Genomic DNA, 55746 nt, shown 5'->3' with positions numbered 1-55746 from the left:
ATCAAGTGGAATAAAACAATTTATGAAAAAATCACTGTCTTGTTATTGTAGACAATGGTTTTTCGGGCTACATGCAGATGGACCGCCCTGGACAATACAATTTTTTCAAGATCTCGGCCTTTGGCAATGAAATCCTTTATGGAATGGGAATGTGATACCGTGGTAACGTCCTGCTCAATAATAGGGCCCGCATCCAACTCTTCCGTTACATAGTGGCTGGTAGCACCAATAATCTTTACCCCTCTTTCAAATGCGGCATGGTAGGGTTTGGCCCCTGCAAAAGCAGGTAAAAATGAATGGTGGATGTTTATAATTTTATGGGGAAAAACGTCAATTACTTTCGGAGACACAATCTGCATGTAACGGGCAAGCACGATAAAATCAACCTTATGCTGCTTTAAAAGTTGCAGTTGCTCTTCTTCCGCACTTTCCCTAATGTCTTTGTTGAAGGGTACATGAAAGTAGGGGATATCAAACTGATCCGCTATGTAAGCCAAATCTGGATGGTTACTTAAAATAAATGGGATTTCCACTTGGAGCTCACCAGAATTATAACGGCTTAATAGATCATATAAACAGTGGTTGTATTTGGAAACAAAAATGGCCATTTTGGGTTTTATCCCATCTTCATAAATACCCCATTGCATTTGATAGCTTTGGGCCAATTCCCCATCAAAGTTGCTTTTAAACTTGGGTACATCAATACCCTGTTCAAATTCACTCTCCAAACGCATAAAGAACACCCCTGCTTCTTTGTCCACATGTTGGTCCAAATAAATAATGTTGCCCTTTTTCTTGTGGATGAATCGGGTTACGGAACTTATAATGCCTGGTTGGTCGGCGCAGTGAATAAGTATGGTAAGCTTCATGCTCTTGTATTAACCCGATAAAATTATGATATTCAGAAAAAGCAAGCCTTATGTCCTTGAATTTTTATAAAATTCGAAACAAAATCGATTTTAGCCTGCATTTTCTGTAAATTGCAGGGCAAATAATGAGCCTTTATTGCTAATGAAACAATTGAAGCCATACAGACCTAAAAATAAAGTGAGAATTGTGACCGCAGCTTCGCTGTTCGATGGACATGATGCCGCAATTAACATTATGCGGAGGATTATACAGTCCACTGGGGTTGAAGTCATCCATTTGGGCCACGACAGGAGTGTGGCCGAAGTAGTGGATTGCGCTATTCAGGAAGATGCAAATGCCATTGCAATGACTTCCTACCAGGGAGGTCACAATGAATATTTTAGGTATATGTATGATTTGCTCAATGAACGCGGAGCAGGGCACATCAAGATTTTTGGCGGTGGCGGCGGGGTAATCCTTCCCTCGGAAATTGAAGCCCTTATGGCCTATGGTATAGAGCGGATTTACTCCCCTGATGATGGCAGGGAAATGGGGCTGCAAGGAATGATCAATGATTTGGTGGAACGATGTGATTCGCCTGTACCGGATTTGCAGATTCCCAAGGGGGAAAAGCTGGAAAAGTTGCTGGTTGACAAACAGGTAAACTCTCTGGCACGATTAATCTCACTGGCTGAAAACAGACACGACGAATTCGAAAAATACCAGCAAAAATTCACGAAATCCATCACTGAGGTTCCGGTGCTGGGAATAACAGGGACGGGCGGAGCTGGAAAATCCAGCTTGGTGGATGAACTGGTAAGGCGATTTCTAAATGATTTTGAGGACAAGCACATCGGAATCATTTCTGTAGATCCGTCCAAACGAAAAACTGGAGGTGCATTGCTCGGTGACCGAATACGAATGAATGCCATTAGCAACGAGCGGGTATATATGCGATCCCTGGCCACCAGACAATCCAATCTTGCCTTGTCCAAGCATGTGGCAGAGGCCGTACAAGTACTAATGGCCGCCCAGTTTGATTTGATTATTTTGGAAACTTCGGGAATTGGACAATCCGATACCGAAATCTTGGAACATAGTGATGTTTCCCTTTATGTGATGACCCCAGAATTTGGGGCGGCTACCCAATTGGAAAAAATTGACATGCTCGATTTTGCTGACGTTGTTGCCATCAACAAGTTTGACAAAAGAGGGGCCTTGGATGCCCTAAGGGATGTTAAAAAACAATACATGCGCAACCATGGGTTATGGGACACCAAAGACGATGACCTTCCTATTTATGGAACAATAGCTTCCCAATTTAATGACCCTGGGATGAATCAGTTGTACAAGGTGGTAATGGATACTTTGGTTACCAAAACAAATGCCACACTAAAATCCAACTGGACTGTTTCGGATGAAATGTCCGAGAAGATTTTTGTAATACCTCCTGCGCGAACCCGATATCTGTCAGAAATTGCTGAGAATAACCGCTCTTATGATCGTCGAGTTGCGTCCCAAACCAAAATAGCCCAAAAGCTATATGGCATTTTCCTCACCTTGACTTCAATTCTTGAGTTGGATGAAAATGAGGCTTATGCCAGTCTACTTTCTAAAACCGGCATGGATGAAGCTAGGGTTCATTCATATCTAAAAAATGAAAAGGACAAAGATTTTGTTGCCCTTCTGATCAAGGAATTTGATAAGGTAAAAATGAACTTGGATCCCCATAATTGGGAAATCCTTCTGCAATGGCAAAACAAAGTCAATCGATACAAATCTGATACCTATTCTTTTGATGTAAGAGGTAAGGAAGTAAAGATCAAGACCCATACCACTTCGTTGTCCGCCAGTCAGATTCCGAAGGTGGCATTGCCCAAATACAAGGCTTGGGGCGACATTTTAAACTGGAATCTGCAGGAGAATGTACCAGGAGAGTTTCCGTTTACCTCCGGCTTGTATCCGTTTAAGCGGGAGGGAGAGGATCCAACCCGAATGTTTGCTGGGGAAGGTGGCCCAGAGCGAACCAATCGCCGGTTCCACTACGTTAGTTTGGATATGCCTGCCAAACGACTTTCAACCGCTTTTGATTCTGTGACTTTGTACGGAAGTGATCCCGATTACAGGCCTGATATTTATGGGAAAATTGGGAATGCGGGGGTTTCCATTTGTTGTTTGGATGATGCCAAGAAATTGTACTCTGGATTCGATTTGAGTGACCCAATGACCTCGGTCAGTATGACCATCAATGGCCCAGCTCCCATGCTTTTGGCCTTTTTTATGAATGCTGCCATTGACCAAAATTGCGAGAAATACATCAAGCAAAATGGGTTGGAGAAAGAAGTGGAGCAAAAGCTTGGGAAGATCTTTACGGAAAAGAAAATGGTCAGACCCCAATATACAGGGGAACTTCCAGAGGGCAACAACGGGTTGGGATTAATGCTGCTGGGCGTCACAGGAGATGAAGTACTGCCCAAAGATGTTTATGATAAGATAAAATTGGAAACCCTGGGTCAGGTTAGAGGTACAGTGCAAGCTGATATCTTGAAGGAGGACCAAGCGCAAAATACCTGCATCTTTTCCACGGAATTTGCCTTGCGCCTTATGGGTGACGTCCAAGCGTATTTTATTGCCAACCAAGTGCGCAATTTTTATTCTGTATCCATTTCCGGTTACCATATCGCAGAAGCTGGGGCCAACCCAATCACCCAATTGGCATTTACATTGTCCAATGGTTTTACGTATGTGGAATATTACTTGAGCAGGGGAATGGACATTGACCAATTTGGCCCGAACCTGTCTTTTTTCTTTTCCAACGGAGTAGATCCTGAATATGCGGTAATTGGTAGAGTGGCTCGTAGAATCTGGGCCAAGGCCATGAAAGAAAAATACGGGGCCAATCCAAGGGCTCAGATGTTAAAATATCATATTCAAACTTCTGGAAGAAGCCTGCATGCCCAAGAAATCGATTTCAATGATATTAGGACTACCCTGCAAGCGCTTTATGCCATTTACGATAACTGCAATTCCTTGCATACCAACGCCTACGATGAGGCCATAACCACACCAACCGAGGAATCCGTTAGGCGGGCCATGGCCATACAGCTGATTATCAATAAGGAATTGGGCTTGGCCAAAAATGAAAACCCCATGCAAGGCTCGTTCATTATTGAGGAATTAACCGATTTGGTAGAAGAAGCCGTGCTATTGGAATTTGACCGAATCACAGAACGTGGCGGGGTATTGGGCGCCATGGAAACCATGTACCAACGTTCCAAGATTCAGGAAGAAAGTTTGCATTATGAAACTTTGAAGCATACAGGGGAGTATCCCATTATTGGGGTGAATACCTTCCTGAGCTCCAAGGGTTCGCCTACGGTGTTACCAGCTGAAGTCATCAGGGCGACCGAAGGGGAAAAGCAAAATCAAATCAAAACCCTTGAAAATCTACACAAAGGAAACAAGGAAAGAGCAAATCACTTATTGAAAGAGCTGCAGCAAACCGCAATCAGGAATGAGAACATTTTTGGGCAATTGATGGAAGTGGCCAAAGCATGTTCCTTGGGTCAGATAACCAATGCCCTGTTTCAAGTGGGAGGTCAATACCGACGGAATATGTAATGTTGGATTTTGTTAGTCGTTTCCGTTTTGGAAAGATTTTCGCCACTTTTTAAAGGAAACCCTAAAGATTTTGATTTCCCTTCGCAAAAGATTCAGATATTCTTTTTCCTTGACACCATCCCGCTCCAAGCCATTGCAATAGGCCAAGATGTTCTTGGTCATCACATTGATGAAACTAAGACTTCTCATTCGTGAGGCGTATGAGTTGCTGAGCGCAACATGTTCTACCTCCTTGGTGATTTGAACCGCATCGGTCATTAGGGATTGCATCACATCGTCACGGAAACTTCCAATTTTCCTAAATGATAGCAAATCCTTGTTGTACGAAAAATAATGGGCAACGGCCTCACTCAAGTCACGAAGGGCCAAAGATTTACGATATACTCCAAGAGAATTTAAAGAATTTTTCTCCATTTTTTCAAAAGCAATTTTCTCCTATAAAATTACATATCAAAAAGATAACTTAACTTTGGATTCAAAAGCTTGATGACCAATTCGCTTTGGTTTGTTAAATTTTTTCATTTTATGCTTTACATATGAAAATAGATGATTTAAACTGGCAAATTTTAGCATGTTTACAGGAAAATGCCAGGGAAACTTTTGCCAATATTGGTCGCAAAATTGGCCTCACGCCCCCAGCGGTGGCGGAGCGGGTCAAGAAGATGGAAGATGTTGGGGTAATCGAGGGATACGAAACCAAGGTATCCTATGCTTTGGCGGGACATCAGCTTAAGGCGATTATCATGCTCAGGGCCTTCGTTGGGAAATTGAAGCCCTTTTTAAACCAGGTGGATAACTTTCAGGAAGTGGTCAATTGTTACCGTATAACCGGAAACGAAAATATCATCATGGAAGTTGTGCTTAAGGATCAGGCCCATTTGGAAAAGTTCATAGACCAGCTCATTGTTTATGGGGAATGCCGTACACATATTGTATTGTCCGATGTAATTTCCAATGCCCCGATCAAAAACGGTAAGGTTTACTGATCATTTTCGATTATTTTTAAGTGACCAAAAAATATTCCCGTTTTGGCGGGGTTTTTGTTGTGAAAGGAATATGAAAAAAAATCTCGCTATACTTTTTCTTGCCACTTGTGTTGCGCAGGGTGTTTTTTCCCAACAAATGGTACTGAAAAAGGGAACCATTTTGGAAGCGCTCCCAGTAAACGATTCCATATCTGAAACCTTCTCCCTGTATTTGCCCACTTCATTTTCCACGGATAAAACATGGCCACTGTTAGTTGTGTTTGATTTAGACGGTAAAGAGATCCAAGCACTCTCCATGTTCGTGCATGCCGCTGAAGAAGAAGGCTATGTACTGGCTGCACCCCAAGTAAGGGATACGGCTTCCTTGGCCGATAACATGGTGAAAACTACCCAAACGGTGCAAAAGGTAATGGATTTGTTGCCCATTCAGAAATCGAGGATTTATACGGCGGGAGCGGGATCTGGTGGTAGGTATGCCAATTTGGTCCCCATTTTATCCAAAGATGTGAGCGGGGCAATTTCCATTGGGGCCAGCATTACCAATACAGAGTTGTTGAGCATCAGACGTCCATTTCATTTTATTGGGATAGTGAATAAAAAGGACTATAACTATCCAGGCTTGCTGTCTGTAAAAAAGATCTTGGATCGGTATAGATTTCCCAATCAAGTATTGATACATCCTGGGGATAAATTGTGGCCTGATCCATCTTATCTTAAAAGGTCCTTGAGATTGTTTACGCTGGCTGCTATGCGCAAACAGTTGGTGGCTAGGGACTCTTCATATATTGACGGATCTTATCAGAGCGATGTGACCCATGCGGGACGGTTAAAAAATTCCCTGAAGCTCTTATTGGCGGAACAGTATTTGGGAGAGATGATGGGCGTGTATGGAGCATACAAGAACTTGGACTCCTTGAGAATGGTGCAGCGGGACATTCGAAGGAATAAAATGTACCGAAGTATGAAGAGGTCCGAAAGTGCAGCCTTTTTAAAGGAATCCTTACTTAAAGAAGATTACCTGTATTATATGGAGGAAGACTTGTTGGCCTATAATTTCAACAATTTGGGATGGTGGAATTTTCAAAGAAGTGAAATCAACAAATTCATTGAAGGTTCCAATAAAGCTGAAAAGGATATGGGGCATCGGTTGTTGGGATACATCAATGCCTTGGCAGAAGATAATATTGATATTGTGCAATCCGAGGATTTGATTGATGAGGATGCTTTGGCCTTCCTTTTTATGCTGAAGACCATCTTGGAACCTGATAATTTCGACTTCTATATGAAGATTATTTCCTTGAGTTCCAAAAACGAGGATTTTGGCACTGCCTTATTCTACTTGGAGGAAGCATTTAAAAGGGGCTTTAGTGATAAGGAAACCTTATACGGCTTGGAACATACCGCCTTGCTTCGCATCAACCCAAAATTCAATAAGTTGGTATCTGAGTATTTAAAGGACGCCCGATACAACATCAAGGAGCAATAAATCTGGGAACATCTTCCAAGTTCCAATCAATTACCAATCCTCCGGCAATAGATTCCGCAATTTCTTTTCCGTACAAATATTCGCAGAGATAAAGGGCCGCTTCAAAACTTTTGGCTCCTCCGGCAGATGTGATGTATTTCCCGTCATGCACAAAAAGGACGCTGTCCTTAACATTTAAATGGGGAAACATGGTCTTGTATTTGCCAATATCGCTGGGAAAAGTAGTGGATGCAACTTTGTCCAGGATCCCTGCCTTTGCCAACACAAAGGCACCATCGCAGTGGGAAGTGACAAATTGGGCATTCTGGTTCGTTTTCTTTACAAAATCAAGCATGACGGTATCTTCCAGGTCGGTGTCCAAGTGGTGTTCGGCGCTAGGTACCACCAATATGTCGATGTTTGGAATGGAATCCCTGGTGTAATCAAAATCTGGGAGAATCCGAACCCCTTCAAAAGATGTAATTGGATCTAGGGTGTTGGCCACGGTAAAAGTATTCATGGCCTTGATGTTTTTGCGGTATTGAGTGTGCTGAAAAATATCATACGGAGCTGTAAACTCGGTATTGTAGACCCCGTCCATAATCAAGAATGCGACATTGTACCGATCAGCCTCAAGTTTTGGGAAAACCCGGTTTGCCGGTTCAGCAGTCAAATTGGATTCCTTTCTTTCCCCACAGGAAAAAAAGACAGCGGAGAGGCAAAGTACCACGAGGATTCTGGTCATATCTGAATACATTTTGAATTAGAAGGAATGCTAAGGTACTATTCAAATAGATTTCCGCTACTTTTACAGCAAAAAAAATAGGAGGATGAGATATTTGGTGCTTCTTGCGTGCTGTTTGGTGATGGCCTGCAAGTCGGATAAAAAATACCATGGGGAAGTCAAAGAAGTTACAACGGAATCCAACTTGGTTCAGGATATTCTTGATTTTCAGAAGGGGTTAAATGCCTCTTTTAGAAATCCTGAGAGCTCACCTTTACCCGATCGGTACCGAAAAGATTTTAATGGGTTGGATTTTTATGAACCGGACACCACCTATATCGTCCATGCCAAATTGGAGCGCACACCGGAAGCCATTCCTTTTTTGATGAAGACCACAACCAACGACCATAGAAATGAAGTGGTGTATGGTATCGCCCATTTTGAACTTCATGGTACGCCATACCAGTTGGAGATTTATCAAAGTATGGACGAACCTGATGAGGGATTGGAGGATTACCTGTTCCTGCCATTTTTGGATAATACCAACGGCAATGAAACCTACGGAGGTGGACGTTATATCGATTTAACGATTCCCAAGGGGGATACGATTGTTATTGACTTCAACAAGGCGTATAATCCCTATTGTGTATACAATAAAAAGTACTCCTGCCCTCTAGTGCCAAGGCAAAATTATTTGAGAACTAATGTGAGAGCAGGAGTGAAAGACTTTGTCAAGGAATGAAAAAGCCCAACTTCCTGAGGAAGAAGGGCTTTTAAATCAAAATAGTCAGAACTTATTGTTTTCTAGAAAGAGTAGATTGCGGCAAAAAGAACGGATGCCAAACTTCCAGTGGCTTCCATGTCATTGTCTATAAAAGCATCTTCTGAGGTGCTGTCCAATCGGATTTCAGGTTTCAAAATCAAATCACCAACTGTGGCACTTCCGGTCAAGGTAACGGCAAAAACACTTCCATCGTCCGTATCGCCAGCGGCGCCAATACCGGCAACGTTGTCAAATCCGTCACTTGTTGTAAAATATTCACCTCTTAAACCAATGGTGAAGTTGTCAGAAGTGGCCAATTGTGGATAAAGGGCAACGCCAGTAAAACTTCCGCCATTGTCTTCTTGGCTAAAGTGAGCTGCGTTTACGCCCAGGAAGAAATCTTCTGATACATCGAACCCACCGGTAAAGTCAACCTCAAACCCACCTTGGCTGTACAGGAAGTTCAGGAACTGACCAGAGTAACCCAACTGGGCACCCACAGCATAGTCTCCCGTTCCGTTAAGCTCCGTCAAATCTGTCGGATTCATTACCGCCAACATGGCGCTCCAATCATTCCCTAAATCAAAGTCGGCTTTTAAACCGGTATGGCTAAAAGGACCGTAAGAGAACAAATAAGATGTGCTGTAGTTAAAGTTGGCTGCAGGTGAGATTACTTCGTATCCCAAGAAGGTGTTGAAGTTACCAAAAGTAAGGGTTACGTCCTCACTTACATTCCAATATACGTACAACTGGTTAACAATATCGCCAGTAGCAGAGTACATGGGAGAGGCAAAGATAGCGTCCGTTCCCCTTGGGCCGAACACCAAGTCTGCCACAAAACCCACCTTATCTCCTTCGTAGGCTGCTATTATATTGGCCATACCTAGCGAAAAGCCATCCAAATTGGCAAATGAAGAGCCTGGGGCAATGGCATCTTCTCCGTTGGGTGCAGTCAAGTTGGTACGGTAATAGGCGTCAACCGTTCCGCTAAATTCAAATGTAGTTTTGGCTTCTTCTTCCTCTTGTGCGAAGGTCAAAACTGGGATGCTTGCTAAAGCAATAAAAGCTATTTTTTTTATGTATTTTGTGCTGATAATCGTTTTCATAATCTTAAATATTAAGGTGCCTCAATACAGAAGCATTTATTGGTATTTAATTGAGATTTGTACAGTGAAAAAGGTTATTTAACGGAGCGTTCTGCCAAACGCTCCGTTTCCTTTTATTTTAATGTTGGTTCATTCTAAAGTCGGCATAAGCGTCCATCCCATGCTCGTGAATATCCAATCCTTGTAGCTCTTCTTTTTCGTCCACTCGGATACCAGATACCTTTTTGATGGTAAATAGAATGATAAATGCGGTTAGGGAGCAGAATGTTGCTGCAGCTCCTACACCGGCCAATTGTACCAAGAACTGGTCAAATCCGGCAAGATCGCCAAAGATTCCAACGGCAAGCGTACCCCACATACCACAGATCAAGTGAACCGCAACGGCACCTACTGGGTCATCCAATTTAAGCTTGTCAATCAAAGCAACTCCTGCTACAATGACCACACCTGCTATAAGTCCGATGATTACCGCTTCGTTGGGGGACATTTGGTCCGCACCAGCTGTAATTCCAACCAATCCACCTAAGATTCCGTTCAAGAACATGGTAAGGTCGTAGTTTTTATAGGCGAACAAAGAGGTTAGGAAAGCGGATACCCCGCCTGCTGCTGCGGCCAATGATGTGGTAACAAGCACTAGGGATGTCAATTCTGGATCTGCAGATAGAACGGAACCACCGTTGAATCCGAACCAACCCAACCAAAGAATCAAAACACCTGCTGCCGCTAGCGGAAGGTTGTGTCCTGGAATGGCCTTTGGCTTTCCATCTTCTCCAAACTTTCCGATTCTCGCACCCAAAAGGTAAATGGCGATCAATGCACCCCACCCTCCTACAGAGTGTACCAAAGTGGAACCAGCAAAATCGTAGAAACCTTCAGCTTCACCAAAAGCAAGGGAAGAAAGGAAACCACCACCCCATTGCCAAGATCCAACGATTGGGTAAACCAATCCAACATAGATAATGGTGAAAAGCATAAAGCTCTTTAGCTTTATTCTTTCAGCAACGGCTCCAGAAACAATGGTTGCCGCTGTTGCTGCAAACATGCCTTGGAAGATAAAATCGGTCCACCATGTATAGCCACCATCGGCATATTCAGGGGTCATTCCGTTTTCTGGGGCTGCGATTCCGAAGCCGGCAAACTTAAGGAAGCCTGCGTCTCCATCCTCAAATCCTGGGTACATCAAGTTAAAACCACCTATATAATATAATAGGAGTCCAACACATATAATAAATACATTCTTAAATAGAATGTTCACGGTATTCTTCTGACGAGTAAGTCCAATCTCCAAGAAAGAGAATCCAAGGTGCATAAAGAACACCAAGGCGGTACAAATCATCATCCATACGTTATTCGCTGTAAATAATCCTGCGTCCATAATCTTTAAATATTGTAGTTAAGGTTTGTTGATTAGTTAATACCGGCACTGCCGCTTTCCTTTGTTCTGATTCTGTAAGCCTCAATCACATCGGATACGAAGATTTTACCATCTCCGACATTTCCTGTTGATGCTGATTCAAGAAGGGTGTTTACGGTACGCTCCAGAAAACTATCCGATACCACAATAACCAAGTACCTCCTCTGAATGTCCGAAGTACTGTAAGAGATACCACGATACACGTGGCCTTGTTTCTCATTTCCAACTCCTGTTACATCCCAGTAACTAAAGAAGTTGACCTCAATCCCATGAAGTGCTTTTTTCACCTCGTCGAATTTGGATTTTCTAATAATTGCCTCGACTTTTTTCATAATTAAGTAGTTAATTGATGAGCCAAATATATGTTAAAACATTACTAACCCCTCAAAATGATGGGGTATATCACCAATTTTTATAATTATTAAAAAAATACCCCTATAAAATTAGGGGTACTCAATTTTAAAGTAAGTTTTATTCAACTATTGATGACTTTTTCTTAATACAAAGCCCAAAAACTTTAATATTTTATACGGAATAGGGGTTTTTCCGATAGAATTGTTCGGAAACCAACAAAAGTGATTGAAATTTTAAAAGAATATAACTAATCCAAAAATTTGGATAGCCATAGGCCAAGTGCAATGGCCAATATCCCCACAATTATGCTACTGAGGGTGTACAGTGAAAAGTGAAAAAGCTCGCTGTTTTTTATTAGGGTGTGCTTTTCAAAGGCAAAAGCGGAGAATGTGGTGAATCCGCCACAAAATCCAGTGGCTAGAAATAAAGTGTTGTTGGAGGTGAGTAAATTGTTCTTTGCAGAAAACCCCAGGATAATACCAATAAGTAGACAGCCAACAATGTTGACCAAGAAAGTCCCTAAGAAAAAATTGTGAAATACAACATTAAGCGGCTTGGAAATCACATAGCGCAATGCACTACCTAAACCACCGCCCAAAAAAACAAGAAGAACCTGTTTCATACCTTAAAGGTACAAACTAAACAGCTTTCTTTAAATCGGTCTCGGACTGTTCGTGGGGGAGGATTTTTCTAATCGAAGTTTCCGAAATCTTCTGAATTGGTTTTCTAAACCTTTCGCTGGCCCCATTTACGCTAAAAATCAAAAGAATTGCGTTTACTGCTAGCAAAATGAATAGGAGGCTGAAAAATGTTACCATTTGTCTTTACTAATCAGGTACATTGCAAAAGTACGTCTTTTCCTATAGGAGCGATACTTTAGTCTGATTAAAGTTGTAAACAATGCCATTTTTGTTGTGAAATCAAAAAAGCTGTTAATTTTTAAGAAAGTACTTAATCAAAAACAGGATAATTATGAAGATTACAAAAGTGGCCAGCACCCATTGAACCCCTTTATAGTTTTTTCGATGCCATGACTTATCCTTTTTATATGTGAAGGCGATTACAAATACAAAAGCAATGAAAAAGAGTACGGCAAAAATTAATTGTCCGGTGCTTAACATATTGTTTATTTTTATGCAAAGCTAAATCAAAAGAAAGTAATGCAAAGCAAAATTAAAGCGGTGGAACTGTTCCATAATTCGTTCGGACTTGGAGTACAACAGCAACCACAGGCCAATCTTGGTGCAGAAAAAAACAAACTGCGCTTCAACCTAATGGATGAGGAAAACAAAGAATATTTGGAAGCAGCCAATGATGGGGATTTGGTGGAAGTGGCTGATGCCTTGGGAGATATGCTCTATATTTTATGCGGAACTATTTTGGAACATGGCATGCAGCACAAGATTGAGGAAGTCTTTAATGAAATCCAACGCAGCAATATGAGCAAATTGGGCGAGGATGGCAATCCTATTTACAGGGAAGATGGAAAAGTGCTGAAAGGGCCCAACTACTTTAAACCCGATATTGAAGGAATATTAAACAACTAAAAAAAGCGCCTTATGGCGCTTTTCTTTTTTAATCTACTGGATATCTCCAGTCAAATTTGTCCTCAATCCGATTGTATTGGATATCCGTGATATATTGTTTCAATTGGGAAGCATAACTCTGTTCCAAGTCCGGTAGTTCATAATCAGTTCCTTGATAACCAAAAGCGGCAATGGGAGATACAACCGCAGCCGTCCCCGCACCGAACATTTCCTTAAGGCTTCCATTTTTGGCAGCTTCCACTACTTCAGAAACCGTAATTTTTCGAACCTCTGTTGCTATACCTTGGTCCTCTGCAATTTGCAAGATGCTTTTACGGGTAATTCCATCCAAGATGCGATCGCTGGTAGGGCCGGTGATCAAGGTGTCGTTAATACGGACAAAAATGTTCATGGCGCCGGCTTCCTCAATATACTCGTGAGTATTATCATCTGTCCAGATAACTTGCTGGTACCCTTTTTCAACTGCCAGCTGGGTAGGATAGAACTGTCCTGCATAATTACCCCCTGCCTTGGCATACCCAACACCACCATTGGCTGCACGGGAGTATTTCTCTTCTATCAAGACTTTTACCTTTCCAGAAAAATAGGCCCCGGATGGCGCGCAGGCTATGATAAATTTATATTCATCAGCTGGAGAGGCATGGAACCCGTTGCCAGAAGCTAGGATAAAAGGTCTTATATATAGAGAGCTTCCGGGATTTTGCGGAATCCAATCTTTTTCAACTTGTAAAAGGGTGGTCAGGCCATCCATAAAATGGGATTCTGGCAATTCAGGAATAGCCAATCTTTTGGCCGACTTGTTGAACCGCTTAAAGTTCTCCAGGGGTCTGAACAACCAAGCTTTGCCATTTTCATCCTTATAGGCTTTCATGCCCTCAAAAATGGACTGACCGTAATGGAAAATCTTGGCAGAGGGATCCAGGCTAATGGGCTGGTAAGGAATTACCTTGGGCGTTTGCCATGCACCATCCACGTAATCGCAGACTAGCATATGGTCCGTATAGACGCTTCCGAAGGAAAGGTTATCAAAATCAACATCATGGATTTTGGAAGTGTTGGCCTTTTTTACTGGGATTTTGTTTACCGTTGCCTGCATAGTTCGGGATTTAAGCCATAAAATTAGCCATTTATTGTTAGTTTTGGGTAATACCAAATTCTAATTATTGTCCTTTGTCAAGCATAACATAAAAGTTGTTGATTATGAAGTTTTTTAACATTTTAACTGTTACTTTTTCAATGATTTTCGCACTGTTCGTAAATGCTCAGGAAAATCAAGCTGGGAACTTTTATGGTGAAGAATTTCAAGTTTTGCCAAAAGTTGATACTGTTGATTTCGAAAAAACATTGGATGAAACAGGTTCCGTGCAAACCCAGTTGGTTGGAAAGATCAAAGAGGTGTGCCAAGTTAAAGGATGTTGGATGAAGGTGGCTCTGGACAACAAAAAGGAAGTTTTTGTGCGTTTTAAGGACTATGGATTTTTTGTTCCTACTGATTCAACTGATAAAGAGGTAGTTATCAATGGTGCTGCATTTGTTGCCAACACCTCTGTGGAAGATCAAAAACACTACGCGAAGGATAGTGGTGCTTCGGCAAACGAAATTGCCAAAATAACCGAGCCAAAACAAGAACTTCGTTTTGAGGCCGAAGGTGTTTTTATCCGTGGTATAAATTGAAACGTCGAATAATTGAAACTGCTGATGGTTCCAAAACCATCCATCTTGAGGATTGGAACGAGCAATATCACTCCAAGCATGGTGCCATCCAAGAAGCCTACCATGTTTTTATAGAACATGGTTTAAGGCATGTAGGCTTGCAGGATATAAGTATCTTGGAGATTGGGTTTGGTACGGGATTGAATGCTTTGATAACACTCTTGGAAGCGGAACAAAATGGAATTCAAATCAATTATGTAGGAGTGGAGGCCTATCCTGTTTCTATGGAGGAAGTTGGCGCCTTGGACTATTGTTCCCAATTGCAGGTTGATGGGCATCATGGTGTTTTTGAAAAGATGCATCTTTCCCCCTGGGAAGAGGAGGTTGCTATTGCAAAGAATTTTTGTTTACTAAAACAGCAAAAGGATTTTATGCAAATTGAAAACAGCAATTTGTTTAACCTTATCTATTTTGACGCTTTTGGAGCTAGGGTGCAACCGGAGTTATGGACGGAGGCCATTTTTTCCAAAATGTTTACCGCTCTCAAGGTTGGGGGAGTATTAGTAACATATGCAGCCAAGGGTAGTGTGCGAAGGGCAATGCAGGCTGTAGGTTTTACGGTGGAACGACTTCCAGGCCCCCCTGGAAAACGGGAAATGCTCAGGGCCACCAAAATGCTGTGAATCTTTATAGTGGCCGTAGCGGTGAAATTCATTCAACAATTCTGTTAAAGCTAAACTAATGCCTGAATATTCTGGAAGTGAAACGACTAATTTTGCATTAAAATGAACGTATGAAGGTGCTGATAACAGGTGCAACCGGTTTAGTTGGAAAGGAGATTGTTAAAGTTCTACACGAAAAAAACATCACCGTCCATTACCTGACCCGTAGTAAAAGAAAAATTCATTCAGATTCCAATTATAAAGGGTTTTACTGGGACCCCTCAACTAGGGAGCTGGATCCCAAAAGTTTGGAGGGAGTCCACACCATAATCAACCTTGCCGGAGCTACCATAGCCAACAGATGGACCAAATCCTACAAAAGAAAAATTGTGGAGAGTAGGGTGGAGAGCTTAAGAACCCTAAAAAAAGCTTTGGATAGCAGCGACATTTCGGGTATACAATCGATTATTTCCGCTTCCGCGATAGGGATTTATCCCAATTCCCTTTCCAAATTTTATGATGAAAGTGAAAAAGAAGTGGATGACAGTTTCTTGGGAACTGTTGTGGAACAATGGGAAGATGCGGCAAATGAGTTTAAGGATTTAGGTTTGAAGGTGGCCAAGATTAGAATAGGAGTGGTGCTTTCCACAAAGGGAGGAGCTTTACCCAAGATGGCTCGCCCTGTACAGATGTATTTAGGTGCGGCCTTTGGCTCTGGCGAGCAGTGGCAATCTTGGATACATATTGAGGATTTGGCGGAGATGTTTGTCTACATTATGGAAAATGGATTAAAGGGAACATTCAACGGGGTGGCCCCCAATCCCGTTACCCAGTCCAAAATGACTAAAATCCTGGGTATGGTACTTAACAAGCCCATTTGGTTGCCCAATATTCCAAAGTTTGCCATGCAGGGGCTTCTGGGGGAAATGTCTTATCTGTTGTTCGCCAGTCAGCGGGTAAGCAGCAAAAGAATAGAGAAAAAAGGCTTTGTTTTCCAATATCCCAATCTGGAACCAGCTCTAATGAACCTTTATGATAAGGAGCAAAAAGAGTCTTACCTGGTTCAGTAGAATGGGCATTGAAATTGGCTTTCCCATTGCTGCTGAATAAATTGATATCCGCCTTTGGCGGATTTTTTGGTGTTTTCTTGTGACATTTTGACATTTTTGGACAAATGGCAGTACTTTTGCCACTTCAAAAAAGAAAAAAACAAACCATATATGAGCAAGAAAAGTAAGGTTGAGGAAATGGAAGGGGAATTGAACGACTCCCAAATTGCGGAAAATCCTGAACTGAACGATGAAACCAATGAGACAACTCTTCAAGAGGAACTTTCCTTAGAGGATCAATTGCGTGAGGAATTGGCCAAGGAAAAGGATAAGTTTTTAAGGTTGTTTGCGGAGTTTGAAAACTTCAAGAAGCGTACCTCCAAGGAGCGTATGGATCTGTTTAAGACCGCTGGCCAGGAAGTCATAGTCTCCTTGTTGCCCATTTTGGATGATTTTGACCGAGCCTTGAAAGAACTTTCCAAATCTGAGGATAAGGAGATGTTCAAAGGCGTGGAGCTCATCAACAATAAATTTAGGGAAACCCTAAAAGCTAAAGGGTTGGAACAAATTGAGGTAGGTGAAGGAGATGTGTTTGATGCCGAAGTTCATGATGCCATCACCCAGATTCCTGCACCAAATAAAAAATTGAAAGGAAAAATAATCGATGTGGTTGAAAAGGGTTTCAAACTTGGAGAGCGCATCATCAGACACCCCAAAGTGGTTGTAGGTAACTAATAAGGTATGAAGGAGGACTTTTACGACATATTAGGTGTTTCCAAGGGGGCTTCTGCGGCGGAAATCAAGAAGGCGTATAGAAAAAAGGCCATTGAATTCCATCCAGATAAGAATCCAGGAGATACCAAGGCCGAGGAGATGTTCAAAAAAGCGGCCGAAGCCTATGAGGTACTGAGCGACCCTGATAAAAAAGCAAAGTACGACCAATTTGGACATGCCGCATTTGAAGGTGGTGCCGGATTTGGTGGTGGCGGAATGAACATGGACGATATCTTCAGTCAGTTTGGGGATATCTTTGGAAGTGCTTTCGGTGGCGGATTCAGCGGATTTGGCGGATTTGGTGGCGGACAACGCAGAACAAAAGGCAGCAATCTTCGTATTCGGGTAAAACTGACCTTGGAAGAGGTGGCCAATGGGGTGGAGAAAAAAGTCAAAGTGCGAAGAAAGGTCCAGGCTGAAGGGGTAACCTACAAAACCTGTACTACCTGTAATGGAACTGGACAGGTGACCAAAATCGCCAACACCATTTTGGGCCGAATGCAAACAGCTACCACCTGTACTACCTGTGGAGGTTCGGGACAAACTATTGATAACCGCCCAAGTGGAGCCGATGCACAAGGATTGGAGGTTGCCGAGGAAACTGTTTCCATCAAAATTCCACCGGGTGTTGAAGATGGCATGCAGCTAAAAGTCAGTGGTAAGGGGAATGAGGCTCCCGGCAATGGAATCCCAGGGGATTTATTGGTGGCTATTGAAACAGCGGAACATGATACTTTGAAAAGGGAAGGGGATAACCTTCATTACGATTTGTACATTAGTTTTTCGGAAGCGGTGTTGGGAAGTTCCAAAGAAATTGATGCGGTTGGAGGCAAGGTGCGCATTAAATTGGAGCCAGGAATCCAATCGGGAAAAATACTGAGATTGAGAGGAAAGGGAATCTCCAGTCTTAACGGTTATGGCAGTGGGGATTTGCTGGTTCACGTGAATGTTTGGACCCCTAAAGAGCTGAACAAAGAGCAAAAAGAGTTCTTTGAACGCATGCAAAGTGATGAAAATTTCACCCCTAAACCAGAGAAATCGGACAAGTCGTTCTTTGAAAAAGTTAAGGATATGTTCTCTTAAAGAACAGAATAAAAGTTTTCTGTTTAAATAAAAAACGTATATTTGGAACTGATGTTGGGAAACCGACATCTAATTTTCTTTTTCATAGCAATTTTTTTCCCATCCTTAGATTTTTTTAAGGGTGGGTTTTGTTTTTAGGGGTAATCCGGTCTTTTTGACCAATTATATATCTTTGAAAAAACCGTATAAATGAACCACATCCTTGTTGCCAAAGACGTCTCCAAGTCTTATGGGGACCACCAAGCGTTGCGCAACATTACACTGGAAATTCCGGAAAATTGTATATATGGTCTGTTGGGGCCAAACGGTGCCGGAAAGACCACTTTTATTCGCATTGTCAATCAGATTACCTATCAAGATACAGGTTCGGTTTTGTTTAAGGGAAAGCCCCTGGCGCCCGAACACATTGCCCAAATAGGTTATTTGCCCGAGGAAAGGGGATTATATAAAAGTATGAAAGTGGGAGACCAGGCCCTCTACTTGGCCCAACTAAAGGGATTGTCCCGTACCGAAGCCAAGAAAAGACTTAAATATTGGTTTGATCGTCTGGACATTGGCGATTGGTGGGGGAAGAAAATTCAGGAGCTTTCCAAGGGGATGGCCCAAAAAATTCAATTTATAGTTACCGTTCTGCATGAACCCAAACTTTTGATTTTTGATGAACCCTTCAGCGGTTTTGATCCCATAAACGCCAATATTATCAAAGACGAAATCCTTCAACTTAAGGAAAAAGGCACCTCCATCATCTTTTCAACCCACAGAATGGAATCTGTGGAAGAGCTTTGCGAGTATATCGCCTTGATTCATAAATCGGAAAAAATACTGGATGGAAAGTTATCGGATATCAAAAAATCATATAAGAACAACATTTTTAACATAGGCCTGGAGCTTGAGCGGAATGCCGCTGATTTCCTCAAAATGATAACAGATCAATTCCAAGTTTTGGATTCCCACTATGATCCAACGGAAAAACAGTTGGATTTCAGGGTGCAATTGCCATCCAGCAATACCGCGGGGATTTTGGCCCAATTGGCACAACAAGCCAAGGTAAACCGCTTTGAGGAAACCGTACCATCTGCCAATGATATATTTATTCAGACTGTAAACAAGAGGGATAATGGCAAGTAAACTACAGTTGATCATTAAGCGGGAGTACTTGGCAAAGGTGCGAAACAAGTCCTTTATAGTGATGACCATTTTAAGCCCAATTTTAATTGTGGGCATGATCGTCTTGATTGCTTATCTCACAGAAGTAAACGATAGTGAGAAGCGGGTGGTGGCCGTGTTGAATGAAAGTGACTTTCTTCACAGGGAATTTGCTACCACCGAAAACATGTCCTTTGTGCAATTCCATGATATATCCCTGGAAAAGGCCAAGGATTCTACCAACAACATGGGGCTATATGGACTGTTGCACCTTCCGAAAGGGGAAAATTTGGAACAAGCTTCCAAAGAGGCTCATCTATACACCAAGGATAATCCCAATACACACATAACACAGCAGTTGGAAGGAATTTTCCAGAAAAAACTACGTCAAAATCGTTTGGGGAACCTTGGGGTTTCTGCGGAACAATTTTCGACCATAGAAAAGCCATTTGAGTTAAATCTGGCCACTTTTGAAGGTGAGAAAAGTGTGAAGGGGATTACCGAGATCAAAGCGTTCATTGGCGGTGGTTTTGGATATGCCATCATGATGTTCATCATCATATATGGAACCTTTGTTATGCGAAGCGTGATTGAGGAAAAAACCAGCAGGATCATAGAGGTGATCATATCCTCTGTAAAACCGTTCCAATTGATGTTGGGTAAGATTATAGGTACTTCCTTGGCTGGAATCACCCAATTTGTTATCTGGCTGATTTCTGCGGGAATACTGCTTTTTATAGTAGTATTGATTTCGGGAATAGATATGACAGCCTTGATGGCCGAGGTACAAAATACGCCAGGGGCCATGGGCGGAATGTCCCAATTTTCCACTCCATTAAGTAATGACACCATATTATATGCCAGGGAAATTCTGAACATTCCATGGGTACTTTTGATCACTTCATTTCTGTTGTATTTTGTTTTGGGGTATCTCATTTACAGTTCCATTTATGCGGCCATAGGTGCCGCGGTTGACAATGAAACCGATACCCAGCAGTTTGTTTTTCCAGTGATTTTACCCCTTATGTTGGCCATTTATGTAGGTTTCTTTTCCGTGTTCAGCAACCCACATGGTCCCATAGCAGTTGGTTTTTCACTCTTCCCTTTGACCTCTCCCATTGTGATGTTGATGCGACTTCCAGCTGGTATTGGAGAAGGAGGTGTACCTTTGTGGCAACTTTTACTGTCCATAGCACTTTTGATAGGTACTTTTTTGGCCATTGTTTCCTTGGCGGCCAAAATTTATCGGGTAGGGATTTTGATGTACGGAAAAAGGCCCACCTATAAGGAATTGGTAAAATGGTTACGTTATTAAACTGAAATGCAGGAAGAGACCAACGAGATAAAAGAAATCATAAAGGAAGATATCTGGGGATCTATAAAGGAGTTCCTCAACATGGGGATTCATTTGGGAGAGGGGGATAAATCCATTCACCTGACCATTGGTCTTTTGTTGTTGTTGGGAGTGGCCTTTGTGGTTACAAAATTTCTTTTACGATGGATTAGGTACATATTGACCCGTAAAATGGAGACCGAGGACAAACAAAAGTTTACCAGTGTCTTCAAATTTACCAACTACTTTATCTATTTGGTGGTGGTATTGATTACCCTTAGCGCTGCGGGAATTGACATCACCTTGCTCATTACCGCTTCTGCTGCTCTATTTGTCGGCTTGGGGCTTGCACTCCAAGAACTGTTTCAAGACATTCTTGGTGGCATATTGATCATAGTGGACAAATCCCTTCAGGTAGGTGACATTGTTGAGGTGGACGGGAAGGTAGGTAAGGTCTTCGAAATAAAATTGAGAACCACAAGAGCCATTACAAGGGATGATAAAGTTGTGGTGATTCCCAACCACAAATTCATTAGCGATATTGTCTTTAACTACACCCAGAACCATAGAACCACCATGGAGAAAATAAGTGTTGGGGTGGCTTATGGTAGTAATGTGCAGTTGGTAACCCAAATCTTGGAGCAGGTGGCTGCGGAACAGAAAATGGTACTTAAGAATCCCAAACCCTTTGTGCTTTTTGATGACTTTGGGGACTCGGCACTGCAGTTCTCCCTAAACTTTTTCACCAATGATAGTTTTGCCGGCCCAAGGATAAAAAGTGCAATTCGGTATAACATCAATACCAAATTCAAGGAAAACAACGTTACTATTCCGTTCCCGCAACGAGATGTACATATTGTACCGCAGCAAAAACCTCAAGAATAACAAAAAGCACAACATATCGAAAGTACACCTGGACGCTGATTTTTGGTCTGGGATTGTTATTGCCCAACCTTGTTTTGGGCCAGAGTTCCGATGTCCTTCGGATAGAATACCTCAATATTCCTGAAAATGATACGGGAATCAAGACCCAGCGCTATAAATTCCTCTTCAATGTACCCATCAAGATCAACCCCAAAAAGGACTATTTGATCACAGGTTTGGAATACAACAAGCTGGATATTGGCTATTCCCAAGATTTTGGCTTTGATAAGAGCGACTTAAACCGATTCCATGTGATTGACCTTAATCTGGGTTACATTACCAAATGGAATGAGAACTGGAATTTGGTGACCATCCTTACCCCACGGATTGCTTCCAATTTAACGGATGGTACCTTGACGGATGACTTTTTTATGAATGCCACGGCCACCTTTTGGAAGGAAAATTCCAAGGCAGCCAAGCCTTATAGAATTGTGTTGGGACTTTCGTACAACAGCACAACAGGATTGCCCATACCTTTGCCCTTGGTCAGTTATTACCGAAAATTTCATCCAAAATGGTCTTTTACCCTGGGAATCCCCAAATCTGGGTTCAAACATTATTTGGGAAAAAAGCACACTTTGGAAACGGCATTGTTTTTGGATGGCTATTTTATAAATATCCAGGACAATATTGTTTTGCCTGATAATCAGATTGCATCAAAAATATCGCTTACCTCTTTAGTGTTTGCGTTGGGCTACGAATTTCGATTGACCAAACATATGCGATTTTACACCTTGGCAGGTCGCTCCATAGAACAGGAAGGCAAGCTAAGGAACGATGATAGGGGTGATGTTTTTTTGTTGAATGATGAAGCAAATTTTTATATTCGGACTGGTTTCAAGATTGGAATCTTTTAAATAGAAGTGTATGTCTAAAATATTGGTAATAGAAGATGAAGCTGCCATCCGAAGGGTGCTGGTAAAAATATTGAGTGAGGAAAGTGATTCCTATGTGGTTCACGAAGCCGAGGATGGACTCAAGGGCATGGAAGCCATCAAAAAAGAAGATTTTGACCTGGCCCTTTGCGATATCAAAATGCCAAAAATGGATGGTGTTGAAGTATTGGAGGCCGCACGAAAAATAAAACCGGAAATCCCGTTTATCATGATCTCCGGTCACGGCGATTTGGATACTGCGGTAAACACTATGCGCATGGGCGCGTTTGATTATATTTCCAAACCCCCGGATTTAAACCGCCTACTTACCACGGTTAGAAATGCACTAGATCGCAAGGAACTGGTGGTTGAAAACAAAATTTTAAAGAAAAAAGTCTCCAAGAATTATGAAATGATTGGGGAAAGCAAGGAAATAGGGGTTATCAAGGATATGATTGAAAAAGTGGCCCCTACGGATGCCCGGGTACTTATTACCGGACCCAATGGTACAGGGAAAGAACTGGTAGCCCATTGGTTGCACCAGAAAAGTCCAAGATCTTCATCGCCATTTATTGAGGTGAATTGTGCTGCGATTCCATCAGAATTGATAGAAAGCGAACTTTTTGGGCATGTTAAAGGTGCTTTTACCTCGGCTGTTAAGGATAGGGCTGGAAAATTTGAGGCAGCGAACAAAGGGACCATTTTTCTTGATGAGATTGGCGACATGAGCCTTTCGGCCCAGGCCAAAGTGCTTAGGGCACTTCAGGAAAACAAGATTTCCCGCGTGGGTACTGATAAGGATATCAAGGTAGATGTTCGCGTATTGGCTGCGACCAACAAAGACCTTAAAAAGGAAATTGCAGACGGGAAATTTCGTGAAGACTTGTACCATAGACTGGCTGTGATTCTGATCAAGGTACCCGCTTTGAACGATAGAAGGGATGACATCCCGATTTTGGTGGAACATTTTGCCGCAAAAATTGCCTCAGAACAAGGTACTGCAGCCAAGGACTTTTCAAAAAAGGCCATGGAGCTGTTAAAAAGTTATGACTGGACTGGAAATGTGAGGGAATTGCGCAATGTGGTGGAGCGCTTGATTATCCTTGGAGGCAAGGAAATCTCAGAGGAGGATGTAAAACTTTTTGCAAGCAAATAGCAACTATTGCTCCGAACATTCCCCTAAACGCTTAAGAGCGCCCATGGTAATGGTCTGTACCCGATGGTGGTATTGTTTTTTGTGTTCGGAAAGCTCTGTGTTAAGCAATGTTTCACCAGCTTCCTCATGAATTTTGGAAATAAACTGATACGCTTCATTGCATTCAACCCCGGTAACCACCTTATCCAGAGAGGATTCAAAACCCAATAAACAGTTGTGCACCTGTTTCTTTATAGGGTCTGCATCGCTCAAAACTACGCCACCTTGCTGTTTTAAGGCCTCGGTAGTGTTCAAAAACAAAACATCATTGCCGTAAGTACTAACAGATTCTTCCTCAAAAATCTTTAAGACCTTACTGCTAATCTCCATATTCTCCAGAGCTGTGTGCAGTAATTTTTTGGAGGCGGTAAAGGAAGAGGCTTTGGTAGCATCTTTTAGGTAAAAAAGCGCTGCTTCCAGGCTTTCAATGGCACCATCGCATCCACATTCAACAAAATTGGAGCGTGTTTTTTCAATACTGTTAAGCGCTTTGTAAGCCAAATACTTGGATTGCTCAAAATTGTCCGCAACAATGGCGGCCTGCGTTTTATCCTTAATGTAATCCAAATTTGAGTTGGCGTATTCGCATGCGTTGTGCGAGATAAAGGAAGACAATATCAAAAGGCTGACAACGCCTAAGATAAAGACTATAAGTAGGATAATCTTTCTTGTTTTCATAACGCTCGATTTGGGACGGTGCGTCTTATGTTTCCTACGAATTTAGATGAAGAATCCGCCATCGGTAAAAAAAATCGATAAAACACGAACTTCAACTATAAGATGTAGTTCGGATCGGTGAGTTGCGCATTTTAAGCGATGGTTGAAGGACTGACCAAAAAAAACTATATTCATTCCCATGGAAAACAAGGATTTAGACCAGTACAGGGTGCAAGGTCCCGTTAAACTGGCCCAAAAAGCTACGTTGGAGACCTTTGATAGCCCGGACAAGGCCCTCAAAAAGGAATTGGAGCAAATTCGGAAAGAACTTGGGAAATTTCAGGATAAACTGTATGCCCACGGAAAATATGGGGTTTTGGTCTGTTTACAGGGCATGGATACCGCTGGCAAGGATAGCTTGATCAGGGAAGTGTTCAAAGATTTCAATGTTCGGGGTGTTGAGGTGCATAGTTTTAAGGTTCCAACGGAATTGGAACTGAAACATGATTATCTATGGCGCCATTATATAGCACTTCCAGCACGGGGTAAATTCAGTGTTTTCAATCGTACCCACTATGAAAATGTACTGGTGACCAAGGTACATCCAGGATATATTTTAGGTGAAAATATCCCTGGAATTAACACCGTTGAGGATATCGATGACGCTTTTTGGGAGAATAGATACCGTCAAATCAACGATTTTGAGCGGCATATTTCCGAAAACGGCACTTTGATTTTTAAATTTTTCCTGCACCTTTCAAAAGAAGAACAAAGACAACGCTTATTGCGCAGGATCCGACTTCGGGAGAAAAATTGGAAGTTTTCTCCTGGCGACCTTAAGGAGCGCAGATTGTGGGACGCCTACCAGGAATGCTATGAAGAGGCTCTCAACAAAACCTCAAAGGAGCATGCTCCCTGGTATATCATTCCTGCAGATAATAAAAGAGCAGCTAGGGTTATAGTGGCTTCGATTTTATTGGAAGCGTTAAAAAAATATAAAGATATCCAGGAACCTGAGTTGGATGCCGAAATAAAAGCTAATTTAGAATCCTTCAAACAAGAATTGGAAAAAGAAAACGAATGAGAACAATCCTACTCCTGATTTTATTTTGTGCAAGCACCACTGTTTTTGCCCAATCCGAAGACGAGAAACAGCTCAAGGCCATTTATGATTTGGCCCTCACGGAGGGTCAGGGCTATGATTGGCTCAATCATTTGTCCAACCAAATTGGTGGGCGACTTTCGGGTTCTGTGCAAGCCCAACTAGCTGTAGATTACACCAAGGCCCAATTGGATTCCTTGGGATTGGATAGGGTATGGCTGCAACCAGTAATGGTACCCAAATGGGTAAGGGGAACCCCTGAATTTGCTTTTATAGAAACTAAACCCGGACTTACCACCAATGTACCTATCTGTGCCCTGGGAGGTTCTGTTGCTACCCCGGATGGTGGCATCAAGGCGAACATTGTGGAGGTTAAGGGCATTGAGGATTTGGAAAAACTGGGCCGTAAAAAAATAGAGGGGAAGATTGTTTTTTACAACAGACCCATGGAACCTACCCTTATCAGCACCTTTGAGTCGTACTCTGGATGTGTGGACCAACGCTATGCCGGGGCGGCGGAGGCTGGTAAATTTGGTGCTGCAGGCGTCATTGTACGCTCTATGACCCTTAGATTGGACGATTACCCCCATACGGGATCTATGAGCTATGGGGATGTTCCCGTGGCAAATCGTATTCCTGCCGCGGCTATAAGCACCAATGGTGCTGAGCTGCTCAGTGCCACTTTGAAATTGAATCCTGATATCAAGTTTTATTTCAAGCAGAATTGCAAACAGTTTGATGATGTACAATCATATAATGTCATTGGAGAGATTAAGGGAACCACCCACTCCAACGAGATCATGATTGTGGGCGGACATTTGGATTCCTGGGATTTGGGAGATGGTTCCCATGACGATGGAGCAGGATGCGTGCAGAGCATGGAGGTGCTTCGGTTGCTCAAACAAACAGGGTATAAGCCTAAACGGACACTTCGCGTGGTATTATTTATGAACGAGGAAAATGGACTAAGGGGCGGGAACAAATACGCTGAGGTGGCCCGAAATAAAAACGAAAAACATGTTTTTGCCTTGGAAAGTGATTCGGGAGGTTTTACGCCCAGGGGCTTTTCCTTTAATTGCTCCGATGAGAATTTAAAGCACATTCAACAGTGGAAGGGACTTTTTGAGCCCTATCTCATCCATATGTTTGTAAAAGGCTATAGTGGTGCCGATATTCGCCCGCTTATGGATCAAGATTTGGTCTTGGCTGGGCTAAGACCCGATTCCCAACGCTATTTTGACCACCACCACGCTGAAAACGACACCTTTGAGCACGTCAACAAACGGGAACTGCAGTTAGGGGCAGCCACTATGGCCAGTTTGGTGTATTTGATAGACAAATACGGTACAATTCCCAATACAAAGATTAAAGGGTAGGCAAAAGCATTTTGCCCTATTTAGAGGTGATCACACTATAACTTCTCAATAATCTGATTGATCAATTCCGTAGTGGCCACATGTTTAATATCATTGGCCTTGGCAATTTCTATAGCCTCTTTAGCGGCCTTTAAGGCTTTGGTGTACTCCCCTGTTTTAAACAGCAAACTGGCATAGGTGTCCGTATTGTAGTAGTTTTTGTCCAGTTCCATAGATCGGTTGACCCAACGAAGGGCTTTTTCCAGCTGACTTGGGTCTGTTTTGTCCTTGTAGTAGGTCCACGCCAGGGAATTGAGATCTGTATAGCTGTTCCAGATGAGGTTTACATTGTTGATTTTACCACTGCTGATCAATCTATAGGGATATTGGTAGTAACCCGTTAGAATTTCTTCAATGTTTCCATTTTTCACATAAATGACCAACGGGGCAAGGGAGACATTGAATACATTGCCGAAACCATTGTCATTCGGACCCAAATTCCCTCTTAAGTTGATAGCATTATTCCATTTTTGGTCGTAACCCTTTTCCAGTACCCCTGGTCGATTCTCATCAGTATCTACATTGATGGTAACCAGGTTGATCATGCTGGAATCACATTGGTTGTACAGGTCTATAAGTTGTACGCAGGGCATACACCATTTTCCACTCCAGGTAATGAAAACCGTCGGATTGTCTTGATTTAGATTATAGGTAGAGATGACTTGGTCAAAACTTACGGTTTTATCCTGTCTTAACTCTTTTAAGTTGGCAATAAGCTGACTTTTTGCAGGCAGGAACGAAAGTAAAAAGCCCAAAAGTAATACTGTTTTTTTCATGGGTATGGTTGGTATGAGGTGATATTGACCTAAATATAGGTTATTTTGGATAAGGGAGGCGGCGGCATTTGCCAAGGAACGACTTCCACTTTTTCCAACCGAATGGAATCAGATACTAACGATTTAAGCTTTCAAATTCGGGCGCATTCATCGATTAGAGATGAAATACAGTCCTGATTTCCGTAGTTTAAAACCCAGGCTTTCATATAATGCCATGGCTGGTAAACGATGATGTCCTGTAAACAAAAGTACTTCGGCAATTGCTCTGTCCTTGGAAATTTCCAAGAGCTTTTCCATCAGTTTTCGTCCAATACCCTTTCCCCTGGCATTTTCATCTACCACAACGTCCTCAATCCATCCTTTTTTTCCAGAAACGGCTTGGTATTCGCAAAGTGAGGCCATACCAAGGATTTGTTCATTTTCCTTACAAAGCATAATGGTAACCTGATTCTCATCCCGCAATACCTGCTTTAAGTTCAGTGGCCTTAGATGAGGAGCCAATTGTTTAAACAATTGATTCACCCGTGTTTGGATTTCTGGTGTGAGGTTTTCTTCTTTTAGGATATCGATTTGCATATGGCAAAGTAAATCAATCCTATTCCTAAAAGTGAAACAACCTTACTAAAATTTGAGAATTTAGTTTCCTGAGGTTCTTTCCAAGATGGATTCCTTGTCCGAAGCATTAAACAGGGTAATCACCCCAACGGCAGCTACGGCAATACCTCCAATAATGACCAAAGGCGATGTCTTTTGCTTTTTTACCTGGCCGATATCGGATTTAGGCAAGTTCATGAGGTTGCCATTGATTCGGAGTGCAATGGATTCATCTGCAACCCCCTGACATTTGGTTTCAAGCAGTTGTCCCTTGGTCAGTGTAATCTGGTACTTTCTACCTTTGGTAATTTCCGAAATACTTACGGCTTTGTAGGTTTGACAACTTTGTAGAATTAAGAATAGGGCTAGCACGAAAGGAATCTTTCTCATTAGGAGCTTTAAGGTTAAGTTTATCAATTTGGCTGCCAAAGCTAAGACATTATTGTAATTGCTTCCTTGTTAAATTTCACTTTTTTATGTGCAATCTTTGATGATGGTATTGCTTGAACTGTGGAATGTTAAAGCTTTAAATTTCCTGCAAGATTTGTTTAGTTCAGTAATTAGGTAGCACCCACCAAAAACCACTACCTTTGCAGCCTTAATTTCGACGAATAGAACAATCGAATAATCTAATATCCAAAGCAATGCAAGACGGAATCTACGCAAAATTCAATACCACCAAAGGAGAGATTTTGGTAAAACTAACCCATGATAAAACTCCCGGAACTGTAGGGAACTTTGTGGCCCTGGCCGAAGGAAATATGGAAAATAGCGCCAAACCACAAGGAAATCCTTACTATGATGGATTGAAGTTTCATAGGGTAATTGCCGACTTTATGATTCAAGGGGGATGTCCACAAGGAACGGGTGCAGGAGACCCAGGATACAAATTTGATGACGAGTTCCACCCAGAACTTACGCACGAAGGTCCTGGGGTACTTTCTATGGCCAATGCCGGCCCAGGTACCAATGGAAGTCAATTTTTTATAACCCATGTTGCTACACCATGGTTGGACAACAAGCACACGGTTTTTGGACATGTGGAACACGGACAGGAAGTAGTTGATGCGATAGCCCAAGGTGATTCCATAGACAGTTTGGAGATTGTACGGGTAGGAGCCGAAGCTGAATCCTGGAACGCTGTTGAAGCTTTCCGAACTTTTGAGGGAGCTCGTGAAAAGCGAATTGCAGAAGCCAAGGCAAGAGCGGAAGCTGAAATGGAAAAACTGGCCGCCGGATTTGATAAAACGGACAGTGGATTGCGTTTCAAGATGATTCAGGAAGGAAGTGGTTCCAAAGCTGAAAAGGGAAAAACGGTTTCCGTGCATTATGAAGGCAGTCTGACCAACGGACAGGTTTTTGACTCTTCCTACAGCAGAAATCAGCCCATAGATTTTACATTGGGCGTAGGACAGGTAATTCCCGGTTGGGACGAAGGTATTGGGTTGTTAAAAGTGGGAGATAAGGCACGTTTTGTGATCCCTTCCAACTTGGCCTATGGAAGCGCTGGCGCAGGAGGGGTAATTCCTCCGGATGCAACATTGATTTTTGATGTAGAATTGATGAATGTGAAGTAACCCAACTTCGATATAATAGATAAAAGAAAAGCTTCCAAGAGGAAGCTTTTTTTATTTTGATCGATTCACGCTCACCAGCAATAAGCAGAAGTTGAGCGCTAATAACAAAAGCAATACAGTAAAGAAAGTGCCCATAGTTAATGGATTTAGCTATTCAGTTCGTGTTTTGTTTCAGTTGAGTAACAATTGAACGAAGAAATACCCTACTATATTGTATTACTTTTTTGAACTATTTACGCTAACCAGTAATAAAAGCAAATTGATAGCCAATAAAATAGAGAGAATGGCAAAGAAGGTATTCATTGAGTTTTTTGTTTAATGGTTATGGGGAACAACGGGTGTTTAGTGTTTAGATAAAAAAAGTAGGAGAGGTTGCGTATTCGTAAAAGAAAATTGTAAACAAAAAAACCCGAGCTATTTTGCTCGGGTTTGTTTATAAAAAAGTGTGCTGTTACCTTAATCTATAACTTGTACATTTACGGCGTTCAATCCTTTTTTACCTTGTTGTAGTTCAAATTCTACAACGTCACCTTCTCTAATTTCATCGATTAAACCTGAAACGTGTACAAAGTGATCTGTGTTTGAACCATCTTCAGTGATAAAGCCATAGCCTTTAGAATCGTTGAAGAATTTTACTGTTCCTTTACTCATTACTAAATGTTAAAAAATTAAATGAGCGCCGAAGGTACGCTTAATTTCTTCAGATTTGGATCTTTTTTTGTTTTTTCTCTTAATTCCCGACTAAACCGTTGGGTCAGGCGTCAATCTTAAATAAGGTTTTACCTCTTCCACACCTTTGGTGAAAATTTCTCGAGCTTCACCCGTTGGAATAGCTGGACTTACTACCACCTTCTCCCCACTTTCCCAATTGGCAGGGGTGGCTACCTTGTGGTAGGCGGTTAACTGCAACGAATCAACCACACGAAGAAGTTCATAAAAATTACGTCCAGTGGAAGCGGGATACGTCAAGGTTAATTTTATCTTCTTGTCCGGGCCAATAATAAACACGGAACGTACCGTTAAGGTATCATCCGCATTGGGATGGATCATATCATACAAATCGGACACCTTTCGGTCCTCATCCGCCACAATGGGAAAGTTCACCACTGTGTTTTGGGTCTCATTGATGTCCTTGATCCATTCGGCATGGGATGCAGCCCCATCAACGCTCAATGCCATCATTTTTACATTGCGTTTTTCAAATTCCTGTTTGAATTTGGCTGCAGTACCTAATTCCGTGGTGCACACAGGTGTAAAATCTGCTGGGTGCGAAAATAGAATTCCCCAACCATCTCCTAGGTATTCGTAAAAGTTCAGCGTTCCCTGAGAAGTTTCAGCTGTAAAATCTGGGGCGGTATCGCCCAAACGTAAAGTTGCCATGTATTCTGTTTTTTATTGATTGAAAATTGGTGAACCATAAAGTTAAGGCATAGTTTTTCCCTAGCTTCTTATCCAAGTTAAAAGTGTATTAAAGTTTTGGGTTTCAACTCAATTTTGGTTCATTTTTTTTGATGGACTCCCTGTCAAAGTTGCTATTTTTAGGCTATGGAAAAAGAAACACTTGAACAACTGCGCTACCCCATCGGAACTTATCATATTCCGGAAACAATTACCCAAGAGCAAAGGGAGGAATGGATTTCCATTTTGGAACATTTACCCGCTAGGTTGGAGGCCATGGTGACTCCCCTTTCAGAAGAACAATTGGAAACACCGTATAGATCGGAAGGCTGGACGGTGAGACAACTCGTTCACCATATTTCTGACAGTCATCACCATAGCTATATCCGATTTAAATGGGCACTAACGGAGGATAACCCAGTAATTAAACCTTATTTTGAAAAGGAATGGTCCAAGCTTTTTGATGCCAATACAGCTCCGATTCAGATGTCCTTGGATCATTTAAAGGCAGTGCATGCCAAGTTGGTGTATTTGCTCAAGGGTCTTTCCGAGGAACAGTTACAGCGAAAATTTACTCATCCCGAAGGGAACGAAGAAACCACACTGGATGAGAATATTGGTCGTTATGCTTGGCATGGAAGCCATCATTTTGCCCATATTGAAAACCTGATCAAGAGGGAAGGTTGGTGATCAGAGCTGTTTGGTAAGTACCCACATGGGTTTTTCTGAAGGAATGGCCCCTGGAATCTTAAGCTCGCTCTCTTTTTTAATCTGGAATCCTTGCTTCAGGTAAAATTTGATGGGCCCGCCTTTTTGCATGGTGTCCAACCATAGGATTTTTTTGCCATGCTTTTTGGCATATTGTTCAATGAGCAGTAGCACTTTCTTGCCCAATCCTTGTCCTGCAAAAGCTTGCAGCAAATAGATTTTTTGGGCTAACAGGGATACAGCGGAAGCATGTTCATCCAATGGACTATCCACCACCAATTTTACAATCCCGGCAGTTTTATCTTCCGATTTGACCAAGAAGTGCTTTAGGTTGGGATTTTTGAAATCGGCCAGCACTACTTCCTCGGTGAAACTTCTACTGATATAAGGAGTGGGGTCTCTGTTTTCCCATAAGTGTAAATAGTGCTCGTGATACGACTGTTTGCCAATGCTGATATATTCAGCAAGTGTTTCTTGGGTGAGGGGTTCTAAATGGACTGTCATATTTGGTTTATGGTTGCTCACCACCTTCAGGGCCATAAAACAGCACCCAGGTTGAGAAATCGTCTGTAAAATTTTCAAATCTATGCACTACCCCAGCAGGAACAAAAAGAAAATCCCCTGGGCCAAAAGTTGTACATACTTCGCCATTCAGAAATTCCCCTGTCCCGGAAATCACTACGTATACTTCATCCCTTGCATGGGGTTGTTGCAGATCCACTTTTTCGGGCTTGTAGATTTCAACCTCCAAGGTTCCGTGATTAAAAAGTGTCTTGAAAGGCCCATCATGCTTGGCCAATTTTTGGAGTGCTTCTGTTGGATTGATTTTCATTATTGTCATTCCCACGAAGGTGGGAATCTTTTTGTTTTATTTCCATTTTATGTTACAACCAATACTGGGCTTTTGCTCGCTATCGATGGCTTTACCTGCCAGCAGGGCATCCATAGCATTACGCAAATCGGTCCCAGTAAGTGGAAGCCCGTTACCAGGTCTTGAATCATCCAATTGTCCTCGGTAAACAAGGTCTAAATTTCCATCAAAGAGATAAAAATCTGGGGTACAGGCCGCATCATAGGCTTTGGCCACTTCTTGGGTTTCATCATATAAATAGGGAAAGGTATAGCCTTCTTCAGCTGCTTTTTGTTTCATCAAGTGAGGTGCATCGTCGGGATAATTGATCACATCATTACTGGAAATAGCAACAAACCCAATTCCATTGGATTGGTATTCCTTGCCCAATTTGGAAATTTCAGGATTCACGTGCACCACAAAAGGGCAGTGGTTGCAGATGAACATGATTACCGTACCCTTTTCACCTTTTACTTCGTTCAAAGATTTTTGGGTATCTGTAACCGTATCCACCAAACTAAAATCGGGGGCCTTGGTTCCCAAGGCTAACATATTACTTGGAGTTCTTGCCATGGTTTGCTTCGTTTTAAACCATGAATTTAGTGGACTTTATCCACAATTGAAAGAATCCTGTATATTGTATGGCAAACACTAACGTTCTTGGAGCAACTTATAGATAGCGTTCACATCAACTTTGACGAAGAAGCCCTTTGGACACTTAATGTGGCCCTTGCCTTGGTCATGTTTGGTATAGCTCTGGAAATTTCCATAAATGACTTCAAGCGACTTCTAAGAACCCCAAAGTTGGTTTTGACAGGGGTGGCGAGCCAATTTGTATTGCTTCCGATTATAACCTTTGTTTTGGTTTGGATTACGGAGCCCTTGCCCAGCATCGCATTGGGGATGTTTATGGTGGCGGCTTGCCCTGGGGGAAATGTTTCCAATTTCTTTACCCATTTATCAAAAGGGAATGCGGCCTTATCCGTTACCTTAACGGCCATTGCAACCCTGCTGGCCATATTTATGACCCCATTTAATCTTAGTTTTTGGGGAGGACTGTATGATCCAACAGCATCCATACTACAGCAAGTTTCCATATCGCCTTTGGAAATGGTTAAACTGGTAGCTCTTTTGTTGGGTGTACCCCTGATTTTGGGAATGTTGTTACACTACTATCGACCGAAGATTGCCCAAAAATTGGCCAAAGGATTTAAGATTGGATCACTGCTCTTCTTTGTGTTTCTCGTCTTTGTGGCACTGTTCAAAAACAGGGATATTTTCGTGGAATACGTGTTCTACGTTTTTTGGCTTGTGGTCATCCATAATCTGGTGGCCTTGCTCACAGGATTTTCATTAGCCAAGCTGATGCGGTTCTCGCCAGAAAATGTCAGATGTCTCACCATTGAAACGGGCATCCAGAATTCGGGATTAGGATTATTGCTGATTTTCACCTTTTTTGATGGCTTGGGAGGAATGGCTTTGCTTACCGCTTTTTGGGGCATTTGGCATTTGGTTTCTGGTCTGGCCATGGGCCTAATATGGGGAGGAAGACCTGTGGAAAAAGAGGAGTTGGTTTGAAGCAACTGAGCTATTCTTTTTTAAAGCTTTGGGTTAAACTGGCATTGTTTTGCTACTACAAGAAGATCAGGGTGGAAGGTCTGGCAAATATTCCGAAGGATAAACCCGTTTTGTTTCTTTCCAACCATCAAAATGCCCTGATGGATGTGTTGTTGATTGCAACCAGCGTTAAAAAAAGTCCTTGGTTTATCACTCGTGCCGATGTCTTTCGGGGAAAGTTTATAAAATCCCTTTTTCAGTTTTTAAAGATGATTCCCATTTATCGGATTAGGGATGGAAAATCGAATCTGCATAAGAACATGGCAATTTTTGACCAATGCGGGGAATTGCTTCAGTCCAATGCATCAATGGTATTATTCCCCGAGGCCAATCACAGCCTTCAACGCAGGGTAAGGCCATTGAGCAAAGGTTTTACGCGAATCATTGAAAATGCATTGGAGAAAGACCCCAATTTGGAGTTACAATTGGTGCCCGTTGGTCAAAACTATGCATATCCCACCCAAGTTGGGGATTCGGCAACACTCTGCTTTGGGGAGCCTATTTCTGTACAGCAGTACAAGGATTCATTGGATTTAAAGCAAAAGGTTTTTGAAAACCTTACACGGTTGACCACCCATTTCCCAGAAGCAGAATATGATGAAATCATGCATAAGATGGGGGTTGAAGGTGAGCACTATCTCAATCCTCAGGAAACCAATGCAACAATAACCAAAGGGGTTTTTCCTCAGAGGATGCTTAAGAAAAGGAACTTGGCGCCCAAAATTTTGAGATTGCTATTTCTTTTGTGGAACCTGCCTTTGGTCTTTTTATGGCGGATCGGGTTGAAGCCCAAGGTACCGGAACCCGAATTTATGGCAACCTTTCGATTGGGGTTTGCGCTATTTACTTATCCCTTGTTTTATACTGGTGTATTAACAGTGTTTTGGAATATTTATAATGCCGATGTGGCATTTACGGCTGTTCTATCGCATACGGCAGTTAACCTTGTACTCGTTAAAATTGGAATTGTATCCTCTCGGTTAAAAACAGAGGTTTGATCTGATGGGAATCCCTGAAATCGTCTAATCGGTAATGTACAGTGCTCTGGCAACCATTCAATTTTTGTACTTGCCTTGGGCGTAAGATGCCACAATACTGCTGTTTGGGTTTTTGCAGTTTTGCGGAAAGTCAAAGAAATAGATGCACTTGGGCAATCCATTTTCAAAGCTTACCTGTACCCAACCTGCACTGCTTCCTGCAAATCCCTTATAACGATAGTTGGCCTTTAAGTTCTTTGGTCTTCCTTGGTTGTCTTTGGAATACACTTCCAAGCCTGAAATACTTCCCGGCACATACCTATTGAAAGCCCAAGTCTGCGAATGATTGGACACAAGATCATCTACCAGTCTAGATAAATTCTGTGGTCCTGTTGGGCCGCCTGAAACTTTCATGGTGGTGTACTTGCTAGTACCTTTCATTCTTTTGGGTTCTTGGCTCGAAGCAAACCTTTTTAGGTTTTCCTCAAATCGCCGTACCCCAGGGTTATTGCACTGGTTTAAACTGAATAGTTGCGCCATGTCGTTGCGCAAGCCGTTGGCCTTATGGATCATATCGACAGAATTGCCGATGGCGTTGGGGTCGGCTGCCATGGCAATTGCATTTCTAAACACATCTTTGCTCATCAGACTCTCCAAGTTTAGTTTGGCTTTGTAAAGATCTGGTCTGGCATATATTCCAGAGCCAACCGTGGTCCATTCAATACAAGTCCTATCCGTTTCAATCCCGTACCCGTTGGTGGTTACCTGTTCCGTAGCACAGACCCAATTCATGATTTCCACTTTATTGGATGGCAAGGAACTTGGGCATTGATTACCAAAAGTTCGGAGGTATTGCTCAAAAATCATTAAAAAATGGGTGTCCGTGCGGGTGATTTTCGCATTTTCAAACTCCCCTCTAAATATATAATCAAAGAGTTCTGCATTGAACAAACCATCTGTATGAAAAGAAAGGGATTCCTGAATTTGACCAGAGGTCAAGGAAGGGTCTTTCTGATTTGATACAAATGATGTTAGTCCGATGGTCAGCACCATTAGGACAAGAACCGATGTTGTTGTTTTGATCCGCATTTCACAAATTGCTAAGAGGTTTAAACGCTTAAAATAATGGGAGATAGGTTAAAGATAGTAAAACAACAACAGGGAATGTTGCCAAAATTACGGTGTTGGTCTAAACCTTGTACTTTGAACTACTTCCTCATTAAGTTGGATTTCAATCAATCCGTTTGCGCACATAATGGCGACTGGTCAATTGATTCAGATAAACTTTGGACTCCACTAGCTCAAATTCCAAGGTTTTGGGAAGTTCCGCAAACAGGGGATAACCTCCACCGAGTAAAATGGGGATTGTGGTTATGATCATCTCATCGACGAGGTCTTCCTTCAGGAAATTTTGGATGGTTGTCCCGCCATCAATATACAGACGATGATACCCTTTTTGATGAATGTGCTCCAGCACTTCGGTCAAAGGGCCCTTTACTAAAAATGCCTTCCCCTCGTGACTCTTCGGGATGTTATCCAAGGTATTGCTCAATACAAAAACAGGTTTGGTGTAGGGCCAATCCACATCAAATCCAAGAACCGTTTCAAAGGTGGTTCGCCCCATGACCAGGGCATCAATGTTTGCGGTGAATTCGAAATAGCCCAAACTTTCGCCATTGGGATTTGGAATCATATCCAACCATTCCAAGCCGCCATTTTTATCGGCAATATAGCCGTCCAGACTGGCACCAATAAATACGCTGTTTTTGTATTTCATTGAGTTTTTAAGTAAAGGGAGAAATTACAGTTGAAGGTAACTATTCTCGGTAATTTTTGAATGTTATTTGATGGATTTTATGTCTTGCCTGCCGATGATTGCGATAATTTCTACCACATCTGGCAAAACCCGAAAATAAATGGTGTCTGATTTATGGACACACCTGCGATAATCATTTTTAATATGGTCAGCCACTGGAAATTGATAAGGTTCGCACCCTATTACTTCAAATTGTTCAAAAAAGGAAAGGTAATATGCATTGGCCTGGGCTTCTCCAAATTGTATCAAACCATAGAGCCATATTCGGTAAAGATCCTCCTTGACTTGGGGAGATAATCTATAGTTTGCCATCCTTTTTAGCCCTTTCCTTAAACTCCTTTAACATTTGTTCTGGGGTTAAGGTTGAAGGGCCGTTTACGGCCATGTCTTGTTCTGCCCGTTCCAGCTTGGCACGGATATATGCTATCTCTTTTTGATTCTCCCGGGCCCGGCGAATAAGGTCATTCACCACCTCGCTCTTACTTGCATACTCCTCACTGTCCACCTGGGATTTTAGCCAGTCGTCATTGGGCCGGGTAAGCGAAATACTCTGTCTGGGCATGATTTCTTGTTTAAGATGGTGTAAATATACACCAAAAAGGCATCATTTCCGAACCCGTTGATATTTCCACTTAATCCATAAAGCGATAAAAAAGTTGATATAAATGTGAGCTACGGGCACAACAATAAGATAAGCCATTCTTTGAAGCCCATACTCGTCATGGCCAATAAAAGGAGGGTCACCATAAATCAGATAAAGGGTATAACCCACGGTTAGCAAGATGTTTAAAACTAAAAATCTTCTAAAATGCTTCCAGTCATACAGCCATAATAAACTGAAATACAATAAAGTTCCTGGTATTATGAAAAATAAAAAGATAATGGCTAAAGTGTCCATTTTAAAACCTTATCGATTCTTAATTTTAGGCAAGTTGGAAAGGATTCATCCCTCCCCAATCTCCCTGATTTTCTCCCCACAGATCTCTTTTGTCAACTGTAGCAGTTGCACTTTTTCCGCCAGATAATCCAGTTCGGATTCGATATTGGCATACCAGTCAATTTTTTGGCGGGCGTCTAGATAGGCTTTTTTTAAGGAGTTCAAAATAAGTACCTTTTCTCTGGCTCATTAATTAATGTTGATTGCTAAATTGGTGCAAACCCAACATTCAACATCTAAAATTCATATTTGAACTTACATCATTTGTCCAAAGAAAATGGCATTCATCAACAGCTTGTTGGTTCCGTACCAAAATGCCCTAAAATTGGTGTTGTCCGTAAACAAGATTACTCGACCCTTGCCCAACCTTTTTACCTTAAAGGGTACACTGTTCTTGATCAACTCGGCATTTTCTTCCGATATATAGCCGCTCAACAACGGATCATTGGTGTACTGAATGGGATTGTCGTAACTGTTTTTTTCTGGCTTTAGGTAGATATTGGTATTTCGGAACAGGGCCAAACGGTCGTTCTTATATCCATAATTGATGGGGTGGGAGCGGTCAATTTTAGCTTCAAAAATAGCTCCGCCAGTAACTTGGGCCCCGGTAAAGTCGTTCTTTTGATCAAAAGGGATGTTCTTGGCCACCAAAGTGTCCTTTTTTGCATCTACCTTGATAAACTCATTCTTTTTAAACCAGTCCACAGCCGTGCGGTATCCAATGACCGTACCTCCGTCTTTTACCCAAGCCTTGATTTTATCGGCTCCTTCCTTGTTAAGGAGATTACTGCTCCAACCACTGGGTAGGATAAGGTCTGTATATCGGTCCAAATCCACATCGTCAAAATCACGGGTGTCCAATTTGGTGATTTTCATGTCGTAGCGGGTATCAAATAGGTGCCAAACCTCTCCTGCATCATAGGAACGAACCCCGTCACCCACTAAGATGGCAACTTTCTGTTTTTTGATGGGGTCAAAATCATTGCTCCCCAAATCAATTCCACTGGTAAGCCCAGTAGAAACAGCAGTTAGCTGTATTTGACTTTCTTGGGCAACTTTGTTCAAGAAATTGTACAGCTGGTCCGCATCCAACTTCTGGTTTTGAACTGGAACCATGATGGTACCATAATCATAGGTTTTACCTTCCAAAGTAAATGGCGATTTGGCCACCTTGGCGCGCAATCCCTTGCTAGTTATCTGATTCAATGCCTTAGGTGTATAGTATTCATGCCATTCAAACAGGTAGGCGTAGTTGCTTTTCTGATTTACACCACCCTTTGGAGCCTGGAAATTGGTTACCTCAGGACCTGCATTGGTTAGGGAACTTAAATTGGCGTAATCCACGTTGAAAGCCAGAGGAAAGGTCCAAGCCGAAACATCATAGAACAAACTATCCTTAAAGGTGGTGCGCTTTTCAAACATGGCCTGAATCAATCTGGGGTTCTTTTGGTTCATCGGAACCACATAACTTGCCTCTTTTTTGTATTGTTTACCAGAGATGGTCACATCATTGGCCAGTTCGTGGAACTTGATTTGATGTCGATTCAGGATTTCCGCCAAATGATACGTTTTGGAGGCATCTTTACTATCCCCAAACACAATGGCCTTGGTTCTGTTTCGTCCTACCTCGGTTTTCATATCGGCATAAAACTTTTGCTGATAATCCAACAGTTGGGTACGCATGTTATGGGCTGCCTCAATCGTGGACATGGAAGTGGTAAACTGATTTCGTATGGTAAAGGGGAAGGTCAAAATCCCATTTTCACTTTCTTGGATGTGGCCGCGGGAACTTCCTTGTTCAAAAAGGATTCCTACGCCTCCGTTAACATCCGGGAAGGTAGAGCCTTTCCCGTAATAATAATCATCGAAATTCTCTTCGGAATAATACAGCGAACCAATTTTATCCAAAGCTTTGGCATGGTATGTTGCAATCTCCTTAGTAAGATCTTGATTCATTTTGGGCGTTAAGGGATTTACCCGTGAAGGTTCGCCCGGTTGGAAGAAATATGTTGAATTTGTCCCCATCTCATGATGATCCGTAAGAATGTTGGGCAACCATTTATGGAAGGTCACAATTCTTGCCCTACTTTCAGGTAGCTGCACAGGAAGCCAGTCACGGTTCATATCAAACCAATAGTGATTGGTCCGTCCACCTGGCCATACTTCATTGTATTCCCGATCGTTGCTGTCTGGGTTAAGGTTGATACTCTTATTGATATTGGCCCAATACGCAAAACGTTGCAACCCATCTGGGTTCATGCAGGGATCCAGTAGAATGACCATCTTGTCCAGCATATTTTCAATTTCCGGACCTTGGGCAGCGGCCAAATAGTAGGCGTAGGCCAATGCGGCATTGGTGCCACTTGGCTCATTGCCATGAATGGAATAGCCCTGGTAGACCACAACGGGCATGTCTGAAGTATTCATATTTCCGTTTCCATTGGACAACTCAAGGTGTTGCTCCCTTATGGATTCAATATTTTGATGGTTTTGGGGAGTAGTAATAGTCAACAAGATAAGGGGTCGTCCTTCAAAGGTTTTCCCGCGATTTTCCAAAGTAATTCTGTTGCTGGCTGCTGCCAGTTGCTTCATGTAGTACACCAATTTGTCATGGGTCACATGCCATTCGCCAACTTCGTGGCCAATAACATCGGCCGGTTTTGGGATGTTGGGGTCGTAGTTGAGGTTATCTGGTAAGTAGTAGTCCAGGGTTACATTTTGCGCGGTAAGGTTAAGGCCCAACAATACCAAAAGCAGGAAGTTGAATTGTTTCATAGGAACATATTTGAATTAGTCGATGCTAAAAATAAAAAACGGCCTGCATTGCGCAGACCGTTTTAAGCTTTTTTTAAAAGAAAAAGGTTAGATGTCATCAAAGTCGACATCTGTAAAATTTCCTGCTGCTCCATTTTCACTGACCCCGTTTTCCTCTTCCTTTTTAAAATCTTTCTGATGTCGTTCAGAAATGACTTCCAGTCCTTTTTCGTCAATGATGTAATCCATCATTTCTTCCATAATTTCCCTGAATGCGGTAAAATCTTCCTTATACAGATAAATTTTGTGCTTTTTGTAATGGAAAGAACCATCATCATGCGTAAACTTTTTGCTTTCTGTAATGGTTAGATAATAATCCCCGGCCTTGGTGCTTCGTACGTCAAAGAAATAAGTTCTTCTGCCGGCTCTTAGGACTTTGGAATATATCTCTTCCTGATCCATAATATCTTTATCCCTCATGTGGTCAAATGTGTTTAGTGCAATAGTGAATAATTCTACCAAAAATGTAAAAAAAAAGCTAATCCAGCAACTTTTTTCCTATTCTTTCTCAGAGAGTTGGTTCAGATATAGTTCTTTATAGTAACCCTCAATATTGTTCAATTCGGCATGAGTACCTTCTTGGATTATGGCGCCGTTTTCCAAAACTATGATCTTATCCGCATTCTTGGCAGAGGATACCCTGTGGCTCACAATTAAGGTGGTTTTATTTTGTGAGACCTGTTTCAAGTTATTCAATATTTCCTCTTCCGTTTCGGTGTCCACAGCGGATAAGCAATCATCAAAAAGATAGATTTGAGGGTTTTTCAACAGGGCCCTAGCTATGGAAACCCTTTGTTTTTGTCCCCCGCTCAAAGTGATCCCACGTTCGCCGAGAATGGTATCATATTTTTTGGCAAATCCTTCTATATTATCGTGCACCACAGCCTTTTTGGCAACGCTTACAATTTCGTCAAAGGAAGCGTTTTCGTCTCCAAAACGGATGTTGTTTTCTATGGTATCCGAGAAAAGGAAGGCGTCTTGCGGCACCGCCCCTATGCTACTTCGCAAACTATCCAGGTTGAACTCTTTCACTGGCTTTCCGTCCACCAAAATCTGCCCGGAAGTTGCATCATACAATCGAGCGACCAAATCCAAAATCGTGGATTTACCTGATCCTGTTTTTCCCAAAAATGCTACTGTCTCCCCAGGTTTAATGGAGAACGAAATGTTGTTGAGGGCGGTAATGTTGGTGTCCTCATAAGTAAAGGTCACGTTTTTAAATTCAATACCTCCGGTTACCGGGGTAGGTTCAGCAACTTCATTTTTGATGGAGGGTTCTTCCAGCAAAAATTCATTGATCCTCTTTTGCGAAGCCTCGGCCCTTTGAATGATGGAGGTGAGCCATCCTACAATGGCCACAGGCCAAGTAAGCATGTTCACATACAGAATGAACTCAGCTATAATACCTATGGAGGCAATTTCCCCATCAATGTATTGCTTTCCGCCAATGTAGATTACAAATACGTTGCTGATTCCAATGAGCAAGATCATTAATGGAAAGAACCATGCGTTGACCTTGGCAAGATCCATACTGGTATTTTTGCCCTCCAAAGCAAGTGCCTCCACTTCGGTGTTGATTTTGGGTTCCAAACCATACGCTTTGATCACGGCAACCCCTGAAAAAGATTCTTGGGTAAAAGTGGACAACGTGCTCAAAAATTCCTGCACCTTGGTGCTCCGTTTATGAATGATTTTGCTAATTTGATAGATCAATACGGACAAAATGGGCAGTGGAATCAAAGTGTAGGCCGCGAGGGTGGGCGCTTTGATAAACATGAGGGGAATAATACACACAAACATGGTAAGGGTGTTCATTCCGTACATAATGGCCGGCCCAACATACATACGCACCTGATTGATATCCTCGCTGATGCGGTTCATGAGGTCCCCAATCCTATTTTTTTTATAAAAACTTAAGCTAAGCAGTTGGTAATGGTCAAAAACTTCGTTTTTGAGATCGTATTCGATATACCGTGAGACATTGATGATGGTCTGCCGCATTAAGAACGTAAACAATCCCGATAGTAGGGCTGCTCCAATAATGATTAGGATGTACTCAAAAAGAATTCCCTTGGCCTCCCCATTGGAAAGGGTATTCCCAACAAATGCTTCAATGGCCTGTATGGACTTGTTCACATAAGACGGCATTATCAGTGAAAACACCCGGGCTATTATGGTGATGATAATCCCAATGAGTAGCTTAAACCAATATTTTTTAAAGTATTTATTAAGGTGCTTGAGTTCCTTCATAGGAGGGATTGCGGTGGTTTATTTAATGACAATTCAGCAAATATAGCCGATAAGCCACAAAGTAAATGTTATAAAACTGATAAGAAAACAACTTTGGTAGGCTGGATGAAAATATAAGATTACTTTTGCGCAGTGAATGCCAACAAAACACGATAAAGTTCTTAAAAATGCTGACCAGAAGGCACATCAGAGTTAAGGTAATGCAGTGCATATATGCACTGATCCAGTCCAAGGACGACTCCTTGGAGAAGCAGCAAAAATTTTTAAAAATAAGTATAGAGAACATGTATGTGCTCTATTTATTGGTATTGAGTCTGTTGGTAGAACTGCACCGCCTGGCAGAGAAACACGTGCAGCACGCATCCAAGAAATACTTGGCTTCCGAGGAAGACGGATATCCAGACCCAGAGAAGTTTATCAAAAATCGGTTGTTGGTCCAGATTGCTTCCAACAAACAACTTAAGCAAGCACTATCCGATAGAAAATTGAATAATTGGTACCTCAATGAGGAGTATGTAAAAATCATCCATAAGGAAATAATGGGCAGTGATATTTACAAAACCTATATGGGCGATACCGCTAACGGATATGAGCAGGATAAGGAAATCATCATTCAATTGTTCAAGGAAATCATCGCACCAAACGAGAAAATCTATGAATATTTTGAGGATGACAAGCTCACCTGGGTGGATGACATTCCCATAGTGAACACCTATATGGTGAAAAAATTGAAAAAGGCCTCTGCCGATTCCAATGAGAGCTTCTTTTTACCTGCTTTGCTCAAGGATCAACAGGATATGGTCTATGCCAATGATCTTTTGACCAAAACCTTGTTGAACGATGCCAAATGGGAAAAGGAGATTGAAGGGAAAACCCCAAATTGGGACAATGATAGAATTGCCGAAATAGATTCCATCATTCTGAAAATGGCCATTTGCGAACTGCTTAATTTTCCGTCGATACCTGAAAAAGTAACCTTAAATGAATATTTGGAGGTGGCCAAGGAATACTCCACCCCCAAGAGCAGCATCTTTATCAATGGGGTGCTGGACAAGTTGGCCAAGGAGTATAAGTCCACAGGACAATTGCAAAAAATGGGTCGTGGACTTCAGTAAACAATATTTGATTAATTTTGGACAAATAAATTTTTAACATGAAAAAAGTAACAACAATTTTAAGTTTGATTTTGGCTATTGGACTTGTAAGTGTTTCTTGCAAGGACAAGGCATCCAACAAAATAGTTGCTGATAATGTGGAGGACGCATCCAATAGGGATGAGGCACAGAAGCAACTTCCTGTGATGAGTTTTGATAAGCAAGAGCATGATTTTGGTACCATTACCCAAGGTACAGCACAACAAACAACCTTTACATTTACCAATACCGGGAACGCCCCATTGATTATCACCGATGCTAAGAGTAGCTGCGGATGTACCGTTCCTGAATACCCTAAAAATACACCTATTGGCCCAGGTGAAACTGGAGAACTTTTGGTGAAGTTCAACGGATCGGGTCAAAACCAAGTAACAAAGACCGTAACCGTAACAGCCAACACTGAAAAGGGTACAGAGTTGTTGCGAATCAAGGCCTTTGTAAATCCAAAGAGCGCCGCACAAGCTGGGCCTGTAAACTAGAACCAAAAACTAACAATGGAAAACCTCGGACAGTTTTTACCTTTGATGCTCATCTTTGTGGTGGCCTATTTCTTCATGATCAGGCCTCAAATGAAGCGTCAAAAGGATGAGAAGAAATTTGCATCGGAATTGAAAAAAGGAGACCGCATCATTACCAAAAGTGGACTTCATGGAAAAGTTGTGGAACTCAATGACAAGGATTATTCCTGTGTGATCGAAACCATGGCCGGAAGGCTTAAATTTGATCGTTCTGCCATCTCCATGGAAATGAGCAAAAAATTAGCTGCTCCTGCTAAAAAGTGATTCCAAACATAACAAAATAGAAAGCCCCTTGGATTTATTTTCAAGGGGCTTTTTGTATTTTAAGGGCAAAATCAACCATCATGGGCAATCGCAGACAATTTATCAAACAAGGATCCTTACTAACAGCAGGAATGGGGGCTTCATTATTATTTCCACCAGAACTTTTGGCCACCATTAGAAAAAAGACCAGTCCCAACGATAGAATTCAGGTAGGACTGATCGGTTGCAACGGGATGGGCTTTGCCAATTTGTTGTCCATTTTAAAAAATAGCGAAGTGGAGGTGGTTGCCCTCTGCGATGTGGATAAGAATGTTCTTGCCACCAAAACCGAAGCTCTGGAAAAAGCAGGGATCAAGAAACCCAAGTGGTATGGGGATTATCGAAAAATGTTGGAGGACAAGGATGTAGATATTGCGATCATAGGAACGCCAGACCATTGGCATTGTCTGCAACTGGTGGATGCTGTGGACGCTGGAAAGGATGTGTACTGCGAAAAACCCATTGCCAATTCCATAGCGGAATGTGATGCCATGCTCAAGAAGGTCAATGCCAGTGATCGGATGGTTCAAATCGGCCAGTGGCAACGAAGCCAACCCCATTTTGTGGATGCCATTAACTATGTGCATTCGGGAAAATTGGGCCAAATTCGATTGGCAAAGGCTTGGGCCTATCAAGGTTGGATGCAATCCATTCCAGTGGTACCGGATGCTCCTGTGCCAGATGGTGTGGACTACAAAATGTGGTTGGGACCTGCGCCTGATCGTCCCTTTAATAAAAATCGATTTCACTTCAATTTTAGATGGTTTTGGGACTATGCTGGGGGATTGATGACAGATTGGGGAGTACACCTGATTGACTATGCGCTCTACGGAATGAAGGCAGCCAATCCAAAATCGGTTATGGCCATTGGAGGGAAATTTGCCTATCCGGATGATGCCGAAGAGACACCAGACACGCTTCAAACGGTATACGAATTTGACGGGTTCTCCTTACTGTGGGAACATGCCACAGGAATTGATGGGGGCAACTACGGGCGCGATCATGGAATTGCCTTTATTGGAAACAACGGAACCTTGGTTTTAAACCGTGGAGGTTGGGAGGTTATTCCTGAAAAGGACAGACCCAATTGGAACCAAAACAATGGGCCTAAGATAGAAGCTGTTCCCCTTCAAAATGTGGAAGCCAACGGCTTGGATTTGCATACGGCCAATTTTTTGGAAGCGGTCAAAAGCAGAAATTCGGGCATATTGAATGCCCCAATCCAAGTTGGGTATGATACCGCAAGGGTATGCCACATGGGCAATATTGCCTTTAAAACAGGGAAGCGATTGTTCTGGAATACTGAAGAAGCCAAGTTTGGAAGCGATGAAGCCAATAGCCACTTAGCTCAAGCCTATCATAATGGGTGGAAATTACCAACCGGTTGATTCCTTTTATTTTACCGATAGGCATCATTTAATCCGGTGCCATTTTGGATCATAGGGAGGATTTTTTCCAGACGCCGCAATTTGGTCTTTTCCTGTTTGGCTTCGGAGATGTATTCACAGAACTCCCTTTGCTTATAGGCGGTAAAGGATTCGAATGCCTCTTTTAAGCTGGAACTACCAGCCAATTGGGATTGAAGCAATGCAGGGATTTCGGTGCCTCCACTTTTCTTTTCAGGGCTAATTTTCAAGCCCTTTTTTTCGTTGGCTATGGCCTCGTTCATATAGGTTACCACCGCACTTTGGTCCACTTCATCCAAAGCATCAAAATTCCAATGGCGCATGCCCTTTGTTTTTCCCTCTTGGGCATTTCGAAGCACTTTTTTAGGGTCGCTCAGAAAAGAACCGTTAAAGAACCAAACCCCAAAATGACTCTTGAACCTACAGATTCCAAACACATTTTTCCCATTTACCGTATAGACAGGAATGCTCCATTTAAAGGTTTCTTCGCTGTCCGTTTGAAGGGCTAGCGAACGAAGTAACATGATACCTTCCTTGAAGGGATGTTCTTTTGCGTAATAGGCTTCAAGACTTTTTTCTCTTTCCATTGGATTGAATTTGAATGGCGGTCAACTCACAGATTTTCACAATGACCTGGACGGCTTTTTGCATGCTTTCCAATGGAATATATTCATATTTTCCGTGAAAATTATGTCCTCCCGCAAAAATATTGGGACAAGGCAGGCCCATAAAACTGAGTTGGGAACCATCTGTTCCACCTCGAATAGGTTTTATAATAGGTTCTATGCCCAAGGAAAGCATAGCTTCCTCAGCAATTTCAACAATGTGGAACACAGGTTCCACCTTTTCTTTCATATTTTGGTACTGCTCCTCAATTTTTAAGTGAATGCAATCTCCGTGCTTTTTATTCAGTTTGTTCGAAATATCTTTCAAGAGCTCCTTCCTAGCCTCAAAGTGGCCACCGTCATGGTCCCGAATGATGAGTTCGATTTCGGCGAGTTCAATTTCTCCCTTTAGCTTGTGCACGTGAAAAAAACCTTCCCGTCCTGAAGTGTGTTCCGGAACTTCCTTAGAGGGCAACAACCCCAAAAACTCATTGGCAATGCCAATGGCACTCACCATCTTTCCCTTGGCATAGCCTGGATGCACACTTTTTCCCTCAATCTTGATTTTGGCACTGGCTGCATTGAAATTTTCGTATTCCAGTTCCCCAATTTGACTTCCGTCCATGGTATAGGCCCAATCTGCCCCAAATTTTTCCACATCAAATTTGTGTGCCCCCCTGCCTATTTCCTCATCTGGGGTAAAGGCAATGCGTATGGTTCCGTGCTTGATTTCTGGATGCTGTACCAAATATTCCATGGCGGTGATAATTTCTGCAACTCCCGCCTTATCATCGGCACCTAACAGGGTAGAGCCATCTGTAGTAATCAGGGTCTGACCTTTGTATTGCTCCAAGTCCTCAAAATAGCTGGGTGACAAAACAATGTTCTTTGCCTTGTTCAGGACAATATCTTCCCCATTATAATTTTCCACTACCTGGGGTTTAACCCTTGACCCACTAAAATCTGGTGAGGTGTCCATATGGGAAATAAAGCCAATAGTGGGCACTTCTTTCTCCATATTACTGGGAAGCGTGGCCATGATATAGGCGTTCTCGTCTATGGAGACTTCTTGCATCCCGATCTGATGCAGTTCCAAGACCAGCTTCTTGGCCAAATTCCATTGCTTTTCGGTACTAGGGGTGCTTTTTGAGTAAGGGTCGCTCTGGGTATCTATGGAAACATATTCCAGAAAACGGGCTAATAATTTGTCCATAAAGTGCGTTTCATCAAAAATAACGTTTATTCAATCGTGATTTTGGTAAAAAAAGTGCCTTAAAACTTATCTTTTCCCTTCGCTAAAATCCAACTATTGAGAACATCTTTACTTCTAATATCCCTGTGTTTCAGTTTCTTCGCTTATACCCAACAAGATTGTTCTTTGGGGATAGGGGGTGAGGATGATGAGGCCATCACCGAGGTTTTCCAATTGAATGAGGTCCAATTGGAGCAGTTTAAAAATTGGTCGGCCGAGCTTAGAGTGCGAAATGGGTACCTAAAGGACCAGGCCAAATACCTGCTGAAAAAACACGCGCAGAGTTCTCCTGAGGATCTAATGGCCGTATCTTACAAATACAGAGATCTTTTGGATAGTATGAAACAGAACGTTCGTATGTTGGACAAGCGTTTGTTGTCCATTTTCAACGATAGGCAATACAATCTCTATTTGGAACTTTGTAGCCAACTTACCTTGCGTCCTATCTATGTAGATAGGTCGGTCAACGAAAAATAATGGTTTTGTAAGATTCTGATTGCAGAGTTTATATTTTTGTCCAAAATTTTCTGAATGTACAAGTTCCTCGTTCGCCCCATTCTTTTTTTGCTTGATGCAGAAACTGCCCACCATTTTTCTTTTAAGGCGATACGGGTTCTTTCCAAATTGGGTTTTGGGCCACTTTTTAGAAAATTGTATCTCATCAATGACCCAAGACTGGAGCGGGAAGTTTTTGGACTAAAATTTAAGAACCCAGTAGGCCTTGCTGCGGGATTTGATAAGGACGCCATTCTCTACAATGAGCTTTCCAACTTTGGTTTTGGATTTGTGGAAATAGGAACCTTGACCCCTAAACCCCAGGAAGGAAATCCCAAAAAGCGATTGTTTCGGTTGTTGGAGGATGAGGCCATCATCAACCGCATGGGCTTTAATAACAAAGGTGTTTTTGAGGCAGCGGAGCAATTAAAAAAGAAGCATAAAGTCTTAATAGGTGGTAACATCGGCAAGAACAAGGTTACAGCCAACGAAGATGCCGTTAAGGACTATTTAATTTGTTTTGAAGCCCTCTTTGAGCACGTGGACTACTTTGTGGTAAACGTAAGTTCCCCAAACACGCCTGGACTTAGGGAGTTGCAGGACAAGGAACCCTTGACCAATTTGCTCAAGAAACTCCGAAAGCAAAACGCGAAGTTTGCGAAAAAAATGGGATCCAAAGAAAAGCCCATTCTACTTAAGATTGCGCCAGATCTTAGCAATGCGCAGTTACTGGATATAGTGGATATTGTAAAAGTGACGGACATCAGCGGTATCATTGCCACCAATACCACCATCTCCAGAAAAGGGCTTAAATCCCATTTGATTCAGTCTGAGGAAAAAGGCGGTCTTAGTGGGAAGCCTTTGACCAAGAGAAGTACGGAGGTCATCCGGTTTTTGGCAGAAAAAAGCGGAAAGGCCTTCCCAATTATTGGAGTTGGAGGTATACATTCCGCGGAAGATGCTTTGGAAAAATTGGAAGCTGGAGCGGATTTGGTCCAGCTCTACACTGGTTTTGTCTACGAAGGACCAACTTTGGTCAAAAAAATCAACAAAGCCATCCTAAACCAAAAATCCTAGTGGGTGCTGCCGTTCAAGGCAATCTAGGATAATGGGAAAAGTTGGTTTTTCACCACCCATGTTTTCATCTGGTATCGGATAATAAGTGGTAATTTTATACGCAGCCTATGTCCGATGTGAAACTCATAGAATGTCCTAGGGATGCCATGCAAGGCATCAAGACTTTCATTCCCACCCAAGAGAAGGTAAGATACATCCAGTCCCTATTGGGTTGTGGTTTTGATACCTTGGATTTTGGCAGCTTTGTCTCTCCCAAAGCCATTCCCCAAATGGTGGACACCGCAGAGGTATTGGCCCAATTGGATTTGACCAAGACCCAAAGCAAACTCTTGGCCATTGTTGCCAATACCAGAGGGGCCAATAATGCCTGTCAACACCAAGAGATACATTATTTAGGATATCCTTTTTCCATATCGGAAAACTTCCAAATGCGGAACACGCATAAGACCATTGCCCAATCTGTGGAGACGCTCAAGGAAATTTTGGATATTGCCCATGCCCACAACAAAGAGGTGGTTACCTACGTGTCCATGGGATTTGGAAATCCCTATGGTGATCCATGGAATGTGGAGATAGTGGGGGAGTGGACCGAAAAATTGGCAGCTATGGGGACCTCTATTTTGTCGTTGTCCGATACCATAGGAAGTTCGACCCCAGAGGTCATTGACTATCTATTTTCCAACTTGATCCCCAAATATCCTCACATTGAATTCGGAGCGCATTTGCATACCACACCTACCAAGTGGCATGAAAAAGTAGAGGCCGCCTATAAGGCTGGGTGTAGACGCTTTGATGGTGCTGTACAGGGTTTTGGGGGCTGCCCAATGGCCAAAGATGAGCTAACAGGAAATATGCCCACTGAGAAAATGCTGTCCTATTTCACAGAACAAAAGGCTGCGACAGGCGTGAATTGGATGGTATTTGAGGCAGCGTATAACAAGGCTACCGAGCTTTTCTCCGCCTATCATTAATGGCAGTTCAAACAGCACCTGTTTCTCATTCTGTTAAATCTTAAATTTTATTTAAAATAAGTCTAAATTAATTTGGCTGGTTAAAAAGCTGGAAATATATTTGCGCCTCAATTTATTTGAATTCAATCTAAATAAAAACAAACACCATTCAATGAGACATTTTTTTCTCTTATCAGCCTTATTATTTTCAACCTTATTTTTTGCACAGACCCGCATGGATTCGATTCAGTTTGATCCCCAAAAACAGTTAAATGCAGCCCAGCGTATCCTTTCTGGAAACTATGCTTCTGCAGTTACTTTGGGAGCCTATGGGGAGATGCTCTATAACCAACCGGAAGGGCAGAACGGGGAAATAGATGTGCAGCGTTTGGTAGTGCTATTGGGATATCGTTTTGACGATCGTACCCAGTTTGTTACGGAGATTGAGTTTGAACACGTAGAGGAAGTATTTGTGGAGCAGGCTTTTGTTAATTACAACGCAGCTCCAAATTTCAATATCCGAGGGGGATTAATGTTGGTACCTATGGGAATTGTGAACGAATTTCACGAACCAACTACCTTCAACGGAACAGAAAGGCCAGCCATTGATAATGTGATTGTCCCAACCACCTGGAGAGAACTGGGAGTGGGTGTGACAGGTCGTTTTAACTCCCTTTCCTTGGGATATCAAGCATATTTGTTCAACGGATTTAAATCCGCTGAATCTGATGGAGAAGGCGGGGTTACCGGTATCTTAAAAGGCTCCAACGGTTTAAGAAGTGGAAGACAAAAAGGAATTCAGTCAACCATAGATCAGCCTAACCTATCCACTAAATTGGACTACTATGGTATTCCTGGGCTTCGTTTGGGTTTCTCCACCTATTTTGGCCGTACGCAAGCAGAGGATGATGTGGAGACTTTTGATGGATCGGATATCGGGATTTCCATGTTGGGTCTGGATGCCAGATATGCCTTCAACCGCTTTACCGCAAGAGGCCAATTTATCTACGCTTCCCTATCTGATACCGAGGCTTACAATACTTTAACCGGAAGGGATTTGGGTAGTGCATTGCAAGGATGGTATGTAGAAGGTGCGTACAATTTATTGCCTACAGGTCAGAGACAAAAACTTTTTGCTTTTGCCCGCTATGAGGCGTTCAATACCCATGCCGATACGGATGGAAGTTTAACCGCCAATGAAGCCTATGATAGAACCGATATAACAACAGGTCTAACCTATCATATAGCACCTGGGGTAGTGGTCAAAGGAGACTATCAATTTAGAAGCAACGCTTTGGACGACGGTGATGTTACAGACCGTTTGAACTTTGGAATAGGGGTGTGGTTTTAACCACACCTTTTTTTATTCATTTTCTTAGGCCTCCATCTATTCATAATAAGTCTAAATTAATATATTTGCGATATGAAACTGATCAGTTCATGCGCGTTGATTTCCTTTGCCCTGATGCTCTGTGCCTTTGGAGTTTCCAAAGCTGTACACAAAAAAGTGGTCAAGGAAGTGGAAAAGACTTTTGACGTGGAGGGGGTTTCATTTAGTCCAATTTCGGTTTCCGAAGAAGTCAATCAAGAACTTCCCGCTAAGATCACTGGAGAGAATTTTTACGAAGTATCCGCTCAAAACACACTTTTAGGCTATGCATTTGTGGATCAAGCTCCCAGCAAAACGGCCAAATTTGATTATCTGGTTGTTTTTGATACTGAGCTCAAAGTGGTAAACTCCAAAGTATTGGTGTACCGTGAAGAGTATGGTGGTGAGATAGGCAGCAAAAGGTGGTTGAAGCAATTTCTGGGAAAAAGCGGAAACGATCGTGTGAGTAGTGAAACTAACATAGATGCAATTGCAGGAGCTACCATTTCGGTGCGATCGATGACCAAATCCATGGACAACCTACTGCAAACCATTGGGATTCTTCAGAAAAACGGGAATTTATAATGCGTTACAACGGCCTTCTGGGTACATTTCCAAGAGAAATACGACTTTTTATTGCCGCTTTTGTGGTAGTGCTTTCTATTGGGTTTTTTACAGGCATCTTATTTGTAAGGCAAACCGAGTCCACCACGCCTGCAGGGGTGGAGGAGAATTATCTGGGTAATGAAGCCGATGAAAGTGCCGAGATTATGAAATTCAAAAAAGGAGAGCGGGAAATGTTGACGATAGTGCACACCCATATCCTTTCCATGTCCTTTATCTTTTTGCTTTTGGGAGGATTGGTCTGGATAACCCGATTTCCAAAAGGTTGGAAGCTATTTTTGACCATCGAACCCTTTTTCTCGGCCCTGCTTACTTTTGGTGGCATTTACTTGATGTGGTTGGGCATCTCTTGGATGAAATATGTAGTCATATTTTCAGGGATTTTGATGACCCTGACCTTTAGCTTTTCTGCAGGTTTGGTATTGTTACAAGCCTTTAAGCCAATGAGAAACTAAAAAGGGGTTAAAGCGGAAAAAATGACCGCCTTCCAGATTAATTTTCAATAAACCTGTAGTTGATATCCTTGGCCGATAGGAACTTCACAGAATTAGAGGTGATTTTCAAGAGACGTTTTAATTCCAGAACCTCGTTTTTATCTACCAAAATCACAAAACACTTATTCCCAACCGAAATGGGAATTTTTCTCGATGTAGGTGCAAAGGGCATGGCTTTTTCCCAATAGTTTAGATCAAGAGACTTTAGGTGGTCACTAAATGCTTCCAGCTCCCATTCATAGAACTCAAAACACAAATTGTTGTATACCAGTTGAAAAAGTTTGCTTTGGTTGCAGAACGTAAGAATCCCGTTTTTGCTTTGGTTCAGTATCTTGATGGAGGGGCACATAATGACAGATTTACGATATCAAATATACACTTATTTAAAATGAATCTAAATAATAAAAACGCAAAATTGTTAACGATTTATAGTGGGGGAACAATTGAATTAAAATATGGTATATTTGCACGCAATTAATCCGTAATTGCAATGGAAGCCCACCTTAACAAAATTGTCGGCCAAGGATTGACTTATGATGACGTCCTTCTCGTACCTGGATATTCCGAAGTTCTCCCAAGAGAAGTCAATATCCAAACCAAATTCACGCGAAATATCACTATTAACGTTCCCATTGTTTCTGCAGCAATGGACACCGTGACCGAAAGCCAAATGGCCATTGCCATGGCCCAGGAAGGAGGTGTTGGGGTATTGCACAAGAACATGACTATTGAGCAGCAGGCCATCAAGGTTCGAAAGGTGAAAAGGGCCGAAAGTGGAATGATCATGGATCCAGTTACCCTTCCTCTAAATTCCACCGTAAGGGATGCCAAAGCCAATATGAAGGAACACAGCATTGGGGGTATTCCCATTGTTGGGGATGACAAAAAGTTGTTGGGCATCGTGACCAACAGGGATTTACGGTTTGAGAAAAACGATGATCGCTCCATTACCGAGGTCATGACTTCTGAGAATTTGGTAACCGTAGGCGAAGGAACTTCTTTAGCAGAGGCCGAAGTGATTCTTCAGGAAAACAAAATAGAGAAACTCCCTGTAGTGAATGGCAACAATGTATTGGTTGGCCTGATCACGTTTAGGGACATTACAAAATTGACCCAAAAGCCTATTGCCAACAAAGATGAGTATGGACGTTTGAGGGTTGCTGCGGCTATTGGGGTTACCCCGGATGCCGTGGATAGGGCAGGCGCCTTGGTCAACGCAGGAGTGGATGCCATAGTTATTGATACAGCCCATGGACACACCAAAGGTGTTGTTGGGGTGCTTAAAGCAGTAAAAAAGGCCTTTCCTAATCTAGATGTGATTGTTGGGAACATTGCCACTGCAGAAGCTGCCAAATATCTTGTAGAATCAGGTGCAGACGCTGTCAAAGTAGGTATCGGTCCTGGTTCTATTTGTACCACCAGAGTGGTTGCAGGGGTAGGTTTTCCACAATTTTCAGCAGTTCTTGAGGTTGCTTCTGCCATCAAAGGCAGTGGGGTTCCCGTAATTGCTGATGGAGGAATCAGATATACGGGCGATATTCCCAAAGCTATTGCTGCGGGAGCGGATACAGTAATGTTGGGATCTTTACTGGCAGGTACCAAAGAATCCCCAGGTGAAACCATCATTTACGAGGGCCGAAAGTTCAAATCCTACAGAGGAATGGGGTCCGTTGAAGCCATGAAAGAAGGGAGCAAGGACCGTTACTTCCAAGATGTGGAGGATGATATCAAAAAGTTGGTTCCCGAAGGTATTGTTGGTCGGGTACCTTATAAGGGCGATCTATATGAAAGCATGCACCAGTTCATTGGCGGACTCAGAGCCGGTATGGGCTATTGTGGTGCCAAGGATATAGAAACCTTAAAGGAGAGCGGACGTTTTGTGAAAATCACCTTCAGTGGTATCAACGAAAGTCATCCCCATGATGTCACCATCACCAAGGAAAGTCCAAATTATAGTAGATAAATAGTACGGCTTATTTACCAGCGTAGGCCTGCCAGTCCTTGTCTTTGTAAATATCATCTCCAAAGTAGCGGGCTATCTGTAGAAAAGGTTTTGCCTTTTGGTAGCCGGGCACAGGGGAGAGCATATTCAGGTTTTCATCCAAAAAGACTACCGTGGGATAGCTCATTTTGCCTTGCAGAAGTGCTGCTGCAAATTCATGGTATCCTCGCCTACCGGATGGAACAAACTTAAAAGTGTTTCCTTTGAACTCAATGGGGTCTTTACCTTCTGCGTCCAACTTCACCATATAAAAGTTATTGGCCATATAAGCTGCCACTTCAGGATTCTGAAATGTGTCCTTGTCCATTTTCTTGCACCATCCGCACCAATCCGTATAAACATCTATGAAAATCTTCTTGGGTTGGGCATCCGTTTGGGACAATTGAACTGCTTCCTCCCAACTTACCCAGTTCACATTTTGGGCATGGGATTGGAATCCAACTAAAAATAGTAGAAGTAAAGCTATTCGGGTCAAGTAGGTATAAA

61 protein-coding genes (1 of these 61 only partly in view) are annotated in these 55746 nt (G+C 42.3%); 32 read left to right on the top strand and 29 right to left on the bottom strand.

What is annotated here, in order from left to right; genetic code table 11:
• Window positions 1-20: 20 nt before the first annotated feature.
• Window positions 21-869: a formyltetrahydrofolate deformylase gene (purU, locus tag ACOOE0_RS18735; protein ID WP_420400431.1), complete on the bottom strand. Its 849-nt coding sequence runs from the start codon at window positions 867-869 to the stop codon at window positions 21-23.
• Window positions 870-1011: 142 nt separating this feature from the next.
• Between purU and ACOOE0_RS18730 the strand changes: the two genes are divergently transcribed.
• On the top strand, window positions 1012-4470 hold the full coding sequence (locus tag ACOOE0_RS18730; protein WP_420400430.1) for a methylmalonyl-CoA mutase family protein: 3459 nt from the start codon (window positions 1012-1014) through the stop codon (window positions 4468-4470).
• A gap of 12 nt (window positions 4471-4482) precedes the next feature.
• Here ACOOE0_RS18730 and ACOOE0_RS18725 read toward each other — a convergent pair whose 3' ends face one another.
• Window positions 4483-4884, bottom strand: coding sequence for a hypothetical protein (locus ACOOE0_RS18725; protein WP_420400429.1), 402 nt, complete (start codon window positions 4882-4884; stop codon window positions 4483-4485).
• Window positions 4885-5006: 122 nt separating this feature from the next.
• Between ACOOE0_RS18725 and ACOOE0_RS18720 the strand changes: the two genes are divergently transcribed.
• Both ACOOE0_RS18720 and ACOOE0_RS18715 read left to right on the top strand, forming a co-directional pair.
• Entirely contained in the window at window positions 5007-5456 is a 450-nt protein-coding gene (locus tag ACOOE0_RS18720; protein ID WP_420400428.1) for an Lrp/AsnC family transcriptional regulator, read from the top strand.
• A 136-nt stretch (window positions 5457-5592) separates the two neighbouring features.
• Window positions 5593-6942 carry an alpha/beta hydrolase gene (locus ACOOE0_RS18715; RefSeq protein ID WP_420400427.1) on the top strand — a complete coding sequence of 450 codons (1350 nt, stop codon included), beginning with the start codon at window positions 5593-5595 and terminating at the stop codon, window positions 6940-6942.
• Here ACOOE0_RS18715 and ACOOE0_RS18710 read toward each other — a convergent pair.
• Complete coding sequence (locus tag ACOOE0_RS18710) at window positions 6929-7666, bottom strand: DJ-1/PfpI family protein (protein ID WP_420400426.1); 738 nt, start codon at window positions 7664-7666, stop codon at window positions 6929-6931. The two genes, ACOOE0_RS18715 and ACOOE0_RS18710, sit on opposite strands and share 14 nt — an antisense overlap.
• A gap of 85 nt (window positions 7667-7751) precedes the next feature.
• Between ACOOE0_RS18710 and ACOOE0_RS18705 the strand changes: the two genes are divergently transcribed.
• Entirely contained in the window at window positions 7752-8387 is a 636-nt protein-coding gene (locus ACOOE0_RS18705; RefSeq protein WP_420400425.1) for a DUF1684 domain-containing protein, read from the top strand.
• Between the two features lie 62 nt (window positions 8388-8449).
• Here the strand turns inward: ACOOE0_RS18705 and ACOOE0_RS18700 are convergent, their stop codons facing one another.
• The 4 genes from ACOOE0_RS18700 to crcB form a co-directional block, all read right to left on the bottom strand.
• Window positions 8450-9514, bottom strand: a complete 1065-nt coding sequence (locus tag ACOOE0_RS18700) for an outer membrane beta-barrel protein (protein WP_420400424.1) — start codon at window positions 9512-9514, stop codon at window positions 8450-8452.
• A gap of 118 nt (window positions 9515-9632) precedes the next feature.
• Window positions 9633-10889, bottom strand: coding sequence for an ammonium transporter (locus ACOOE0_RS18695; RefSeq protein WP_420400423.1), 1257 nt, complete (start codon window positions 10887-10889; stop codon window positions 9633-9635).
• A gap of 32 nt (window positions 10890-10921) precedes the next feature.
• On the bottom strand, window positions 10922-11260 hold the full coding sequence (locus ACOOE0_RS18690; protein WP_138834565.1) for a P-II family nitrogen regulator: 339 nt from the start codon (window positions 11258-11260) through the stop codon (window positions 10922-10924).
• 269 nt (window positions 11261-11529) lie between these two features.
• Window positions 11530-11904 (bottom strand): fluoride efflux transporter CrcB, encoded by a 375-nt coding sequence (crcB, locus tag ACOOE0_RS18685; protein ID WP_420400422.1) that lies wholly within the window; start codon window positions 11902-11904, stop codon window positions 11530-11532.
• Window positions 11905-12442: 538 nt separating this feature from the next.
• On the opposite strand from crcB, the gene ACOOE0_RS18680 reads away from it, so the two are divergent.
• The gene (locus tag ACOOE0_RS18680; protein WP_420400421.1) at window positions 12443-12829 is read left to right on the top strand and encodes a hypothetical protein; all 387 of its coding nucleotides are present in this window, start codon (window positions 12443-12445) and stop codon (window positions 12827-12829) included.
• A 28-nt stretch (window positions 12830-12857) separates the two neighbouring features.
• On the opposite strand, the gene ACOOE0_RS18675 is transcribed toward ACOOE0_RS18680, so the two are convergent.
• Complete coding sequence (locus tag ACOOE0_RS18675) at window positions 12858-13925, bottom strand: branched-chain amino acid aminotransferase (protein WP_420400420.1); 1068 nt, start codon at window positions 13923-13925, stop codon at window positions 12858-12860.
• 140 nt (window positions 13926-14065) lie between these two features.
• Here ACOOE0_RS18675 and ACOOE0_RS18670 point away from each other — a divergent pair, with 140 nt between their 5' ends.
• The 10 genes from ACOOE0_RS18670 (at window position 14066) to ACOOE0_RS18625 (ending at window position 23484) form a co-directional block, all read left to right on the top strand.
• Window positions 14066-14503, top strand: a complete 438-nt coding sequence (locus ACOOE0_RS18670) for a DUF4920 domain-containing protein (RefSeq protein WP_420400419.1) — start codon at window positions 14066-14068, stop codon at window positions 14501-14503.
• Entirely contained in the window at window positions 14500-15165 is a 666-nt protein-coding gene (gene mnmD, locus ACOOE0_RS18665; protein ID WP_420400418.1) for a tRNA (5-methylaminomethyl-2-thiouridine)(34)-methyltransferase MnmD, read from the top strand. Before ACOOE0_RS18670 ends, mnmD begins: the two co-directional genes overlap by 4 nt.
• A 110-nt stretch (window positions 15166-15275) precedes the next feature.
• Window positions 15276-16214 (top strand): TIGR01777 family oxidoreductase, encoded by a 939-nt coding sequence (locus tag ACOOE0_RS18660; RefSeq protein ID WP_420400417.1) that lies wholly within the window; start codon window positions 15276-15278, stop codon window positions 16212-16214.
• A gap of 150 nt (window positions 16215-16364) precedes the next feature.
• Entirely contained in the window at window positions 16365-16928 is a 564-nt protein-coding gene (locus tag ACOOE0_RS18655) for a nucleotide exchange factor GrpE (protein ID WP_420400416.1), read from the top strand.
• A 6-nt stretch (window positions 16929-16934) separates the two neighbouring features.
• Complete coding sequence (dnaJ, locus tag ACOOE0_RS18650; protein ID WP_420400415.1) at window positions 16935-18050, top strand: molecular chaperone DnaJ; 1116 nt, start codon at window positions 16935-16937, stop codon at window positions 18048-18050.
• Between the two features lie 189 nt (window positions 18051-18239).
• A complete protein-coding gene (locus ACOOE0_RS18645) occupies window positions 18240-19178 on the top strand; it encodes an ABC transporter ATP-binding protein (protein ID WP_420400414.1) in 939 nt (312 codons plus the stop codon).
• Window positions 19168-20511, top strand: a complete 1344-nt coding sequence (locus ACOOE0_RS18640) for an ABC transporter permease (protein WP_420400413.1) — start codon at window positions 19168-19170, stop codon at window positions 20509-20511. Before ACOOE0_RS18645 ends, ACOOE0_RS18640 begins: the two co-directional genes overlap by 11 nt.
• 6 nt (window positions 20512-20517) lie before the next feature.
• A complete protein-coding gene (locus tag ACOOE0_RS18635) occupies window positions 20518-21414 on the top strand; it encodes a mechanosensitive ion channel family protein (protein ID WP_420400412.1) in 897 nt (298 codons plus the stop codon).
• A gap of 74 nt (window positions 21415-21488) precedes the next feature.
• The gene (locus ACOOE0_RS18630) at window positions 21489-22310 is read left to right on the top strand and encodes a DUF6268 family outer membrane beta-barrel protein (RefSeq protein WP_420400411.1); all 822 of its coding nucleotides are present in this window, start codon (window positions 21489-21491) and stop codon (window positions 22308-22310) included.
• Between the two features lie 10 nt (window positions 22311-22320).
• Window positions 22321-23484, top strand: a complete 1164-nt coding sequence (locus ACOOE0_RS18625; protein ID WP_420400410.1) for a sigma-54-dependent transcriptional regulator — start codon at window positions 22321-22323, stop codon at window positions 23482-23484.
• Between the two features lie 3 nt (window positions 23485-23487).
• Here the strand turns inward: ACOOE0_RS18625 and ACOOE0_RS18620 are convergent, their stop codons facing one another.
• On the bottom strand, window positions 23488-24201 hold the full coding sequence (locus tag ACOOE0_RS18620) for a hypothetical protein (protein WP_420400409.1): 714 nt from the start codon (window positions 24199-24201) through the stop codon (window positions 23488-23490).
• A gap of 178 nt (window positions 24202-24379) precedes the next feature.
• On the opposite strand from ACOOE0_RS18620, the gene ACOOE0_RS18615 reads away from it, so the two are divergent.
• On the top strand, window positions 24380-25264 hold the full coding sequence (locus ACOOE0_RS18615) for a PPK2 family polyphosphate kinase (protein WP_420400408.1): 885 nt from the start codon (window positions 24380-24382) through the stop codon (window positions 25262-25264).
• Window positions 25261-26658, top strand: coding sequence for a M20/M25/M40 family metallo-hydrolase (locus ACOOE0_RS18610; RefSeq protein WP_420400407.1), 1398 nt, complete (start codon window positions 25261-25263; stop codon window positions 26656-26658). Before ACOOE0_RS18615 ends, ACOOE0_RS18610 begins: the two co-directional genes overlap by 4 nt.
• A gap of 35 nt (window positions 26659-26693) precedes the next feature.
• Here the strand turns inward: ACOOE0_RS18610 and ACOOE0_RS18605 are convergent, their stop codons facing one another.
• From ACOOE0_RS18605 to ACOOE0_RS18595, 3 genes are all read right to left on the bottom strand, one after another.
• Entirely contained in the window at window positions 26694-27473 is a 780-nt protein-coding gene (locus tag ACOOE0_RS18605) for a hypothetical protein (protein ID WP_420400406.1), read from the bottom strand.
• 147 nt (window positions 27474-27620) lie between these two features.
• Window positions 27621-28049 carry a GNAT family N-acetyltransferase gene (locus tag ACOOE0_RS18600; RefSeq protein WP_420400405.1) on the bottom strand — a complete coding sequence of 143 codons (429 nt, stop codon included), beginning with the start codon at window positions 28047-28049 and terminating at the stop codon, window positions 27621-27623.
• A gap of 60 nt (window positions 28050-28109) precedes the next feature.
• The gene (locus ACOOE0_RS18595; protein ID WP_420400404.1) at window positions 28110-28457 is read right to left on the bottom strand and encodes a hypothetical protein; all 348 of its coding nucleotides are present in this window, start codon (window positions 28455-28457) and stop codon (window positions 28110-28112) included.
• A 254-nt stretch (window positions 28458-28711) separates the two neighbouring features.
• On the opposite strand from ACOOE0_RS18595, the gene ACOOE0_RS18590 reads away from it, so the two are divergent.
• Window positions 28712-29644, top strand: a complete 933-nt coding sequence (locus ACOOE0_RS18590; protein ID WP_420400403.1) for a peptidylprolyl isomerase — start codon at window positions 28712-28714, stop codon at window positions 29642-29644.
• A gap of 456 nt (window positions 29645-30100) precedes the next feature.
• Here ACOOE0_RS18590 and ACOOE0_RS18585 read toward each other — a convergent pair whose 3' ends face one another.
• The gene (locus ACOOE0_RS18585; protein WP_420400402.1) at window positions 30101-30295 is read right to left on the bottom strand and encodes a cold-shock protein; all 195 of its coding nucleotides are present in this window, start codon (window positions 30293-30295) and stop codon (window positions 30101-30103) included.
• A gap of 90 nt (window positions 30296-30385) precedes the next feature.
• The gene (locus tag ACOOE0_RS18580; RefSeq protein ID WP_420400401.1) at window positions 30386-31024 is read right to left on the bottom strand and encodes a peroxiredoxin; all 639 of its coding nucleotides are present in this window, start codon (window positions 31022-31024) and stop codon (window positions 30386-30388) included.
• 165 nt (window positions 31025-31189) lie between these two features.
• Between ACOOE0_RS18580 and ACOOE0_RS18575 the strand changes: the two genes are divergently transcribed.
• The gene (locus ACOOE0_RS18575; protein ID WP_420400400.1) at window positions 31190-31732 is read left to right on the top strand and encodes a YfiT family bacillithiol transferase; all 543 of its coding nucleotides are present in this window, start codon (window positions 31190-31192) and stop codon (window positions 31730-31732) included.
• Here the strand turns inward: ACOOE0_RS18575 and ACOOE0_RS18570 are convergent, their stop codons facing one another.
• The 3 genes from ACOOE0_RS18570 to ACOOE0_RS18560 are packed head-to-tail and all read right to left on the bottom strand — an operon-like array spanning window position 31733 to window position 33173.
• Entirely contained in the window at window positions 31733-32254 is a 522-nt protein-coding gene (locus tag ACOOE0_RS18570; RefSeq protein WP_420400399.1) for a GNAT family N-acetyltransferase, read from the bottom strand.
• Window positions 32255-32261: 7 nt separating this feature from the next.
• Window positions 32262-32582, bottom strand: a complete 321-nt coding sequence (locus ACOOE0_RS18565) for a cupin domain-containing protein (RefSeq protein WP_420400398.1) — start codon at window positions 32580-32582, stop codon at window positions 32262-32264.
• A gap of 36 nt (window positions 32583-32618) precedes the next feature.
• On the bottom strand, window positions 32619-33173 hold the full coding sequence (locus tag ACOOE0_RS18560) for a thioredoxin family protein (RefSeq protein ID WP_420400397.1): 555 nt from the start codon (window positions 33171-33173) through the stop codon (window positions 32619-32621).
• Window positions 33174-33260: 87 nt separating this feature from the next.
• Between ACOOE0_RS18560 and ACOOE0_RS18555 the strand changes: the two genes are divergently transcribed.
• Window positions 33261-34178, top strand: a complete 918-nt coding sequence (locus tag ACOOE0_RS18555; protein WP_420400396.1) for a bile acid:sodium symporter family protein — start codon at window positions 33261-33263, stop codon at window positions 34176-34178.
• Window positions 34175-35215, top strand: coding sequence for a lysophospholipid acyltransferase family protein (locus tag ACOOE0_RS18550; RefSeq protein ID WP_420400395.1), 1041 nt, complete (start codon window positions 34175-34177; stop codon window positions 35213-35215). Before ACOOE0_RS18555 ends, ACOOE0_RS18550 begins: the two co-directional genes overlap by 4 nt.
• A 57-nt stretch (window positions 35216-35272) precedes the next feature.
• Here ACOOE0_RS18550 and ACOOE0_RS18545 read toward each other — a convergent pair whose 3' ends face one another.
• From ACOOE0_RS18545 to ACOOE0_RS18510, 8 genes are all read right to left on the bottom strand, one after another.
• Window positions 35273-36283 carry a hypothetical protein gene (locus ACOOE0_RS18545; protein ID WP_420400394.1) on the bottom strand — a complete coding sequence of 337 codons (1011 nt, stop codon included), beginning with the start codon at window positions 36281-36283 and terminating at the stop codon, window positions 35273-35275.
• A gap of 142 nt (window positions 36284-36425) precedes the next feature.
• The gene (locus ACOOE0_RS18540; RefSeq protein ID WP_420400393.1) at window positions 36426-36971 is read right to left on the bottom strand and encodes a dihydrofolate reductase family protein; all 546 of its coding nucleotides are present in this window, start codon (window positions 36969-36971) and stop codon (window positions 36426-36428) included.
• Window positions 36972-37034: 63 nt separating this feature from the next.
• A complete protein-coding gene (locus ACOOE0_RS18535) occupies window positions 37035-37322 on the bottom strand; it encodes a type II toxin-antitoxin system RelE/ParE family toxin (protein ID WP_420400392.1) in 288 nt (95 codons plus the stop codon).
• Window positions 37309-37572 carry a ribbon-helix-helix domain-containing protein gene (locus ACOOE0_RS18530; RefSeq protein WP_420400391.1) on the bottom strand — a complete coding sequence of 88 codons (264 nt, stop codon included), beginning with the start codon at window positions 37570-37572 and terminating at the stop codon, window positions 37309-37311. The genes ACOOE0_RS18535 and ACOOE0_RS18530 overlap by 14 nt, the downstream gene beginning before the upstream one ends.
• A 381-nt stretch (window positions 37573-37953) precedes the next feature.
• A complete protein-coding gene (locus tag ACOOE0_RS18525) occupies window positions 37954-38112 on the bottom strand; it encodes a hypothetical protein (protein WP_420400390.1) in 159 nt (52 codons plus the stop codon).
• Window positions 38113-38202: 90 nt separating this feature from the next.
• Entirely contained in the window at window positions 38203-40722 is a 2520-nt protein-coding gene (locus tag ACOOE0_RS18520; protein WP_420400389.1) for a M14 family metallopeptidase, read from the bottom strand.
• Window positions 40723-40809: 87 nt separating this feature from the next.
• Entirely contained in the window at window positions 40810-41181 is a 372-nt protein-coding gene (locus tag ACOOE0_RS18515; protein WP_420400388.1) for a PUR family DNA/RNA-binding protein, read from the bottom strand.
• Window positions 41182-41259: 78 nt separating this feature from the next.
• Complete coding sequence (locus ACOOE0_RS18510) at window positions 41260-43011, bottom strand: ABC transporter ATP-binding protein (protein WP_420400387.1); 1752 nt, start codon at window positions 43009-43011, stop codon at window positions 41260-41262.
• A gap of 167 nt (window positions 43012-43178) precedes the next feature.
• Between ACOOE0_RS18510 and nusB the strand changes: the two genes are divergently transcribed.
• The 4 genes from nusB to ACOOE0_RS18490 all read left to right on the top strand — a co-directional run bounded on the left by nusB (window position 43179) and on the right by ACOOE0_RS18490 (window position 46374).
• Window positions 43179-44126: a transcription antitermination factor NusB gene (nusB, locus tag ACOOE0_RS18505; RefSeq protein WP_420400386.1), complete on the top strand. Its 948-nt coding sequence runs from the start codon at window positions 43179-43181 to the stop codon at window positions 44124-44126.
• Window positions 44127-44164: 38 nt separating this feature from the next.
• Window positions 44165-44644: a DUF1573 domain-containing protein gene (locus tag ACOOE0_RS18500; protein ID WP_420400385.1), complete on the top strand. Its 480-nt coding sequence runs from the start codon at window positions 44165-44167 to the stop codon at window positions 44642-44644.
• A gap of 15 nt (window positions 44645-44659) precedes the next feature.
• On the top strand, window positions 44660-44947 hold the full coding sequence (gene yajC, locus ACOOE0_RS18495; RefSeq protein WP_138834491.1) for a preprotein translocase subunit YajC: 288 nt from the start codon (window positions 44660-44662) through the stop codon (window positions 44945-44947).
• Window positions 44948-45027: 80 nt separating this feature from the next.
• Complete coding sequence (locus ACOOE0_RS18490) at window positions 45028-46374, top strand: Gfo/Idh/MocA family protein (protein ID WP_420400384.1); 1347 nt, start codon at window positions 45028-45030, stop codon at window positions 46372-46374.
• An 11-nt stretch (window positions 46375-46385) separates the two neighbouring features.
• Here ACOOE0_RS18490 and ACOOE0_RS18485 read toward each other — a convergent pair whose 3' ends face one another.
• Together ACOOE0_RS18485 and pepT are read right to left on the bottom strand one after the other, a co-directional pair.
• Window positions 46386-46979 (bottom strand): YdeI/OmpD-associated family protein, encoded by a 594-nt coding sequence (locus tag ACOOE0_RS18485; protein WP_420400383.1) that lies wholly within the window; start codon window positions 46977-46979, stop codon window positions 46386-46388.
• On the bottom strand, window positions 46957-48210 hold the full coding sequence (pepT, locus tag ACOOE0_RS18480) for a peptidase T (protein WP_420400382.1): 1254 nt from the start codon (window positions 48208-48210) through the stop codon (window positions 46957-46959). Before pepT ends, ACOOE0_RS18485 begins: the two co-directional genes overlap by 23 nt.
• A gap of 96 nt (window positions 48211-48306) precedes the next feature.
• Here pepT and ACOOE0_RS18475 point away from each other — a divergent pair, with 96 nt between their 5' ends.
• From ACOOE0_RS18475 to ACOOE0_RS18450, 6 genes are all read left to right on the top strand, one after another.
• Window positions 48307-48726: a hypothetical protein gene (locus ACOOE0_RS18475; protein ID WP_420400381.1), complete on the top strand. Its 420-nt coding sequence runs from the start codon at window positions 48307-48309 to the stop codon at window positions 48724-48726.
• Between the two features lie 54 nt (window positions 48727-48780).
• On the top strand, window positions 48781-49821 hold the full coding sequence (locus tag ACOOE0_RS18470; RefSeq protein ID WP_420400380.1) for a quinone-dependent dihydroorotate dehydrogenase: 1041 nt from the start codon (window positions 48781-48783) through the stop codon (window positions 49819-49821).
• Window positions 49822-49928: 107 nt separating this feature from the next.
• Window positions 49929-50792 carry a hydroxymethylglutaryl-CoA lyase gene (locus tag ACOOE0_RS18465; RefSeq protein ID WP_420400379.1) on the top strand — a complete coding sequence of 288 codons (864 nt, stop codon included), beginning with the start codon at window positions 49929-49931 and terminating at the stop codon, window positions 50790-50792.
• 151 nt (window positions 50793-50943) lie between these two features.
• Window positions 50944-52122, top strand: a complete 1179-nt coding sequence (locus ACOOE0_RS18460; RefSeq protein ID WP_420400378.1) for a hypothetical protein — start codon at window positions 50944-50946, stop codon at window positions 52120-52122.
• Between the two features lie 72 nt (window positions 52123-52194).
• Complete coding sequence (locus ACOOE0_RS18455) at window positions 52195-52725, top strand: FMN-binding protein (RefSeq protein WP_420400377.1); 531 nt, start codon at window positions 52195-52197, stop codon at window positions 52723-52725.
• A complete protein-coding gene (locus ACOOE0_RS18450) occupies window positions 52725-53219 on the top strand; it encodes a hypothetical protein (RefSeq protein ID WP_420400376.1) in 495 nt (164 codons plus the stop codon). Before ACOOE0_RS18455 ends, ACOOE0_RS18450 begins: the two co-directional genes overlap by 1 nt.
• Before the next feature lie 37 nt (window positions 53220-53256).
• Here the strand turns inward: ACOOE0_RS18450 and ACOOE0_RS18445 are convergent, their stop codons facing one another.
• Complete coding sequence (locus ACOOE0_RS18445) at window positions 53257-53607, bottom strand: DUF6686 family protein (protein WP_420400375.1); 351 nt, start codon at window positions 53605-53607, stop codon at window positions 53257-53259.
• Between the two features lie 141 nt (window positions 53608-53748).
• On the opposite strand from ACOOE0_RS18445, the gene guaB reads away from it, so the two are divergent.
• Window positions 53749-55221, top strand: a complete 1473-nt coding sequence (gene guaB / locus ACOOE0_RS18440) for an IMP dehydrogenase (RefSeq protein WP_420400374.1) — start codon at window positions 53749-53751, stop codon at window positions 55219-55221.
• Window positions 55222-55231: 10 nt separating this feature from the next.
• Here guaB and ACOOE0_RS18435 read toward each other — a convergent pair whose 3' ends face one another.
• A protein-coding gene (locus ACOOE0_RS18435; protein ID WP_420402243.1) for a thioredoxin family protein crosses the window boundary here: on the bottom strand, window positions 55232-55746 show its 3' portion. The gene runs 10 nt beyond the window's last position; only the last 515 of its 525 coding nucleotides appear in the window; its start codon lies beyond the right edge, outside the window; the stop codon is at window positions 55232-55234.

This window comes from Flagellimonas sp. (genome assembly GCF_965215805.1).
Lineage (GTDB): Bacteria > Bacteroidota > Bacteroidia > Flavobacteriales > Flavobacteriaceae > Flagellimonas.
The sequence above is the reverse complement of the archived record's forward strand: the minus strand, read 5'-3'. Positions and strand labels throughout refer to the sequence as shown.

What these genes read in the sequence shown, in the direction of transcription:
- nusB (WP_420400386.1), top strand. Translation starts at nt 43,179, where the DNA reads ATGCTGACCAGAAGGCACATCAGAGTTAAGGTAATGCAGTGCATATAT.
- ACOOE0_RS18470 (WP_420400380.1), top strand. Translation starts at nt 48,781, where the DNA reads ATGTACAAGTTCCTCGTTCGCCCCATTCTTTTTTTGCTTGATGCAGAA.
- ACOOE0_RS18490 (WP_420400384.1), top strand. Translation starts at nt 45,028, where the DNA reads ATGGGCAATCGCAGACAATTTATCAAACAAGGATCCTTACTAACAGCA.
- ACOOE0_RS18545 (WP_420400394.1), bottom strand. Translation starts at nt 36,283, where the DNA reads ATGCGGATCAAAACAACAACATCGGTTCTTGTCCTAATGGTGCTGACC.
- ACOOE0_RS18460 (WP_420400378.1), top strand. Translation starts at nt 50,944, where the DNA reads ATGAGACATTTTTTTCTCTTATCAGCCTTATTATTTTCAACCTTATTT.
- ACOOE0_RS18450 (WP_420400376.1), top strand. Translation starts at nt 52,725, where the DNA reads ATGCGTTACAACGGCCTTCTGGGTACATTTCCAAGAGAAATACGACTT.
- ACOOE0_RS18565 (WP_420400398.1), bottom strand. Translation starts at nt 32,582, where the DNA reads ATGAAAATCAATCCAACAGAAGCACTCCAAAAATTGGCCAAGCATGAT.
- ACOOE0_RS18720 (WP_420400428.1), top strand. Translation starts at nt 5,007, where the DNA reads ATGAAAATAGATGATTTAAACTGGCAAATTTTAGCATGTTTACAGGAA.
- ACOOE0_RS18635 (WP_420400412.1), top strand. Translation starts at nt 20,518, where the DNA reads ATGCAGGAAGAGACCAACGAGATAAAAGAAATCATAAAGGAAGATATC.
- purU (WP_420400431.1), bottom strand. Translation starts at nt 869, where the DNA reads ATGAAGCTTACCATACTTATTCACTGCGCCGACCAACCAGGCATTATA.
- ACOOE0_RS18485 (WP_420400383.1), bottom strand. Translation starts at nt 46,979, where the DNA reads ATGGAAAGAGAAAAAAGTCTTGAAGCCTATTACGCAAAAGAACATCCC.
- ACOOE0_RS18615 (WP_420400408.1), top strand. Translation starts at nt 24,380, where the DNA reads ATGGAAAACAAGGATTTAGACCAGTACAGGGTGCAAGGTCCCGTTAAA.
- yajC (WP_138834491.1), top strand. Translation starts at nt 44,660, where the DNA reads ATGGAAAACCTCGGACAGTTTTTACCTTTGATGCTCATCTTTGTGGTG.
- ACOOE0_RS18680 (WP_420400421.1), top strand. Translation starts at nt 12,443, where the DNA reads ATGCAAAGCAAAATTAAAGCGGTGGAACTGTTCCATAATTCGTTCGGA.
- pepT (WP_420400382.1), bottom strand. Translation starts at nt 48,210, where the DNA reads ATGGACAAATTATTAGCCCGTTTTCTGGAATATGTTTCCATAGATACC.
- ACOOE0_RS18575 (WP_420400400.1), top strand. Translation starts at nt 31,190, where the DNA reads ATGGAAAAAGAAACACTTGAACAACTGCGCTACCCCATCGGAACTTAT.
- ACOOE0_RS18500 (WP_420400385.1), top strand. Translation starts at nt 44,165, where the DNA reads ATGAAAAAAGTAACAACAATTTTAAGTTTGATTTTGGCTATTGGACTT.
- ACOOE0_RS18510 (WP_420400387.1), bottom strand. Translation starts at nt 43,011, where the DNA reads ATGAAGGAACTCAAGCACCTTAATAAATACTTTAAAAAATATTGGTTT.
- ACOOE0_RS18675 (WP_420400420.1), bottom strand. Translation starts at nt 13,925, where the DNA reads ATGCAGGCAACGGTAAACAAAATCCCAGTAAAAAAGGCCAACACTTCC.
- ACOOE0_RS18445 (WP_420400375.1), bottom strand. Translation starts at nt 53,607, where the DNA reads ATGTGCCCCTCCATCAAGATACTGAACCAAAGCAAAAACGGGATTCTT.
- ACOOE0_RS18535 (WP_420400392.1), bottom strand. Translation starts at nt 37,322, where the DNA reads ATGGCAAACTATAGATTATCTCCCCAAGTCAAGGAGGATCTTTACCGA.
- ACOOE0_RS18595 (WP_420400404.1), bottom strand. Translation starts at nt 28,457, where the DNA reads ATGAGAAAGATTCCTTTCGTGCTAGCCCTATTCTTAATTCTACAAAGT.
- ACOOE0_RS18715 (WP_420400427.1), top strand. Translation starts at nt 5,593, where the DNA reads ATGGTACTGAAAAAGGGAACCATTTTGGAAGCGCTCCCAGTAAACGAT.
- ACOOE0_RS18645 (WP_420400414.1), top strand. Translation starts at nt 18,240, where the DNA reads ATGAACCACATCCTTGTTGCCAAAGACGTCTCCAAGTCTTATGGGGAC.
- ACOOE0_RS18655 (WP_420400416.1), top strand. Translation starts at nt 16,365, where the DNA reads ATGAGCAAGAAAAGTAAGGTTGAGGAAATGGAAGGGGAATTGAACGAC.
- ACOOE0_RS18465 (WP_420400379.1), top strand. Translation starts at nt 49,929, where the DNA reads ATGTCCGATGTGAAACTCATAGAATGTCCTAGGGATGCCATGCAAGGC.
- ACOOE0_RS18520 (WP_420400389.1), bottom strand. Translation starts at nt 40,722, where the DNA reads ATGAAACAATTCAACTTCCTGCTTTTGGTATTGTTGGGCCTTAACCTT.
- ACOOE0_RS18580 (WP_420400401.1), bottom strand. Translation starts at nt 31,024, where the DNA reads ATGGCAACTTTACGTTTGGGCGATACCGCCCCAGATTTTACAGCTGAA.
- ACOOE0_RS18585 (WP_420400402.1), bottom strand. Translation starts at nt 30,295, where the DNA reads ATGAGTAAAGGAACAGTAAAATTCTTCAACGATTCTAAAGGCTATGGC.
- ACOOE0_RS18610 (WP_420400407.1), top strand. Translation starts at nt 25,261, where the DNA reads ATGAGAACAATCCTACTCCTGATTTTATTTTGTGCAAGCACCACTGTT.
- ACOOE0_RS18690 (WP_138834565.1), bottom strand. Translation starts at nt 11,260, where the DNA reads ATGAAAAAAGTCGAGGCAATTATTAGAAAATCCAAATTCGACGAGGTG.
- ACOOE0_RS18695 (WP_420400423.1), bottom strand. Translation starts at nt 10,889, where the DNA reads ATGGACGCAGGATTATTTACAGCGAATAACGTATGGATGATGATTTGT.
- ACOOE0_RS18670 (WP_420400419.1), top strand. Translation starts at nt 14,066, where the DNA reads ATGATTTTCGCACTGTTCGTAAATGCTCAGGAAAATCAAGCTGGGAAC.
- ACOOE0_RS18660 (WP_420400417.1), top strand. Translation starts at nt 15,276, where the DNA reads ATGAAGGTGCTGATAACAGGTGCAACCGGTTTAGTTGGAAAGGAGATT.
- ACOOE0_RS18640 (WP_420400413.1), top strand. Translation starts at nt 19,168, where the DNA reads ATGGCAAGTAAACTACAGTTGATCATTAAGCGGGAGTACTTGGCAAAG.
- ACOOE0_RS18700 (WP_420400424.1), bottom strand. Translation starts at nt 9,514, where the DNA reads ATGAAAACGATTATCAGCACAAAATACATAAAAAAAATAGCTTTTATT.
- ACOOE0_RS18560 (WP_420400397.1), bottom strand. Translation starts at nt 33,173, where the DNA reads ATGGCAAGAACTCCAAGTAATATGTTAGCCTTGGGAACCAAGGCCCCC.
- ACOOE0_RS18515 (WP_420400388.1), bottom strand. Translation starts at nt 41,181, where the DNA reads ATGAGGGATAAAGATATTATGGATCAGGAAGAGATATATTCCAAAGTC.
- crcB (WP_420400422.1), bottom strand. Translation starts at nt 11,904, where the DNA reads ATGAAACAGGTTCTTCTTGTTTTTTTGGGCGGTGGTTTAGGTAGTGCA.
- ACOOE0_RS18710 (WP_420400426.1), bottom strand. Translation starts at nt 7,666, where the DNA reads ATGACCAGAATCCTCGTGGTACTTTGCCTCTCCGCTGTCTTTTTTTCC.
- ACOOE0_RS18725 (WP_420400429.1), bottom strand. Translation starts at nt 4,884, where the DNA reads ATGGAGAAAAATTCTTTAAATTCTCTTGGAGTATATCGTAAATCTTTG.
- ACOOE0_RS18730 (WP_420400430.1), top strand. Translation starts at nt 1,012, where the DNA reads ATGAAACAATTGAAGCCATACAGACCTAAAAATAAAGTGAGAATTGTG.
- ACOOE0_RS18705 (WP_420400425.1), top strand. Translation starts at nt 7,752, where the DNA reads ATGAGATATTTGGTGCTTCTTGCGTGCTGTTTGGTGATGGCCTGCAAG.
- guaB (WP_420400374.1), top strand. Translation starts at nt 53,749, where the DNA reads ATGGAAGCCCACCTTAACAAAATTGTCGGCCAAGGATTGACTTATGAT.
- ACOOE0_RS18530 (WP_420400391.1), bottom strand. Translation starts at nt 37,572, where the DNA reads ATGCCCAGACAGAGTATTTCGCTTACCCGGCCCAATGACGACTGGCTA.
- dnaJ (WP_420400415.1), top strand. Translation starts at nt 16,935, where the DNA reads ATGAAGGAGGACTTTTACGACATATTAGGTGTTTCCAAGGGGGCTTCT.
- ACOOE0_RS18600 (WP_420400405.1), bottom strand. Translation starts at nt 28,049, where the DNA reads ATGCAAATCGATATCCTAAAAGAAGAAAACCTCACACCAGAAATCCAA.
- ACOOE0_RS18570 (WP_420400399.1), bottom strand. Translation starts at nt 32,254, where the DNA reads ATGACAGTCCATTTAGAACCCCTCACCCAAGAAACACTTGCTGAATAT.
- ACOOE0_RS18620 (WP_420400409.1), bottom strand. Translation starts at nt 24,201, where the DNA reads ATGAAAACAAGAAAGATTATCCTACTTATAGTCTTTATCTTAGGCGTT.
- ACOOE0_RS18590 (WP_420400403.1), top strand. Translation starts at nt 28,712, where the DNA reads ATGCAAGACGGAATCTACGCAAAATTCAATACCACCAAAGGAGAGATT.
- ACOOE0_RS18455 (WP_420400377.1), top strand. Translation starts at nt 52,195, where the DNA reads ATGAAACTGATCAGTTCATGCGCGTTGATTTCCTTTGCCCTGATGCTC.
- ACOOE0_RS18625 (WP_420400410.1), top strand. Translation starts at nt 22,321, where the DNA reads ATGTCTAAAATATTGGTAATAGAAGATGAAGCTGCCATCCGAAGGGTG.
- ACOOE0_RS18540 (WP_420400393.1), bottom strand. Translation starts at nt 36,971, where the DNA reads ATGAAATACAAAAACAGCGTATTTATTGGTGCCAGTCTGGACGGCTAT.
- ACOOE0_RS18605 (WP_420400406.1), bottom strand. Translation starts at nt 27,473, where the DNA reads ATGAAAAAAACAGTATTACTTTTGGGCTTTTTACTTTCGTTCCTGCCT.